We start from the raw sequence: 56,142 nt of genomic DNA, 5'->3' as shown, positions 1-56,142 counted from the left end.
GCCAGAGCGAGCAGCTCGTGACCCTGGTACTGGGTTCGCCCCAGTCCACCAACACCTTTGGCGACCGCACCGCCTGGTACTATGTCGAGACCAAGGTGAACCAGACCGCCTTTGGCATGAACATGATCCAGGAACGTACGGTTCTGGCGATCTACTTCGACAAGAACAAGAAGGTCGTCGAGCGCGCAGTCTATGCACTGCAGGATGGCAAGGCCGTCAACATCGAGACGCGCCGCACCCCATCGTTCGGCCAGGACGCGACCTTTATCGACGCTATCCTGTCGTCGTTTTAAAGCTCAGCCCCAGCATAGAGAGGCCCCGGATTTCCGGGGCCTTTTTTTGTTGCCGGTTTCAGGCGCGCGCCTCGCGTAGCGCCCCCAGACCGAGGAGCAATATCGCGAAACCGGCCACCGGCAGCGCGAGCAGGTTGATCGCCTCCCAACCCACCCATTGCAGCAGCATGCCCGAACTCAGCGACGCGATAGCGCTGGCGCCGAACACGATCTGCTCGTTGACTGCCTGCACCCTGCCCGCTTCCTGCGGCCGGTAGCTGGTGGCCAGCATGGTGGTGGACCCGATGAACCCAAAATTCCAACCCACCCCCAGCAGAACCAGGGTCGCTGTGAAATGAGCCACCGTAATGCCGTTGAGGGCAATGACCGCGCAGCCAATGATCAGCAGCAGCCCGATGGCCGTGACCAGGTTGGCGCCGATCCGCTTGATGATGGCACCGGTGACGAAGCTCGGGGCGAACATGGCCACGACGTGCCACTGAATGGCCCCCGCGGCTTCAGTGGGCGAATGACCGCACAAATGCACCATGGCCAGGGGCGCGGCCACCATGATGAGGGTCATGAGGGCGTAGGTGAGCGCGGCGCTCAGCATGGGCAAGACAATTTCGGGTTGTCGAAGGAGCACGCGCATAGGGCGGCGGGTACCAGCGACCTCAGCGGGCGACCGCGTCGGCGCCAGCCGGGTGGCGGACAGCACGAATACCGAGATCAGCGAAAGCACGGCGATGACCATGAAGCTGGCCGCGTACTCGGCACCCGGAATCCAGCTCCGAGTCAGAGCGCTCAGTTGCGGTCCGAAAAAACCGGCCGCCACACCGCCAAACATGACCCAGGAAATGGCCTGGCTCTTGAACTCGGGAGCGACGCTGTCGGCGGCGGCGAAACGCACCTGCTGCATGAAGGCGCCTGACATGCCAACGAGAAAAAGGCCCGCAGCGAAGAGATAGAACTGTCCCAGAATGACGGCCAGCGTGGCAATCAGCGCGGCGGGAATGCCGATGGCGGCGCCCAGCATCAGTCCGCGTGTGCGCCCAAGCCGATAGATGATCATGGTGGCCGTCGAAGTGGTCAGCGCCAGCCCGACGATCATTGCGGTAACGGGAAGCGTCGCCGCCGATCGATCGGGAGCAAAATTGACGGCGGCCAGGGCGGCCACCGACATGATGATGGAGGAATTGGAGCCGCCCAGAGCCTGAACTGCGGAGAGCAGGCCGATATTGCGGATGGAATCGCTGCGTTGGGTCATGACCAATCCTGAAGACGATGCAGGCTGCCGGACCGTGCCCCCAAACAAGCCCTTCGGATCAGGCCATGTCCACGCCCGCGGACCGGGCGATGGAATCGAGGGCGCCGTTGACCAGTCCGGTGGCGTCGTCCTCGTAGAAGGCGCGAGCGACATCGACATATTCGGTAATCACGACCCGGGCCGGGATGTCCTTGCGGCGCAGCAGTTCAAAAGCGGCGGCACGCAGGATGGCGCGCAGGGTGGCGTCGACACGCTCGATGGGCCAACCTTCGGCAAGAGCCTTGTCGACGGCTGGATCGACTTCGAGCTGGTGCCTGGCGACACCCGTCACGATCTGGCGGAAAAAATCCGCGTCCGCCGGCAGATACTGCTCGCCCTCGATCTCGCGACCGAGATGGAAAGCACCAAACTGGGCCAGGGTATCTTCCAGCGTCGCCCGGCCGATATCCATCTGGTAGAGCGCCTGCACGGCGGCGAGACGCGCGGCGCCGCGCTGATTGGCAGGACGCTGGGCGCCCGGATCGCGTTTGGGATGGTCGGTCATCTAACTGTTCAGTTTCGCTTTCACGTCGGACAGTGCGAGAGCTGCGCGTGCAGCATCCCCGCCCCTGTCCTGGTCATTCACATCAGCCCTTATTCGGGCCTGAGCTTCGTTTTCTACCGTCAGGATGCCTATGCCAAGTGGCAATGCGTCGACAACGGCCAATTCGGCCAGTGCCCGAATACTCTCATTGGCGACGGAAGCATAGTGATTGGTCTGGCCGCGGATGACGCAGCCGAGAGCGACATAGCCGTCGAAGTGATCCGTTTCAATCGCCATCGCCATGGCCACGGGCACTTCCATTGCGCTGGGCACGCCAATAACCTCGTAGGTGGCGGCGTGCTCTTCCAGAACGGCGATGGCACCGCGCTTCATCTCGTCGGCAATGTCAGGGTAATTTCGTCCTTCGACGATCAGGAAATGCAATCCGCTGCCCGCTTCTGCTGGCAGGGAAAACCGTACGCCGTAGGAGTCCATCACACACCTCGCTTACGCAACGACAAGGGAGCAGACGCCACAATAAGCTTGAAACGTTGATGTGAAGGAAAGGCTGCGCGCCGCGTGAACGAAATCAGCTTCCGCGTAACTTGCGTCTAGTCCTCGTCGTCGTCACGCAGTACGGACTTGTTTTCGGCCAGCTCGGTCAGGAATGAGCGGAAATCGTCCGCTGCCGAAAAGTTCTTGTAAACACTGGCAAATCTGACGAAGGCGACGTCATCGAGGCCCTTGAGCCCCTCCATGACATATTCGCCGATCTGGTCGGAGGTGACTTCCACCTCGCCCAGGCTTTCGAGCTGGCGGACAATACCGGAGATCATTCGCTCCACCCGTTCGGGCTCGACCGAGCGCTTGCGCAGGGCGGTGTTGACCGATCGGGCCAGCTTTTCGCGGTCGAAGGGCACCTTGCGGCCGGTCTTCTTGACCACGGTGAGATCGCGCAACTGGACGCGTTCGAAAGTGGTGAAACGCCCGCCACAGGCATTGCAGACGCGACGGCGGCGGATGGCGCCCGAATCTTCGGTCGGGCGGCTATCCTTCACCTGGGTGTCGTCATTGCCACAGTAAGGGCAGCGCATGGCGGGCGTTCTCGCTTAAGCGTAGATCGGGAATCGATCAGTGAGGGTCTTCACCTTGGCACGAACCTGGGCCTCGACGGCACCATTGTTATCGTCACCATTGGTCTTGAGGCCATCGAGCACTTCGATGATGAGCTCGCCTACCGTCTGGAACTCGGCTTCGCCGAAACCGCGCGAGGTGGCGGCCGGCGTCCCGAGACGGATACCCGAGGTGATAGCCGGCTTTTCCGGATCGAAGGGCACGGCATTCTTGTTGCAGGTGATGTGAGCGCGGCCAAGGGCGTTTTCAGTGGCCTTGCCGGTGAGGCCCTTGGGCCGCAGATCGACCAGCATCAGGTGATTGTCGGTGCCGCCCGAAACGATGTCGACACCGCCCTTGACCAGGGTCTCGGCCAGCACCTTGGCATTGGCCACCACCTGCTGGGCATAGAGCTTGAATTCGGGCTGCAGCGCTTCCTTGAAGGCCACGGCCTTGCCGGCGATGACATGCATCAGCGGGCCACCCTGGATGCCCGGAAAAATGGCCGAGTTGATCTTCTTGGCGATGTCCTCATCGTCGGTGAGGATCAGGCCGCCGCGCGGACCGCGCAGGGTCTTATGGGTGGTGGTGGTGGCCACATGGGCGTGCGGGAACGGGCTCGGATAGACGCCGCCGGCCACGAGACCGGCCACGTGGGCCATGTCGACAAAGAGGATGGCGCCGACTTCATCGGCAATGGCGCGGAATTCGGCCCAGTCCATGACGCGCGAATAGGCGGAGAAGCCGGCCACGATCATCTTCGGTTTGTGCTCGCGGGCGAGCTGGCGCACCTGATCCATGTCGACACGGCCGTCCTGCTTGCGCAGGCCGTACTGGATCGCGTTGAACCATTTTCCAGACTGATTGGGCTTGGCACCATGGGTCAGGTGGCCACCGGCATCGAGCGACATGCCGAGGATGGTGTCGCCGGGCTGGATCAGCGCCTGATAGACGCCCTGATTGGCCTGGGAGCCGGAATTGGGCTGCACATTGGCAAAACCGACGCCGAAGAGTTCCTTGGCGCGCTCGATGGCGAGGCTCTCCGCCACATCGACATACTGACAGCCACCATAGTAGCGCTTGCCCGGATAGCCTTCGGCATACTTGTTGGTCAGCACCGAACCCTGAGCCTCGAGCACGGCGCGGGAAACGATGTTTTCCGAAGCGATCAGCTCGATTTCATTCTGCTGACGACCCAGCTCGTCGCCCATCGCCTTGGCCAGTTCAGGATCCGTCTGGGCGATCGAATTGGTGAAGAAGTTGGGGAACAGCGAATTGGACATGGTGGCGCTCATCGAAATGTGACCTCGGGCGAGATCAGGATTGTCGGAACGGCGTTGGCATTATCACGGCACAAGCCGCGATTCCAAGGCCAGGAAAGGGGGAATGGACTGATCAAACCGGTCATAGGGCTCCCCTTGTTGGTGTTGGGTGCCCAGGCGAGCGGCAGTCTGAGGTTCGCGTTCCCCGATGGTTACCCATCTCATCTCGCCAGTCGCGCGAACGAGGCTGTTATGCCGGAGATTGCGCGGAAGGGGAAGGGGGGTGGTTCATCGTGGTTCAGGCGTATTTGCCGGGGCCTGCTGGGGGAGCGGGTTGCGTCTGTTCGAGCTTACGCTTCAGCTTGGCCATGGCGAGCCGCTGCATGTGGCCCTTGGCGGCGTTGACCGGGACGATGACCACGACCTCGACGCCGGTCGCTTCGTCCACCGCGGCCACGCGCATCTGCTGCCCCACCTGGACAAACTCAAACAGGACGTCGCCGTCGGCCATGCTCCCCTCCGTTTGCGCGAGCATAGCTGGAGTCGGGGGGAATGAAAAACGGGCTCCCCGATTTCAAGGGAGCCCGTAACGGAGGTTCGGCGTGCGACAAGAGCCCTCGGGTCAGGCCCGAGGGTGACTATCAAGTATGCGGCGCGCTTTCGCGCCACTCACCAGATCAGGAAAAGGTCACCTTGCCCTGTTCGTCGAACTTGTAGACGTCGTCGCGGAAGCTGACAGTGCCCTGGCGGTTGGCCCAGGCGGTGATGTAGGTGGTGTGGATGGGCACCCTGCCCTTGCACTCGACGTCGAGGCGCTGCAGCGAGTCGAAGGTCGAATCGACCTTCTGCTGATCCCAGTCGCCATTGTCGCGGAGCAGCCAGTTCACCAGCTGATTGACGCCTTCGACGCGCACACAGCCCGAGGAATGGAAGCGGGCGTTTTCGTTGAACAGCGCCTTTGACGGCGTATCATGCAGGTAGCAGTCGTAGGGGTTGTAGAAGTTGATCTTGCAGTGGCCCATGGAATTGGCCGAGCCCGGCTCCTGCCGATACATGTAGTTCACCTGGGCATCGGTGATGTTCGCCCAGTTGATCGTCGACGGATCGACCTTGTTGCCCGAGCCGTCGTAGATGAAGATATTCTGCTCGGTCAGGTAGTTCGGGTTTTCAAGCATGTACTTGGTCAGGTCCTGACGGACCAGTGACTTGGGCACATGCCAATAGGGGTTGAAATTGATCTGGCTGATATTGCTGGCCATGATCGGGGTGGCGCGCTCGACGCGACCGACAACCGCCGTATGGCGCTGCTCGACCATACCACCGGACACCGCCTCGATGGTCGCGGCCGGAATGTTGACGACAACATAGCGGTCGTTGAGCTTGGCGGCCATGTTCTGGACGCGGGTATAATTGAGGTAGAGCTGCTGCAGGCGGGTCGAGGCCGGCACGTTCATGGCATACCAGGTCGGCTCGTCGATCTGGCCGGTGACCACGAGGCCATGGCGGGCCTGGAAGGTGCGGACGCCACGATCGGTATCGGCATCGAACACGTCGCTGGCATATTCCACCAGCGCCATATCGCCCGAGGAGATGAGACGGCGCTTGAGCTGGACCACGGCGGGGGACGAATTGCCCAGGATCAGCTGGTAGGCCTGCTGCGGGATTTCCTCCCAGCCGCCGGCGGCAACGAAGGGTTCATACTGGGCAATCGCCAGCTGAAGGTTGTGCAGCGTATCGAAAGAGAGGATCGGCTCGTTGGTGGCGATCGATGCCGCAGCGGCGGCCGTATTGCCCTCGCGATCGGTCTCGCGCAGGACGCGGCCAGGGCCAAGCATGTCAAACACCGAATCCTGAGCCCAAGCCGGCATTGCGGCCCCGGCGCTCAGAACTGCCATTGAACCGATGAATTTCCGTCGCGTCAGCCGCATGCCACTACCCTAGATTCGCCCGCTCTTGTCATGGCGATAACATCACCGCAACGCGCGTCACAATCGGCTCAAGGCCTTGTGAAGCTGCCGCATCTGGAAGCCATGCCAGCAAATGGTTTTCTACCCATTAACTGGGCTGCCGGTGATTTGCGGCACAAATAAGAAACGCCGGCCTTTCGACCGGCGTCTTCCCAGCAGTTGTGGCATGGAGGCAACACATGCCGCCAGCTGCCGCTCGTTCCTCGACCCTTTCAGGCGAAGTCAGAGCTTATAGAGGATCTGATCGACCCAGAAGCGTTCGAGGCGGGCGAGAGCCTTGTTGAGGCCGTCGAATTCCTCGTCGCCCAGGCCACCGACCTTGTCGATGGATTTCAGGTGACGATCGTAGAGCTCGTCGATGACTTCGGCCACTTCCTCGCCCTTCGGGGTCAGCTTGATGCGGACCGACCGGCGGTCGGTGCGCGAACGCTCCTGGAAGATGTAGCCGGTCTCGACCAGCTTCTTGAGATTGTAGGAGACGTTCGAGCCAAGGTAGTAGCCACGCGAGCGGAGCTCGCCGGCAGTCAGCTCGGCGTCGCCGATATTGAACATCAGCAGCGCCTGGACCGGGTTGATGTCGTCCCAACCCATGCGGTCGAACTCGTCCTTGATCAGGTCGAGAAGACGACGGTGGAGACGTTCCACACGGGAGACGGCTTCCAGATAGAGCGGTTTCAGACTTTCGCTGCGTTCCGGGGTGATCACCTCGGCTGCGTTCGACTTGATTGCCATTTGTGCCTCACTGTTCAATCAACGTGCGATTTTTCGCATCTCATGAGGCCAAACTAGGGCTATCGCTTAAACATCGCCCTAAGCCATGTGCTTAAAACTATCTTACTGGAAAGCAATGAGAATTTGGCTTAATGGCGCCTTACACCTGGTGATAAAACTGTAACCTTTCCGATGTGTGAAGGGCGGTGCCGCCCCTCACACCGCCCCGCTCGGCTCAGCCGAGCAGCGCCCTTGCACCGCTCAGCTTGGCCGCGAACATTGACGCGACAGCGAGTGCCTGACCCAGGAGCAGCGCAATGCCGAGAGGGCTGAGCTCGGCCCAATAGAGTACGACCAGCAGCACGGAGCCCAGGGCCCAGGACGCGTCGACTGCAATGTTGCCCCAGACGAGTTGCGCCGGCGGGCGGGCAGCGCGGCCCAGCATGAAATTGAACACCGCCCAGGGCAGAAGGGTGATGCCCAGAACCACGAAAAAGGCGGGTTGCAGGGACCAGCCGGCCAGGTCCGTCAGCGGTTTCGCAGCAAAAATGAGGACGAGGCCCATAATCGCCGAGAGCGGTCCGTCGGCCAGGTATGGCAGGTGCGGATCGAGGCGGGGTGCGGTGGTGTAGAGGTCGGTCATGGGTCATCCTTCATCGAGTTGCGAGAGTGACGAGGATGGCGCCGGCAAGGTCATTACCTCAATTCCCTCACAGGTAATGGAAATACCTCCCTCATTCGGGCACGGTGCGGATGCAAATGGAGATTGGCCGATGTTTGAGCGCAGCTTGCGGGACTGGCGGACGCGGCGGGGCATGAGCCAGATGGCCTTGGCGCTCGCCGCCGACGTGTCGCCGCGGCATCTGAGCTTTCTGGAGTCCGCACGGGCGCGACCGAGTGCCACCATGGTGATGCGCCTCAGCGAAGCGCTCGACCTGCCCTTGCGAGAGCGCAACGGATTGCTGGTCGCGGCTGGCTTTGCGCCGCATTTCGGGGACAGCGCCTGGTTGAGCCCGCAAATGGACGACGTGCGGCACGCGGCGCAATTGCTGCTCGAAGCGCATAGCCCCTCCCCGGCCATGGTCCTCGACGCTGCCTTCACCATTCTCGACGCCAACGATGGCGCCTATGCGCTGATGGGCGGAAAGCCGGAGCATGACGCGCCGCTCAACCTTGTCGACCTGGTATTCGTACCCGGACCAATCCGGGAGGCGATCGTCAATTGGAATGAGGTCGCCGGTTACCTGCTGCATAGACTGCGTGAAGGGACGCGACGGCATGGACCGGAGTCGTCCGTTGCCCGGGTGCTTGCGCGGACGCGCCGACAGGCGGGCGCAGCGGAGCTTGAGGGCGCGCATGCGACGGTGCGCGGATCGGTGCTGCTGCCGCTTGAGTTCCGCATAGACGGCGTAACAACGCGCTGGTTTACCACGGTGACCAGCTTCGGCGGCCCGCAGGATGCGTTGGCCGAGGAAATCACCATCGAGCAGTTTCACCCGGTGGTCGAAGGGGTCGTCTAGTCGGCCTGTGCGCGGTTGAAGCGCAAGCTCAGTGCGAAAATCGCGACGATGGCCAGCAGCAGAATGGCCCGCAGCACAAACCCGACGAAGCCGATGCGTATGTCCGGGCTGCCTGACAGGTAGAGCAGGAGTTCAAGTGTGGTGGCACCAATCAGCAGCACCGCGCCCCAGCTGGCCTTGATCCAGAGGCCCACGGCGGCAAAGAGACGGGCGAGGCAGAATACCGCCAGGAACACGAAGGACGTAAAGCCCATTGCCGTGATCGGGCTGGTGGCGCCAAGATTGACCCCGAGCAGGCGCGAGGCGTCGCTGAGTCCGAGGATCAGCGCGAGAATTGCGACGATGCGCACATAAAGCGCAAGACTTGGGGCCTGAAACAGCATGGCGCGTTTGATACCCCGCCTGCCTCGCTGCGACAAGCGGCGGCTTGGACGGGCGAGCCCGGACTGGTAACTAGGGCCGCAACAAGGAGAGCATCCCATGACCCAGAGCTGGCCCAAGCACGATATGTCGTTCCTCGCGGGCCGGCGGATGCGACGGTTGCGGCAAAGCGTGTGGAGCCGGGCCATGGTGCGCGAAACCGAACTCTTGCCCCGGGACCTGATCTGGCCGCTCTTCGTGATCGAAGGGCGGAACGAAAAGACCCAGATCAAGACCATGCCCGGCGTCGAAAGGCTGTCGATTGACCTGATGGTCGAGGCGGCCCGGGCGGCTCGGGATGCCGGCATTCCCGCGCTGGCCATCTTCCCGAACACGCCCGATCACCTGCGTAGCGAAAATGCGGTCGAGGCCTACAATCCGGACAATCTGATGTGTCGGGTACTCAGTGCCATCAAGTCGGCCGTGCCCGATATCGGGCTTATCGCCGATGTGGCGCTCGACGAGTATTCGAGCGATGGCCAGGACGGGCTGGTGCGCGACGGCGAGATTCTCAACGATGAAACCGTCGCCGTCATGGTCAAGTCAGCACTGGCCCAAGCGCGGGCCGGCGCTGACATTATCGCGCCGTCGGACATGATGGACGGGCGCGTGGCCGCGATCCGAGCGGCGCTCGATGACGAGGGTTTCGACCACGTCCAGATCATGTCCTATGCGGCCAAGTATGCTTCATGCTTCTACGGCCCCTTCCGTGAGGCAGTCGGATCGGGCAGTCGCCTCAAGGGTGACAAACGCACGTATCAGATGGACTTTGCCAATTCGGATGAAGCCCTGCGCGAGATCGAGCAGGACATTGCCGAAGGCGCGGACAGCATCATGGTCAAGCCCGGCCTGCCCTATCTCGACGTGGTGAGGCGGGCCAAGGACGCGTTCAACGTGCCAATCTACGCCTATCAGGTGAGCGGGGAATACGCGATGATCGAGCTGGCGGGCGCCGCCGGAGCGATCAACCGCGACGCGGCAGTGCTCGAGAGCCTCTGGGCCTTCAAGCGGGCCGGGGCAAACGGCATCCTCACCTATTACGCGCTGGAAATGGCGCGGAAGCTGGGCGGTTAGGTCAGGTCATTTGGATGTTGCACCGTTGTCACTCCGGCGAAGGCCGGGATGACTTCAGTGGACTGGGCGGCCCCTGCAGTGATCCCTAACCTGCCTTTTCGGTCAGGCCGTCTTCCGAAGCCATCTGCGCCGGGCGTTCGCCGCGGCGTGTGCGGATCGCGCTGATGACGCCCGCGAGCGCGACCAGCAGCATGCCACCGATGGCGACCGGTTCGGGCGCGTGGCCGAAAATCAGCCAGCCGAGGATGCCGGCCCACAGAAGGTGCATATAGCTCATGGGCGCTATGAAGGCAGCGGGCGCATAACGATAGGACTGGGTGAAGCAATAGTGCCCCAGCCAGGCCGATACGCCGAGTCCGATGAAGAGTGCGATCTGCAGCGCGGTCGGTGCGATGCCGTGCATGGTCCAGGGCAGGAAGATGCCGAAGCCAATGGCCCCGACAATCGCCGAGTAAAATAGCATGGCCATGGTCCGTTCGGTGCGGGCAAGCACGCGAGACAGCAGATTGTAAGCGACGCCAACCATGACGTTGCCGAGCACAAATACCACGCCCAGGGGATCAAGGCCGCCACCGGGCCGCGCAATCAGCAGGACACCGGCAAAGCCGATGACCGCGGCGATCCAAGCGGAGGCGCCGACCTTCTCCTTGAGGACCGGACCCGACAGCGCCACCACCAGGACCGGACACAGGTATACGATGGCCGTGGTCTCGGCGACCGGCATGCGCTGCAGCGCGAGGCTGACCAGGAGCGAACCGAGCGCCAGGCTGATCGCCCGCACCACGACCAGACCAGTGCGCTGGGTGCGCACCATTTCGCGGCCGTGGAACGGAGCAACCAGCGCCAACATCAGCAGACTGTGGCCGATATAGCGGATGGCCGTGACCATGGGCGCGTTGTACTCGGTCAGGAGCAGCTTGTTGGTGGTGTCATTGTAGGCAAAGAGCAGCGTAGCGCCGACAATGAGGAAGAAGCCGCGCAATGGCTGGTGAGTCAGCGCCGGAACGGGCGCAGATATGGTCGTCATCGCAATAATCCGGGGGATCGCGGCCGCGAAAGCGGGGGCGACTCGCTCAAATGAAGGACTTGAGCCTAACGCGGATTGGCGGGCAGCGACAGCGCGCCGAGCTTAGTCCTTATGGCTGATGAGCAAGCCAACCTCATGGGTCACATCGATGCCGCCACCTCCGTCCGCGTGAGCCCGTTCGATGGCCGCACGGAAGGCCTGTTGCTGATCGGGTGGCGCGGTGTCGCCCGGCGGATAAGAGGTCAGCGCAAGATAGACCACTTCCGGATCGGTGACGCGCATCGTGGCCGGATGCAGGTGCAGCGTGACGTTGCCGAAGGTCGCGTGCATCAGTTCGCGTGCCCGCTCCAGGCCGAAAGCCTGCGCCGATGGATCGACCGGGGCGCTGCCGAAGACTGTGGTGAGGCCGTAGAGTTCGGCCATGTTGCGCATGCCGTTGGTGGTCACAACGAGGCTTCCGCCGGGCCTGAGGACGCGCTTGAAATCGGCCAGGGCCTGCTGCTGATCTGTCACGTGGTAGAGCATATGCATGGCGATCACGGCGTCGAAACTGGCATCGGCAAAGGGCAGTGTCGACGCATCGCCCACCACTCCCGCGACCGATGACAAAGGCAGTGGGCGACACCGCTCCAGTGCCTCCTCGACCATTCCGGGCGACTGGTCGAAGAGCGTGAGTGCTAGGCCGGCGGGGAGTTCGATGCTCGCCTCGGGCCAGAACCAGGCCGGCCCGCACCCGACGTCGAGCACGCTGGCGCCCGGTGCGGCCGGGACATGCCGCGCTACCCAGGTGAACCAGGGCACCTCGGCCTGCCCGAACGTGTGCATCCGGGCGCGGGCGGCAAGCCTGGCACTGTCTGCATATTGACGGTGCATGCCGTCGGTAATCGTGTTCATGGCTGGTCCTCCTGAGCGAAGCGTACTGTCTCGACTGGGATCCGTCACCTGCATGCATCATTTGCGCATTTTCACGCTGAACCTCTTGCAAGCCGGGGCTGCCGTGACAATGTTCTGCGCCATGACACAGGACACTGCCGACCGCCCCTACCTGCCTGATCCCGCCACCGCGCCCGAACTTTTCGACGGGCTGCTGACACGGCGCGTTGCGGCCTATCTCGTCGATCTGGTGCTGATCGGGACGATCGCCCTGGCGATGGGGCTTGTCGGCGTGTTGCTGGGCTTTCTGACGTTTGGCCTCGCCTGGATGGCGCTGGTGTTCGTGCTGCCTGGGGCCGTCGTGCTCTATTATGCCCTGACCCTGGGCTCGCATCGGCGGGCCACGGTCGGGATGCAGATGATGGACATCGTGCTCACGCCGACGCGCGGCCAGCCGCTGGATGGCTGGATGGCGATCTTCCACGCCTTGCTGTTCTGGCTCACCTTCTGGATCTGCTGGCCGGTGACGCTGCTGTTCGCGCTGTTCACGCCGCGCCGGCAAATGATCCATGACCTGGTGATGGGCACACTGATGGTGCGCCGTTCGCCGATGACGCGGCATTGGCAGCGAGCGCGGGCTGCGGATCAATACACCGTTTGAGACGTTGAAGGTGAGACCGGAGCGCGATAAGCTCTCCAAATCCGCACCAACGGGTCCCTGATGACCGACCAGACGCCCGAAACCACCCAGCTCTTCCTGACAGCCGCCCTGCCCTGCCCCTACCTGCCGGGCAAGATGGAACGCAAGCTGTTCACGCATCTGAGCGGCCGGCGCGCCTCGATGCTGCATCAATTGCTGAGCGACAACGGCTTTCGTCGCAGCCAGAACCTCATTTATCGACCAGCCTGCGAGGGCTGCAACTCCTGCCAATCGGTGCGGATCGTGACGCGCGAATTTGCGCTCAACAAACGCTTCCGCCGCGTCAACCGTGCCAATGCCGACATTTCGGTCTCGGTGCAGCCGACCGTGGCGACGATGGAGCAGTATGAGCTGTTCAAGCGCTATCTCGATGCCCGCCATGCGGGTGGCGGCATGACGCAGATGAGCTATCAGGACTACGAATATATGGTCGAGGATACGCCGGTGCAGTCGGTGCTGGTGGAGTATCGCCTGAGTGACCTGCCCGACCAGCCGCTGGTGGCCGTAGCGCTGACCGACGTGATGCCCGACGGGCTCTCGATGGTCTATTCCTTCTACGATCCTGACCTGATCCACCGCAGCTTGGGAACCTTTGTCATTCTGGACCATATCGAGCAGGTTCGCACGGCCGGGCTCGACTTTGTGTATCTGGGCTATTGGGTAAAGGACTCACCCAAGATGGCCTATAAGGGCGACTACCGGCCGCTGGAAGTGCAGCGCGGCACGCTGGGCTGGACGCGGCTGGAAGCGTAAAACTCACACCACCAGATCGAAGACGATGAGCCCGTCGCGGCCGCCCTCGAGGGCAGCGACGAGTTTTGCGCCTGCCGCCTGATGGGCCGGATGGACCAGGTAGGCATCGCGGGTCGCCGCATCGATGAAGTCCATGGAAAAGCCATCGGCATATCCCCTGTCCTTGCCTTCCGGCGAGACATTGGGACCATAGCTCATGGAGAGGAAGCCGGGGACAACGGATTTCAGCGCCGCCAGTTCGGCATAGATGGCGTTGCGGTCATCGATCGAGACATCCGGGCGGAAGCGCAGCAGGACGATATGGCGGATCATTTTGATGAGTCTCCGACGGGGGTTAGTCGTAATGCTTGAGGTGGTGAATCCGATGCGGGCGGTCGCTGTGCCACCCTCCGCTCAAAGCGAGGGTAACGACGGAGGGTGCGACGGCATGGCTATACGTGGAAACGCCGCCACCCCCACCTGCTCGATTCAACGGATTTAGCGACGAGCCAAGCCCTATCTCGCTTCCGGGTGGGGTGATGGGTCCACCTGCTGTGGGGAAATCCCGAGTCTTCTGAATCCTATCCTACGAACTTGTTGTTCTTCGGGAAGCCAGTCGGCGGCTGGCGGCCGGCGGTGGCGCGGTCGCTGGCCCAGTCGACCAGCTCCTCGGTGGGCTTGGAATAGGTGCGGCCGGACGAGTCGGTCCAGGTCAGGCCATCGGCGGCGTAGAAGGTCTTGATGTCGGAAATGCCGCCATCCTTGTAGCGCTGGAGGCGCACGCCCTTGCCGCGGCTCATCGCGGCGAGCTGCGCCAGCGGGAAGACAAGCAGCTTGCGGTTTTCGCCGATGACGGCGACGCGATCGCCCATGCACGGCACGATCAGCCGCGCCTCGTCAGGCAAGGAGACATTGAGGATCTGCTTGCCCTTGCGGGTATTGGCGACGAGATCGTCCTCGTTGACGATGAAGCCGTAGCCCGACGACGAGGCGATGATGCGCTGCTTGCCCGGCGCATAGACGAAAAGCGCGACGATGTCCTGCCCTTCCTCGATGTCCACCATGATACGCACGGGCTCGCCCTGGCCGCGACCGCCGGGCAGCTTGTCGGCACCGAGCGTATAGACCTTGCCGCCGGTGGTAAGCATCAGCAGCTTGTCGGTCGTTTCGCATTTGATGGCGAGCTTCAGCCTATCGCCGGTCTTGAAGCCCTTTTCGTCATTGACCTCGACGGCGTGGCCGCGCGGGGCGCGGATCCAGCCCTTCTCGGAGAGGATGACGGTGATGGGCTCGCGCTCGATAAAGGCTTCTGAAACTTCGGCGGCATCGGCAGTAGGCGCGTCGCCATAGATGGTGCGGCGGGCGCCCAATGCATGCGGGGTCACCCCGTCGGCCTCGAACAGCGGATAGGCCTTCTTCAGGGCCTCCACCTGCTTGGCGATCTCGCCCCACTGGCGCTTGTCGGAGGCGAGCAGCGCTTCGAGCTTTCCCTTTTCCTCGGTGAGGTTCTTGTGCTCCTGCCGCAGCTCGATTTCCTCGAGTTTGCGAAGGGACCGCAGGCGCATGTTGAGGATCGCTTCGGCCTGATTGTCGGTCAGGTTGAAGGTCGTCATCAGGCTTGCCTTGGCATCATCCTCCTCGCGGATGATGCGGATCACCTCGTCGAGGTTGAGATAGGCGATGATATAGCCTTCGAGCACTTCGAGGCGGGCGGCGATCTGTTCAAGCCGATGCTGGCTGCGGCGCACCAGCACGACCTTGCGGTGGTCAAGCCAGGCGCGCAGTGCGTCGGCGAGGCTCATGACGCGCGGGGTCATGCCCTTGTCGAGCACGTTGAGATTGAGGCTGAAGCGGACTTCGAGTTCGGTGAGCTTGAACAGCTGCTCCATGAGGATGACGGCATCGACCGTGCCGGCACGCGGCTCGAGCACGAGGCGAATGTCATCGGCACTCTCGTCGCGCACGTCCTTGAGCAATGGCAGCTTCTTGGCCAGCAGCAGCTCGGCAATCTTTTCCACGAGGCGCGACTTCTGCACGCCGTAGGGGATCTTGGTGACGACGATCTGGTAGACGCCCCTGCCCTTTTCCTCCTTTTCCCAGATGGCACGATGGCGGAAGGCGCCGCGGCCGGTTTCATAGGAATTAACGATGGAGGAGCGGCTTTCGACCAGTTGCCCGCCGGTCGGAAAGTCGGGGCCGCGGATAAGGTCGTCCATGCTGGGCCGAGCGGTCAGATCGGCATGGACGAGGTCTTCGGTCGTGGCCGCCGGGTTGTGAATGAGCTTGAGGGCGGCGTTGCAGAGTTCAACCAGATTATGCGGGGGCACCGAGGTCGCCATGCCGACGGCAATGCCAGTGGAGCCGTTGGCAAGCAGATTGGGGAAGTTGGACGGCAGCACCGTCGGTTCTTCGTCCTCACCGTCATAGGTCGGCCGGAAATCGATGGCGTCCTCGGTGATGCCTTCGAGCAGACGCGTCGCCACATCGGTCATGCGGCTTTCGGTGTAACGCATGGCGGCCGGGCTATCGCCGTCGATATTGCCGAAATTGCCCTGGCCGTCGACCAGCGGGTATCGGAGGGCAAAATCCTGCGCCAGACGCACCAGCGCGTCGTAGATCGACTGGTCGCCATGCGGGTGGAACTTACCGATGACGTCGCCGACAATACGGGCGGACTTCTTGTAGCCCTGGTTGGGATCGAGCCGCAGCAGCCGCATTGCATGGAGAATGCGGCGATGCACGGGCTTGAGCCCGTCGCGGGCATCCGGCAGAGCACGCTGGGTAATCGTGGACAGGGCATAGGACAGATACCGCTCTTCAAGCGCCTGCTTGAGATCGACAATGCGCTGGTCGTCGGGCGGCGGAAGGGTATCGGCGTCGGACATGCGGTACTCAACCAATGAGAACGAATCGGGAGCAGATTAGCGTGGCGGGGACCAGAATGGTGCGGAGACACGCGGTTTTGCACGGGTTTGGGGCATTGGGTCCGAGGCCTGGCGTCGCTGGATGCGAAAGGTGGATTGCCCGGTCAAGCCGGGCAATGACGGGCGTGGGGAAATCGGACCTTCCCCCTGCGTCACCACCCGGCTTGACCGGGTGGTCCAGCCTTCTTGCCTACTCCTCCGTCAAAAGCTCGATCAGCTTTTCGCGCGTGGCGGGGGGATCGAGCTGGCGGGCGGACCACACATGCATGTGCAGGAAATGACCGGTGAGGCGGAACGCGGCCCTGATGTCGTCGGGCGAGGCATTGCCCCGGGCATGAAGGAAGCTCGGGAGCGGCAGCAGCCGATCCTTGTAGGGCTCGGCGGCGGCGCGGCTGACGGCTCGGCCTGACTTGGGCGAGACGTGGGTCAGGTCCTCGGTGACGCCGGTGGCGGCGCAGGTTTCGAGGTCGAGGCCGAAGCCAAGATCGTCGAGCAGAGCCAGTTCGAACCGCGCAAGGGCGGCGGCATCGGGTTCACTGTCAATCAGATTGAGCGCCATGCCGAGGAGGCGGTCATGCGGATCGCGCTCGGGCAGCAGGTGAAGGTGTTCGCAGACCGTCTGGGCGAGATAGAGGCGCCTGCGGTCGGCAAAGAGGCCGGCGGCGCGCGAATGCATCAACTCGACCGTGAAGGTGCCGAGGTGGTCCTCCAGTCGCGCGCGCCAGGTGAGCTGGATGGTGTTGCCGGGCTGGAGCGTCGCGGCGAGCTTTGGCGACCGTCCGCCCCGAATAAGGCCCGCATATCGCCCGCGCCCGGCCACCATCGCCTCGGCGATGACGGAGGTCTCGCCGTGGCGGCGGACGCCTATGAGCAGGGCTTCACCGGTCCATTCCATCAGTCTTGCGACCCGTCGGCGGCCGGTTCGAGGCGCTGTCGCAGGGTGGCCAGCACGTCTGCAGCAAGGGCGATGCGCTGTGCATCCATGCCGGCCGCCAGACCATCGACCCAGGGACGCTGCAACTTGTTGATGGCGGCCATGGCCTCGACGCCCTGCCCGGTCAGGCAGACCAGGCGGGCGCGCTTGTGGTGGGGATTGTCGCGGAGCTCCACGAGGCCATCGGCGAGGAGTTCATTGACGAGACGCTGCACGCTCTGGCGCGCCAGACCCATATCGCGTGCAATGTGGGCAACGGGTTGCGGCGCCTGTGCCATGGCCACCGCCCCCAGCACCTGCCAGCGCGCGCTGGTCAGCCCAAGTGGCGCGACCAGTTGATCGCCCGCCGCCACCAGGGCGGCATTGGCGCGGAAGATATCAAGAAACAGGGCACTGAGAGCAATAGACGCGTTCATATTGACAGCACTCAACCGTTTTGACAGCATACTGTCAATCTGACATGACACCAGATAAACTCGATATGGAGACCAAACATGACTACACCATCGCAAGCGCGGACCGAGTCCCTATTCCGCATAGACAGCTTTAGCGTACCGACCGCGAGCCGCGAAGCTTTCCTTGTCCAGGCACTGGACACCAAGCAGTTCCTGGACGAGCAGCAGGGCTGCCTGCAGAACCACCTGCTCGAGCATCATTCCGGAGCGGATCGCTTCAACGTGGTGACGGTGGTCGAGTGGGAAAGCGAAGCCGCCTTTGCCCAGGCCAAGGCCGCCATGATGGCAAAGCGCAAGGCGACCGGCTTTAATCCGGAGCACTTCCTCAATGCCCTCGGCATCGAGGCCAATATGGCCAACTACGCGACCGTGCCCTGAGGGCGCGGTTCACTTCTTCTCATGCGGGAATTCGAGACCCATTTCGCGGTAGCGTTCCGGATCATCAGCCCATTTCTCGCGAACCTTGACGAAGAGGAAGAGGTGGATGGGCACCTCGTACATCTCCATCAGTTCCTTGCGGCTCTCTGCGCCGATGGCCTTGATGGTCTGGCCACCAGCGCCGAGCACGATCTTCTTGTGGCTCTCGCGGCTGACATAGACGACTTGGTCGATCTTGTAGGAGCCGTCCTTCTGGATCTTGAAGCTCTCGGTCTCGACGGTGGAATTGTAGGGGATTTCGTCGTGGACGCGGAGGAAGAGCTTTTCGCGCGTCACCTCGGCCGCGGTGATGGCCATGGTGAGATCGGTAAGGTGATCCTCGGGAAAGTGCCAGGGCCCGGGCGGGATATGCTTGATGCACCAGTCGATGAAGTCCTTCACGCCATGGCCTTTTAGGGCCGAGAGCATGAAGGTGGCTTCGAAGCGGGTGCGCTCGTTGAGGCCTTGCGAGAGCGCCAGCAGGCTCTCATGCTTGACCTGGTCGATCTTGTTGAGGATCAGCACCTTGGGCTGGCGGATGTTTTCGAGGCCTTCGAGCAGGGTTTCGATGTCTGGCGTGACGCCACGGTCGGCATCGAGGATGAAGGCGACGATGTCGCTGTCCCCTGCCCCGCCCCAGGCGTTTTCGACCATGGCGCGTTCCAGCCGCTTCTTGGGCGCGAAAATGCCGGGCGTATCGACAAAGACAAGCTGGGCCTGGTCGAGAGTGAGCACGCCGCGGACCTGACTGCGCGTGGTCTGGGCCTTGTGAGTGACAATGGAGACCTTGGTGCCAACAAGCGAGTTGAGCAGGGTCGACTTGCCGGCATTGGGCGCACCAACCAGGGCAATGAAGCCGCAGGAGGTAGCGGCCAGTTCATCAGGGGTGTTCATTTGCGTTCCTTCCAGACCTTTTGACGGACCAGAAATTGTTCGGCGACGCGGTGTTCAGCGATCTTCTTGGACGGGCCGATGGCCTCGAGCCGCTCGAAGCCGCTCAGCTCCACGCCAATTGTGAATTCGGGCGCATGGTCGGGGCCGGTGCGCTCCACCAGCACATAGGCGGGCGGTTCCAGGCCGCGGGCCTGGGCCCATTCCTGCAAGGTGGTCTTGGCATCGGCCCTGTTTGCCTGACCATCGGCAAGATAGTCCTCGAAATGGCTCTCGATGAACCGGCGCGCCGGCTCCAGGCCTCCGTCGAGAAAAATGGCGCCAATGATCGCCTCGGTAATGTCGCCAAGAATGGCGTCCTTGTCGGCGCCGCCCGACCTGGCTTCGCTGTCGCCAAGGATCATTTCCTTGCCCAGATCGAGCTGGCGAGCAATGTCGGCGCAGGTTTCCTTGCGCACCAGCGTGTTGAGCGAACGGCTCAATTCACCTTCATTGGAGGCGGGATAGCGGTGGTAGAGCATGTCGGCCACGACGAGGCCGAGGACCCGGTCACCGAGAAATTCCAAGCGCTGATAGGATTTCTCGATGCGCTTGCCCGGCGAGACGGCGCTCGAATGGCTCAGCGCACGGTCCAGCAGTTCCGGATCGGCAAAGCGGTAGCCAAGCCGAAACTGGAGCTTTTCATGGGTCTTGTCGCGGCGGCTCACGGCGCTTCCAGATTGGGATCCGGCTGGTCGCTATAGACCGAGCGGAACATGCGGTTCCAACGGACATTGGCCGGCCACTGCCAGATCTGCCAGGGTGGAATGTTGTCCTCGATGGAGAAGAAGATGGCCTCGGCCTTGGCAATCAGGTTGATGGCGGGAACATAGCCGACCTGCGACAGGACGCGGCTATCGGCCGAACGGTCGCGGTTGTCGCCCATCATGAAGTAGTGGCCTGCCGGCACCACATATTCAGGCGTGTTGTCGAGCGAGAGGTTGTCGCCGATTTCCTGAATGATGTGGGCTGTGCCCTCCGGGAAAGTCTCGCGATAGATCGTGACCTCGCGGCTATCGCCATTGCTGTCGGTGTCGATGGCCTTGCCCACTTCCTCGCGCTCGACCATCGTGCCGTTGATGTAGAGACGGCCATCGCGCATCTGGATGCGGTCGCCGGGAAGGCCGACAATGCGCTTGATGTATTCCATGTTCTGCGGAACCGGACGGAACACGGCGATGTCGCCGCGATTGGGGTCTCGCCCGAGGATGCGGTTGTTGATCGGCAGTTCGAAATCCAGCAGGGCGAAGTCGCCATAGCGGCCCAGCGAGAACGAGTGCTTGCCATAGCCCCAGACAAACTTGTTGGCGACGAAGTAGTCGCCGATCATCAGCGTCTGCTGCATGGATGCAGTGGGGATCGAGAACGGCTGGTACAGGAAGAACCGCAGGACGATGGCGATGAGCAGCGCCTCGATGACGACGACGATGGTTTCCACCCACTCATTGGTCTTCTTGGCGGGCTTGTCGGCAGGCTGGCTCATGGTTTTTCCCGGAATAGCGGTGCGGAAGGGTTAGGCGTTTGGCCGCGCGGGGTCAACTTGCTTGATATGCCTGGCCCGGCACGCCTATTTGATCGGCAGGGCTTCGATGATGACGAAAGCCTGCGCGAGGCCGGCGTCGTCGGTAATGGTCAGGTGGATATGGGGCTCGTGTCCTTCGGGGACAAGCCGGGCCAGCGCCTTTGCCGCACCATTGGTCAGCCGCATGGTCGGCTTGCCGGAAGGCAGGTTCACCACCCCCATGTCGCGCCAGTAAACGCCCCAGGAAATGCCGGTGCCCAACGCCTTGGACATGGCTTCCTTGGCAGCAAAGCGCTTGGCATAGGAGGCAGCCCGCTGGGCGCGGCGGTCAGACTTCTGCTGCTCGATCTCGGTGAAGCAGCGATGGGTGAAGCGGGTGCCGTACTTGGCCAGCGTCTGCTCGACGCGGTGGATCTGGATGAGATCGGAACCCAGGCCGACGATCACTTCACCCCCTGAATGCCACGGCTGCCGGGCTTGACGGCGGGGATGGCGGCGAGTTCGGGCGGAAGCTGGTCGGCGGGATAGGCGGGGACCTTGAAATCGATGAGCTTGACCAGGGGGACGCCAACATCGGCTTCGCCACCAGAGCGATCGATAAGGCAGGCCGCGGCGACCACATTGGCGCCGATCTTGCGCAATGCATCGACGCATTCGCGGATCGAGAGACCGGTGGAGACAATGTCCTCCACGACCACAACCTGATCGTCGGCGGAAATCTCGAAGCCTCGCCGCAGCTCGAACTGTCCATCGACGCGTTCGGTATAAAGGGCCGGCACGCCGAGATGGCGCGCGGTTTCGTAGCCGGGAATGATGCCGCCGATGGCGGGCGAGACAACCTTGGTGACGCCGGGCACTTCGGCACGAATCTTGTCGGCCAGCGCCTTGCAGAGTTTTTCGGTCTGGTGCGGATACTGGAAGACCCTGGCCTTCTGCAGAAACACGGGCGACCGCAGGCCCGAGGAGAGGATGAAGTGCCCCTCCAGCATGGCGCCGCAATCGCGGAAAATCTGCAAAACGTCTTCTCTATCCATCCCGGCCACTCCTATCGACACTTCCGTCCCATTCGAGGGTCGAGATCATTCCCGCCTCGCGAATGCCCGCCCGCTGTACTGCGGACAGGCCGGGACTACGCTTGAGCGTTGCCAGAACATCGGTCAGTTGCGCAAGGTCGCGCACTTCGATTTCAAAGATCATCTGATGGAAATCGGGCGAAATCATCCGCATCACCAGATTGTTGATATTGGCCTCGCAGGCGGCAATGGCGGCGGAAATCTGCGCCAGAGAGCCGGGCCGGTTGACCGATTCCATCGAGATGACGGTGGGATAGAGCTTTTCGTCTCCCTTGCTGAGATTCCAGCGTACGTCCACCCAGGCCACATCGCTGTCGTGCTTGGCGATCAGAGCATCGGAGTGGATGGGGTAGACGGTCAGCGGGCTGCCCGGCTCGAGGATACCGACCAGGCGGTCCCCCGGGACAATCCCCTCGCCCGATACGGTGACCGGCGTATGGAAATCGAGCTGGGCGAGCGCGGTCGTTGCATTGGGGCCGGAGCGCTGGCCGCCGGGCACCCGGAAGCGGAACTCGTCCGAACCGCGCAGGGCAAACCAACCGTCTGCCGTATCGGCCACGGGCAATTCAAGTTTGCGGCGGCGCTTGCGGATGCCCTTGACCTGGGCCAGGGCGGCAGAAAGGGGCTCGGAGCCTATCTTGCCCTCGCCCACGGCCACGAGCAGATCACGCTTGCTCTGCAAATCGAGCGCCTCGGCCAGGGCCTTGGCCTCGCTCTCGTCCAGCATCACGCCTTCGCGCTCAAGCATCATGTTGAGCACATGCTCGCCCAGGGCAAAGGCGCGCTGGGCCGCGGCATGGCGCACGGCGCGGCGGATGGCAGCGCGGGCCTTGCCAGTGGCGGCAATGCCGATCCAGTTCGAGGGTGGGCGATGGTTCTGGTCGCGCAGGATTTCCACCTCGTCGCCCGAGCGTAGCTGGGTGACGAGCGGCAGGATCAGGCCGTTGATCTTGGCGCCGACACAGGTATCGCCGATGTCGGTGTGCAACGCGTAGGCGAAGTCGATGGGCGTGGCGCCGCGCGGCAAGGCGATGAGGCGTCCGCGCGGGGTGAAGCAGAAGACCTGATCCTGGAACAGTTCGAGCTTGGTGTATTCGAGGAAATCCTCGCTCGAAATGCCCGAGGTCAGGTGAGAAATGGTCTGCCGCAGCGAGCCATAGGCATGCGATTCCATCTCGATGCGACCGAGATTGGCCGAGGCGCCATCCTTGTAGAGGGCATGGGCGGCGATGCCGAACTCGGCGATGCGATCCATGGCCTCGGTGCGGATCTGGAGCTCGACGCGCTGACGGCTGGGGCCGACGATGGTGGTGTGGATCGACTGGTAGTCGTTGTGCTTGGGGACCGAGATATAGTCCTTGAAGCGCCCCGGCACGACTTTCCACGTCGTATGGACGAGACCGACCGTGCGGTAACATTCCTCCTCCGAGCCCACGATGACCCGGAACCCGATCATGTCGGAGAGCTGTTCGAGGGCAATCGACTTGCGCTCGATCTTGGAGAAGATCGAATAGGGCGATTTGACCCGCGCCTTGACCCGCGCGGCGATGCCGGCCTCGGCGAGGCGCTCGGTCAGCTCGGCGGTGATGGTATCGATAGTCTCGCGATTGTCCGCCTGCATCTGGTCGAGGCGGGCAATGATGGCCTCGTAATGGTCTGGCTGGAGAATGCGGAAGCTCAGGTCCTCGAGCTCGTTGCGCATGTCCTGCATACCCATGCGTCCGGCCAGCGGAGCATAGATATCCATGGTCTCCTGCGCGATACGGCGCTGCTTGTCGGGCGCCATGAACTGCAAGGTGCGCATATTGTGCAGGCGGTCAGCCAGCTTGACCAGGAGGACGCGGACGTCCTGGCTGATGGCGAGAAGGAGTTTTCGCAAGTTCTCGGCCTGCGCCTCCTCGCGGGAAACGAGGTTCAGGCGCTCGATCTTGGTGAGGCCGTCGACGATGGTGCCGATCTCACCGCCGAACAGCTGATCGATCTCGGCGCGCGTGGCGTCGGTGTCCTCGATGGTGTCGTGCAGGAGCCCAACAGCGATGGACGCGTCGTCGAGCTTGAGCTCGGTGAGGATTGCCGCCACTTCCAGCGGATGATTGAAATAGGGGTCCCCGGAAGCGCGTTTCTGCGAGCCATGCTTCTGCATGGCGTACACATAGGCCTTATTCAACAATTGCTCGTCGGCGTTCGGGTTATAGGCCTGAACGCGTTCGACGAGCTCGTACTGACGCATCATGGATTAAGTCGCCCGCTCGCAGAAAAGGAGCTTAGCGCCTGTATCAGAAATGAAAAGAGCGCCCGGCGCATACCGGACGCTCTCTGATATATTCGGATCACCGTGTGCCGCAAGGCCGGTGCATGCCATTCGAGCATAGCTCTCATGGCCTTCTAGACTTGAAGGGCTCCACTGGAGCCCTTCATCGGCAATGCCGAACGTCCGCGAAGCTCCTCAAATCGCTCCACTGGAGCGATTTGCAAGACTCAGCCTAGTCGTCGCGACGCTCCGGCGGAGCGAGGCTCTCGATGCCGCGCAGCAGTTCTTCTTCGCTGATGGTGTCGAAGTTGATCGCGTCGTCGTCGCCGGCGCTTTCGATCATCGGAGCCGCGGTGTTTTCCGGCTCGTCGACCTCGACATATTTCTGCAGCGAGTGGATCAGGTCTTCATGCAGGTCTTCAGGCGAAATGGTGCCATCGCCGATTTCGCGCAGGGCAACGACAGGGTTCTTGTCGTTGTCACGCGGGACGGTGATCTGGCCACCGGAGGAAATCATGCGCGCGCGATGGGCGGCCATGAGGACGAGATCGAAGCGATTCTCGACCTTTTCGATGCAGTCTTCAACGGTGACGCGTGCCACGAACGTCTCCACACTTTGGGGGAAATGAATGGCCGCAATACACGATGCAGGGTGTGATGACAAGGGAGCCCGGCCCACGAAAGCCTGATCGCCCCCTGCTTTACGGACCGGGCTAAATGTGCGAAGACCGAATTTAAGTTTTAAAACTACCTTCGGAATTTAATTAAAGCGCCGTCGCAGGCGGTTTTTCAGCCTCCGGCAGCCCCTGCCCTTCAGGAATTCGTTATGGCCATTGACCCCCGCGAAAAGATCGCCCTCTTCATTGACGGTGCAAATCTCTATGCCACGTCCAAGGCAATCGGCATCGACATCGACTATCGCAAGCTGCTGAGCGAGTTCAGCGCCAAGGCCTACTTGCTGCGCGCCAACTACTACACGGCACTGATCGAGGATCAGGAATATTCCTCGATCCGGCCGCTGATCGACTGGCTCGACTACAATGGCTATGCCGTGGTGACCAAGCCAGCCAAGGAATTCACCGACTCCCTGGGCCGCCGCAAGGTCAAGGGCAACATGGATATCGAGCTGACCGTCGACGCGCTCGAGCAGGCCCCCTACTACGACCACTTCGTGCTGTTTTCAGGCGACGGCGATTTCACCGCCCTGGTCGCCTCGCTGCAGCGCAAGGGCAAGCGGGTGACCGTGGTCTCGACGCTGACCACTTCCACGCCGATGATCTCGGACGACCTGCGCCGCCAGGCGGACTTCTTCATCGATGTGGCGGATTTGGCCAAGACCGTTGGTCGTCCGCAGGTGCAGCGGCCGGTCGAGGCCTGACAGAGGCTCGCCATTCGCGCGTAGCGCTCATGGCCTGCTCGCCTCAAATCTCTCCACCGGAGAGATTTGCCCTTCGGGACGGCTCTCAGCCCCTTCCGCCCTCTTTCATGATGCGGGCCTTGTCGCGGTTCCAGTCACGGTCGCGGGCCGTGGCGCGCTTGTCGTAGTTCTTCTTGCCCTTGCCGACGCCGATCAGCAGCTTGGCCTTGCCCTGGTCGTTGAAAAACAGCTTCAGCGGCACGATGGTATTGCCAGCGCGAGCCACTTCCTGGTCGAGCTTGGCGAGCTGCTTCTTGCTGACGAGAAGCTTGCGCGGACGCTTTTCCTCGTGATTGAAGCGATTGGCCTGCAGGTATTCGGGAATGTGCGAATTGATGAGCCAGAGCTCGCCCCGCTCGGGCGAGGCGTAGGACTCGGCGATCTGCGCTTTACCCAGGCGTAGTGACTTGACCTCGGTACCAGTCAGCACAATGCCGGCCTCGATGGTGTCGCCGATTTCGTAGTCGAAGCGCGCGCGACGGTTCTCGGCCACCTGCCCGTGACTGATCCATCCACTCTTGCTCTTGTCGTTCTTGCTGGCAGCCATGGTTTGGTCGGTCTCTAAATAGAAAGCCCGGCCCCGGACAGGTCCGTGGACCGGGCAATTGAAAGCACTGCCTATCAGATAAGGCCGGCGTGACGCATTGCAAAGTCCATGGCGTCCTCTGTCGACTTGCTGACCGGTACCAGTGGCAGACGCATTTCGTTGGCGCACAGGTTCAGCCGGTTGGCCACATACTTGGCCGGCGACGGATTGGGCTCCATGAACAGGTCCTTGTGGAGGTAGGCGAGCTTGTCATTGATCTCGCGCGCGCCGGCGAAATCACCGGCAAGCGAAAGCTCCTGCATCTGCGAGCAGAGACGCGGGGCGACATTGGCAGTCACCGAAATACAGCCATGGCCGCCATGGGCATTGAAACCGAGGGCAGTGCTGTCGTCGCCGGACAACAGTATAAAATCCTTGCCCAGCCTGTTGCGCTGCATGCTGGCCCGCTCAAGATTGCCAGTCGCATCCTTCACGCCGACAATGTTGGAATGGGCATCGCGCAGCCGGACGATGGTATCGACGGTGAGGTCGACCGTGGTGCGGCCCGGCACCGAGTACAGGATGATCGGAATGCCGACCGCCTTGGCCACAGCTGAAAAATGCTGGAACAGGCCTTCCTGGTTCGGCTTGTTGTAGTAGGGCACCACGGAGAGCACGGCACTCGCGCCGGACTTTTCCGCGTGCTGGGCCAGCGACACCGCTTCAGCCGTCGAATTGGACCCGGCACCAGCAATCACCGGCACGCGGCCGTTGGCGACTTCGATGCAGACCTGGACGATGCGGTGATGTTCCTCATGGCTGACGGTAGGGCTTTCGCCGGTCGTGCCAACAGGCACAAGGCCGTGCGTCCCTTCGGAAATCTGCCATTCGACAAAGCTGGCGAAGGCTTTCTCATCCACGGCCCCATCGCGCATGGGGGTGATGAGAGCCGTAATCGAACCACGCAGCATTTGTCGGAATTCCTCAATTGGGCGCCGGGCTTTGGCCGGCCATTTTGATCTCAACGCATTCTGGCGCCACACTGCGCCGAACGGGCGGCACCATACTTTCAACAGCGGCCGGCCACAAGGCACGCGAAACGCCTTGTGACTTGCGCCCGGCCATCGATAAATATGGCCATGATTTCGCTCTTCGATCGTCGGCGCAAAGTTCCCCGGGACCATGCGGCCTTTGCCGGACTGCCCGTATCGTTCATCACCACGAGCGATGCGCGAACGCGCGCGGCCGTGCACCTGCGCGGCGACTTCACCGGTAGGCGCGTGCCGCTTGTCTGCCTTGCCGGCTACAATCGCAACATGAGCGATTTCTCGGCATTTGCCGATTATTTCCAACGGCTTGGCTCCGGCGGCTGGCCGATGGTCCTGCTGGATCTGCCCGGGCGTGGGCGGGCCGATGACCGGCCAAAAGGCGCCGGTTACAGCACGCTCTCGGACGCACAGGATGTCGCCGATATTCTGGCTGCCCTGGGAATCGGCCGTGCCGTGATGCTCGGCCAGGGGCATGGCGGACAGGTGGTCATGGCGCTGGCCGTCAGCCATCCATTGCTGATCGGCGGTACAATTCTGCTCGACAGCGGGCCGGTGACGGATTCGCGCGGCATCGTACGGCTGCGCAACAACCAGGCCCATATCGACAGCCTGCGCGGCAAGGCGGTGACCCAGGGCCTGCGGCGCATGCTTGGCGGGGACTATCCGGGCCACTCGCCCGAGGAGCTCGATGCCCTCTCGCTCCGCAGCTTCTGGTTCGACAAGCGCAACCGGCCGCATCCGCTCTTCGACAGGCGCCTGATCGAACGCATCAAGGACATCAGCTTCGATGACGTTCTGGTGGCCCAATGGCCGCTCTTCGACGCCCTCAACTGTGCGCGACTGATGCTGCTGCGGACCCAATTGACCGATCAGGTGCGGCGCGAAACGTTTGAGGAAATGGTGCGCCGCCGCCCGGACGCTGAAGCGGTGACAATCCAGGGACAGGGGTCACCGGCCCTGTTTGACCAGCAGTCCGACATAGAGGCCGTAGCGGAATTCGTCTTCCATATCGGTAAAGGCCGGCGAAAGGCTGCCTGAGAGGCGCTGATCAGGCAGACGCAGTAGCCGTGAGAAGAAGGACGGCCTGTTCGACCCATTGCTCCCTGCGGATCCGGCCCTTTACGGCGATGCGCCCCTCGAGCCAATCGATATGCGCGCCGGTCCAGGCGGCAATCTGATCGAGGTGATAGATCCCGAGATCGTGCAGCGCAGATTCCGTTTTCGCGCCTATCCCCTTGATCTGCCTCAGATCATCGGCCTTCCCCCCGCGGGGAGCAGGCAGGTATGGCGGGCGTTGCAGGGTGACGGGGGCCGGTGTTGGAGCGGTCGTGAGTCCATCGCGATCGACGGTTCCGGCAAGACGCCGCGCGGCTGACTTGCCAGCTGGCGCGGACGCTACCGAGACCGGCACCGCAGCAACTGGCACGCGGGCTTCAAAGCGGGGTCGCACCCGAATGGCGCGATAGGCCAGGTGCGCGACATAGCCGAGGCCGCACCCGCAGAGGTAGGCGACGAGGAGCAATACGGCGATTTCGATGGCATGGCCGACGGTCATCGCGACGCCTCCGCCCCTCGCCTCGAAAGGCTGAGCCAGCCCGTGACAATGCCCACAAACCCGGCGGCGGCCATGAAGGGCCAGTAGACGCCGATCAGAAACAGCACGGGGGTGACGAAGGACGACATTGGCTAGTTCTGCCCCTCCGGCGCACGCACCGTTACCACAATGCGCCGGTTGGCCCGTTTGCCTTCCGCCGTCGCATTGTCGGCAACTGGAGCGGATTCGCCATAGCCAACGGCATAGAGGCGTGACGGCGAAACGTTGCGCTCGACCAGCGCATCGACTACCGCTTCCGCACGCGCCACCGACAAAGCCAGGTTCAACTGGTCGTCACCGTCGCTGTCGGTATGTCCCTCGACATCGACAATGGCGTCGGGGCACAGCAGGAGCGCCTGCGCAAAGGCATCGAGTTCAGCCGCCGCCCCCGCCGCAATGATGGCTGCGCCGGACTGGAACAGGATGGCATTGTGGGCTGAAAGCTCTGCCAGGCGGGCCTGGCACTGGGCGAGCCCCGAAGGCGCGGACAGCTCCGCCGCCCAGTCTTCACCCAATGTGGCGATCTGCGCTTTGATTGACTGCTGATCGTCGGCGTTCAGCGCCTCGCCAGAAAGTCGCCACGCCCCATCGGCAAAGCTGAGCTCTCCTCGCCCGAGTTGCAGCAAGGCCCGGACCCCGGCCTGAGCGGCAGCGGCAAAGCCATCAGGCGCATTGGGCGCGATGGACAAGGCACTGGCATCCCCACCGGTTATGGTCGCCAGATACTGCGCAGTTGCCGCAGCCGGCACCTGACCACGAAGGGTAACGGCACCATCGGACGTACGCTTCGCAGCGAAAGTGTAACTCGGCGACGCGGCCGCTACCGACGTTGCGGCGTCAGGCACCGGCGCTCGCTCAGCTGGGGCTGGTTCCATCGCAGGATCGATAAGGGCCAAGGTCCAGCGTGGCGAGGCCGTTCCGAGCAAGGCGGTGGCGGCCGCGTGAGCATCGGGAGCGAGCGAAACACCCGACGCGGACCACTGTTCTCCATCAAAGCCCACATCACCCTGTTCCATCAGTGCCAGCACGTCGAGAGCCTGCAACACATCCGAAGAGAAACCCTCCGGCGCGTCAGCGCGCAATTCGGTCCTGTCGACAACCTCGGCCCCGGCTCGAACGACAAGGAAACGCTGGAGAGACTCAGTGGGGACCGCACCGGAGAGCGTCACCCCTTCGTCCGACTTGCTGGCCGCCCAGATATAGGGAGCAGCAGGCGCCAGTTCGGGCACGGTCACGCCATCGCCATCTGTCACGCCGAGCGCAGCGGCCAATGTGAGGGCTGCATCTTTTTGCGCACCATCGACGGCGGAGCCAATGAGGGTCCAGTCGGAACCGTCAAAAGCCACCCTGCCCGCTTCAAGGCCCATCAGCGTGTCGACGGCCAGGCGCGCCTTGTCGGCAAAGCCCTCCGGCGCACCGTGAGAGACTCGGCTCGTATCGGCGACCCGCGCATCGACATGCACCTGGAGCCAGGACTTCAGCGATTCGGCAGGAACGTTGCCGGCAAACAGAAAACTGCCATCAGGAAGGCGTTCGGCTGACCAGAGATAGGGATCGGCAAAGCCAGGAGACTCGGCCGGCTCGGAAAGGGCCAGCGTCCAGCCGGCCTGAGCCAAGCCGCGGATTGCGAACTCGGTTTCGATGGAGCCCTTGTCGATGGCAGAGACAGGCTCACCAGACACGGTCCAACCCGCACCATCGAAGCTGATGGTGCCACTGCGCAACCATGGCAGGAAGGCGAATGCCTGCTCGGCGGAAGCCAGGAACTCGGGCGCCTCGCCCGAGGCATAGGTCACGCTGGAACGCGCATTGCTTCCGGCCCGGGCCAGGAGCGCGTCCTCTGCGTCCCGGCTGGGCAGCATGCCGTTCAGAACCACGTCGCCCCCGGCGTCGCGGCGTATCGCAAAACTGTAGCTCGCCGCGCGAGGAGCCTCGACGCTGCTATCGGCCAGTGTCAGTCCCTGAGGGAGACCAGAGTCCAGCATGTCAAGCAATGCACGATAGTCCGTGGGCGTATCGGCAATGCCTGAAACCGAGAGCGTCGAGCCCGAAAGAGCCACGCGCCCTTCCGCGAGATGGCCCAACAACTCAAGGGCGAAATCGACACCGCGATGGTATCCTTCGGGGGCGCCGGCACCGAACTTGAGAAAGCTGACATCGGCATTGGCGACGCCAGCCAGATCTTCGCGCGTCGCCTCATCGGGTACGAAGCCATCAAAAACGAGCGTACCACCGGCCTGGCGGTTGATACTGATCCAGTAGTCGCCCACGCGCGGCGCGGACAGCTCGACGATCGAATTCGTACCAGAAACGGCCTCGGTGACGGCCTGTGCAACTTCAATGCTTGGGGGCACTCCGGTGAGCCGGCTGACGCCATCGACGATTTCCGCCTCACCGCTTTCGAGCAGGGCAAGCTGCTCGACCAGGAGCCTGGTGTGCTCGGCAAATCCCTCTGGAGCCCCGGAGGCCAGTGAAAGCCCGGTAGCGATCGGCAGTCCGGACACGTCGGCCAATCGCAAGCGATCCGCGACCTGTTCAGCGGGAACATGGCCCGAAATGGCAATCCGGGTGCCGTCAAACTCGGCGCGCCAGGTATAGGGCGTCACCCGTACAGGCTCGACATCGATGTCGCCCCTGGAAATGCCGTCCGGCATTCGGGAAAGCGCCATCTGCAGCTGCCCAAGCGCCTTTTCCGAGCGCGCTCGTCCGACCGCGTTCAGGGTGAGGCCGGACAGCTCAAAATAGCCGCTATCGACTTCGGAGACCTGGGCCAGGGCGAATTCCACGCCCGCGCGCCATGACTGCTCATTCGGCTGTCCGGATCGAACTTCCAGATCGACAGATGCCAGCCCATCAATGGAGGCAAGCTCCCGACGCACCGCCTCATTTGGTACGCTACCAAAGAGACTTACGGCACCATCCTCAACATTAACATTAATGCGGAATGGATTGGCGAGCGGGGCGATGGTCACTGTTTCATCGACACCGGCTACACCCGGAATGTCCGCAAGGGCGGCAATCGCCATGTCGCGCTGGGCATCCGACGACGTGGTTCCCGTCAGGCGCAAATGCCTGCCGTCGAGCGTGAATTGCGCCCAATCCGACCCGGACGATTTGAGAGCCGCCCTGCCCTCGGCAGATAGTGTATCGAGCATGCCGGGCGTCGCCATGGCCAGCGCCGCAACCGTCCCGCCCAGAATTGTCACAACGCCTGGCGCCACCCACTTGAGGAGGTCCCTGATCATCCCGAATCCATTGGAAAACCGCAACTTTTGGAACGGTAGATGATTTGGGGGGAAGGACAAAGAAAAACCCGCACATGGCGGGGGATACCAACATCAACTCGATGTCAGTCACGATGCGCGACCTCACCCGGTCCGCGGAACGCCACCTGCAATCGCGCCCACGATCAATGGCGACAAAAAGAAAGGCCCGCCGAAGCGGGCCTTTCCGAATTCAGGCGTAATCCAAGGATTACTTGAATTCCTTGGCGGCCTTGAAGGTGACCTTGTAGGCACCGGTCGAGTGGGCCTGAGCAGCGAGGGTCGATTCGAAACCACCACCCGGCTTCCATTCGAGCGAGGCCTTGCCGTAGATGTCATGCGGCTCAGCAACGAGTTCGGTGGTGTGGAAGTAACCAACTTCACCCTTGACGGTGATGGTTTCGCTGACGGCGTAAGCCAGTTCAGCAGCAACCTGGTAGGTCTCGGTGTTGGTGGTCGAGGTGTTCTCATCGAACCAACGAGCGCCGAGGTTGATGGTCACGCCTTCGGTGACGGTTGCGCCGACGGAACCGCCGAAGCCAGCCTGCGAGGCAAGGTTCGTACCGCCCAGAGCTTCACCCGACAGAGCGAGGGTGAACATGTCGAACTTGGCCGAAGCCGAAGCCAGAACGTTCCAGGAGTTGTCGCCAGCAGCGTTGGCGCCGTAAGCACCAGCACCGACAACGCGGAAGTTGTCGAAGGTGCCGTCGAAGCCGGCATGCAGCCACCAGGCATTGACGTCGCCGTCGAGGATGCCGTTGGCGCCAGCAGTCAGGTGAGCCTTGATGCCTTCGCCAGCGTATTCGATCACGCCGATGAGGTTACCAGCGTTCGAAGCAGTGGTCGCCGGCAGAGCATCGCGAGCGTCGAGAGCTTCGAGGCCAGCCTTGACCTTCACGCCGTTGCCGAGGTCGGAAACGATCTGGATGGCATGGCCGTCGGCCTTGCCGCCGTAGAGCGAACCAACGCCCTTGTCGATGGCTTCCGAGTTGAACAGGCCGAGCCAGTTCAGCGGCTCATCGTCGCCAACGTTGGCGATCGAGCCCTTCTTACCAGCCATGATGGTGGTGGTGTCGCCGATGGAGACGAAAGCTTCGTCGATTTCAACGGTGTTCGAAGCGGTCGTGGTCACGATTTCGTTCGCAACAACAGACTTGCTTTCGTTCTTCAGCTTGATGGTGGCCGAAGCGGGACCGAAGTCGCTCGAAGCGGTACCAACAAACTTCAGCCACGAGTCAACGTCCGACGACCAGTCCTGGGTGGCCGGGTGGGTGCCGTCGTTGTTCAGAATACCAATCGACTTGCCCTGATTGGTGTTCACAGCCCAAGCGGTGCCGTTGTAGTCGCCGTAGTTGAACTCATAGGTGACCTTGCCCGAGATCTGCAGGCAGTTGTCCGAGGACGAGATGGTCAGGCCGGAGATGCCGAGGGCATCGCAAACGTCGAGCGAGGTGAGGACACCCAGATCGGCAGCGTAGCCAGCGGTCGAGAGACCAGCGGCAGCAACAGAACCGAGAATAAGGCTCTTGAGTTTCATTATTTGACCTCCAAAGTCAGTCATTTAGGTGCTGGTTGCCCAGCGGTTTGTCGAAACGCGACCACACTATTCGTGGTGCAGTGTGTTGCCGTCGCGTTGCGACCGACAAACGATCCCATGCATGGATTCGCAAGACCCACTCTACGCATGCAAAATTCCGACGCAATCGCGACAAGCGGGTTTTGGGGCTGACACAATCTGGTTGCGTAGCGGTTGTTGCAGATTCAGCACACAGACTGAAACGGACTGTTAAGTCCGCTGAAGAAATCGTTAAAATTCGCGCAATCGGAAGCCTTTGCGGCACGCTTCGCGGGCCCCAACGAAGCTTTGGCAGACGGCGGCGAACCGTTATAGGCTTTGCCAAAATCGCGGCGCTGCCGTGGTGCAAATGTGGAGAGAACTATGGCAGGCGGACCGATTGCGCTCGTTACAGGTGGAACATCCGGCATCGGCCTTGCTGTCGCGAAGGGCCTGTCGGCAGATGGTTGGCAGGTATTGATCTGCGGCCGGCGTGGCGACCTGATCGAGGCGATCAGCAAGGACATGGGCATACCGGGGGAGGTCTGCGACGTGACCGATCCGGAATCGGTCGAGCGGCTGTTCCACTCGATCCGGTCGCGCTTCGGGCGGATCGACCTGGTGTTCAACAATGCCGGCCGGTTCGCCCCCGCGCGGGTGTTCGGTGATCTCGACACGGCCACCTGGCGTGAAATGATCGACACCAATCTCAACGGCGCCTTCTATGTGGCGCGCGAGGCCTTCCGGCTGATGCGGGAGCAGAGCCCGCAAGGCGGGCGCATCATCAACAATGGCTCGATTTCTGCCTATGTTCCGCGCCCGCACGCGGCGAGCTACACGACCAGCAAGCACGCGATTACGGGCCTTACCAAGGCGATCTCGCTCGATGGAAGACCCTTCAACATCGCCTGCGGCCAAATCGATATCGGCAATGCGGCGACCGACATGACCAGCCACATGAATGCGGGCTCGCTGCAGGCCAATGGCGAAATGTTGCCTGAGCCGACATTCGACGTTGCCCATGTGGTGGACGCCGTCCGCTACATGGCCGGGCTGCCGCTCAGCGCCAATGTCCAGTTCATGACGGTCATGGCGACAACCATGCCCTATATCGGGCGCGGTTGAGAGCGGGTCAGGCCCGCGCCCACACCTTGTCGCCGGAAATCCAGGTCGACTGGACCTTTCGGTCGTCGGAAAGATGCACGAAACTCGCCTCGGCGGCTGGATGCAGGTGGCCCAGGGTTTCCGCCTGACCGATGGCCAGCGCCGGATAGAGCGAGGCCATGCGGAAGGCTTCGCCGGGGGCAAGGCCGACGGTGTCGATCATGAAATTGACCGCATCGATCATGTCGAGGTCGGCGCCTGCCAGCGTGCCGTCGGCGAGACGAAGGGCTCCATTGGCGCGGGTAATCGTCCGCCCATTGAGCTCAAAGCTGGTCAGGTCGGTACCGGTCTGCGACATGGCGTCGGTGACCAGGAAGATATTTCCCGGAGCGCGCTTGGCGCGGAGGGCTACATCCATGGATACGGCATGGACGTGGATGCCATCGGCGATCAGGCCGGCTGTGACTTCGGGGCGGTCGAGCACGGCACCGACGACGCCCGGCTCGCGATTGCCCATCTGGCTCATGGCGTTGAACAGATGCGTGGCCATGCTGGCGCCCGCATCGAACGCGGCATTGGCCTGGTCATAGGTCGCGTCGGAATGACCGATGCTGACCACGGCGCCGGCCTCGACAAGTGCAGCGATCTGTGCCGGGAGCACGGTTTCGGCGGCGACGGTGCACAGAAGGTTGGGTAGCGCCCGGGCCGCGGCGGTGAGACGCGCCAGGTCGGCCTCGTCCATGGGGCGGATCAGCGCCGGATCGTGCGTGCCTTTTCGCGACAGGGCCAGGTGCGGGCCTTCGAGATGCAGGCCGATAAAGCCAGGCACCCGCTCGGCCTCAGCGGCGATGCCGGCCGCAATGGCCTTGTCGTTGATTTCGGCGGTGTCGGTAATCAACGTGGGCAGAAGCGCCGTGGTGCCGAACCGGGCATGGGCCGCGCAGATGGTGCGGATGGAGGCGAGCGTCGGGGCATTGTTGAACAGAATGCCGCCACCGCCATTGACCTGGAGATCGACGAAACCAGGAACGAGCAGGCCGCCCCCGAGTTCAACGCGCTCCGCCCCCGCCGGAATATCGGCAAGGGAAACGATGCCGGCGACATAACCGAACTCGATCAGCAGCGCGGCATCATCATGCCACTCATCGCCATCGAAAATGCGGGCACCGGAAACTGCAACGAGATCGCTCATACCGTTTCGGTCACCTTCTTGAGGGCCGGCGGCACGTCGGGATTGAGGCCGCGATGCCGCGAGAGCGCCTCGACGAAGCCATAGAAGGAAACGATCAGCGCCAGCGGATCGGTGATCGGGTGGCCGGTCGCCGCAAAGGGCAGTGCCTTGGCAGCACCCGGGAGATCACTGGTGAGGAAGGCAAGAGCCCCCTGCCCGGCCAGCTTGTGGGCCATATCGGCTACGGAGGCCTCGGCGGCATCGCGGGCGGCCAGGCCAAGCACCGGATAGCCCGGCGTGACAATGGCCACGGGGCCATGCATCACCTCTGCAGCGCTGTAGGATTCGGCCTGGATATTGCAGGTTTCCTTGAACTTCAGAGCCGCCTCATTGGCGATCGCGAAGCCGGGACCGCGACCCAGCACATAGAGGGCATTGTGGCCATCAAGCGCGCCGATCATCTCCGACCAGTCGCATGCCACAGCGCGGGCCAGACTTTCGGGCAGCGCGTTGACGGCACGCGTGATTTCCGCGTCGCCGCTCCAGCGCGCCAGCAGGGCCAGACCGGCAACCACCGAGGTAACGTAAGTCTTGGTCGCCGCGACACTTTTCTCGAGGCCGGCATGCAGGTCGATGGTGAAGTCGCTCGCTTCGGCCAATGGCGAACCGGCGGTGTTGGTGATGGCAATGGTGGTGGCGCCGGACCGGCGGGCGGAATGGGCCATGCCGACGATGTCGGGGCTCTTGCCCGACTGCGAAATGGCAATCGCGGCGGCCTTGCCCAGCTTGAGATCGCGCCCATAGATCGAGGCGATGGATGGACCGACCGAGGCCACGGGCACGCCCATGGTCAGCTCGATGGCGTATTTCAGATAGGCCGAGGCGTGATCGGAGGAACCGCGAGCGACGGTAACGACCAGGGCGGGATCGAGCTCGCGCAAGCGTGCAGCAGCGGCGTCAAGGGTGCTGGCCGAGGCAGACAGGAAACCGGCAACAATCTCCGGGATCTGGTTCACTTCCTGGCGCATGAAGGTCTGTTCGGTCATGGCTGGCGGGCTCCATTGCTGGCATCGCCGAGACGCAGTTCGGCGACAAAGTCATAAGTGTCGCCCCGATAGATGGAGCGGGTGAACTCGATAACGCGGCCCGTCGACAGATAGGAAATGCGTTCGATATGCAGGCCCGCCGAACCGATCGGGACCTGCAGCAGATGCGCGTCGTCCTCGGATATATTGGCGGCGCGAATGCGCTGAATGGCGCGGACCGGCCGTGTGCCGGTCTGTTCCAGGTGCTTGTAGAGTGAATCCTTTATGGACATCGGATCCGGCAGCACCGTGGCCGAGAGACTGGCGCGCTCGATGGCCAGAGGCATGTCGCCAGTGAGGCGCAGGCGCGAAATGCGCGCCACGCGCTCGCCGGCACTGAGGCCCAGGATGATGGTTTCTTCGGGCGATGGCAGGTAAAGCCCCCGCTCCAGCCATTCGGCGCGCACGGCCATGCCGCGACGGGCCATGTCTTCGGTGAAGGAAGTAAGCTGGGAGAGCGATTGCTCGACGCGCTGGGTCTCGGGCGCCACGAATGTGCCCGACCCATGGCGCTGCACCAGCACCCCTTCATTGACCAGCTGCTGCACCGCCTTGCGGACCGTAACGCGCGAGACATCGGCGCGCTGCGCCAGGTCACGCTCGGAAGGCAAGGCATCTCCGGGGTTGATATGCCCATGCTTTATTATGGCATCTTCTACCCAGCGTTTGAGGAGGTAGAGCGGACCGCCAACCGGCAGCACGACCGGATCGTCGCCAAAGATGTTTCTGGACTGTTCCGTCAAACGTCCTCCTCGGCCACCCGCTGATCGGGCTGGCAGGCATGGTCCGATAAACCGCTACTCGCATAATACCAATAAAATACCATTTACCAAGCCCCTCTCTGGGGCAGGTGCAGCTGTACCGCATCCCGCTGTGGATATTGTGCTTTTGTAACATGCAAATTATCTCTTGGCAGACTCGATGCATGAAGTGGTATTTTTTTGGCATTAGTGCCGCGGCAGGAGGAGCGCATGCAAGGCAAGCAGACCGAAGGGCGCCACGCCCAGGCCGCAGGGCTGGAACTGAACAGCGATGCCGACATCCTGGCGCTGCTGGCCGCCGGCCAATCCGCTGCGGCCGACAGCGTGGGTGCTGCGGCTCCAGCAATCGCCGATGGTGCTGAACTGGCGGCACAGACCATGCGCGACGGTGGCCGGCTGGTCTACGCCGCGGCCGGCAGTTCCGGGTTGATGGCCCTGGCCGATGCGCTCGAACTCCCCGGCACCTACGGCATTGCACGCGATCGCATTGTCGTGCTGCTGGCGGGCGGCGACGAGGCGCTGGTCGACATGAAGGGCGGCCCCGAGGATGACGGCGACGCGGCCAGACAGGCAGTGGAGGCCCTGGCGCTCGATGCGAGGGATTGCCTCATTGGCGTCACGGCCAGTGGCCACACACCCTACCCGCTGGCGGCAGTGGATGCGGCAAGGCGCGCCGGCGCGCGCACCATCGGCATTGCCAACAATGACGGCGCCACGATCCTCGGACGTGTCGATGTGGGCATCTGCCTCAGGACCCCGCCGGAGGTGATTGCCGGCTCGACGCGCATGGGTGCGGGTACGGCACAAAAGATCGCGCTCAACATGCTCTCCACCCTGATGGCCATCCGCCTTGGCCACGTGCATGACGGGATGATGGTCAATGTCGTGGCGGACAATGACAAACTACGCGGGCGAGCACGCGGCATCATCGAGACTGCAGCGGGCGTCGACGCGGCGCGCGCCGAAGCCGCCCTCAAGGCCAGCAACGGCGCAGTAAAAGCGGCCGTCCTGCTCGCCGCGGGGGCGCAGACCCTGGCAGAAGCAGAGACAATGCTGTTGCGTCACGAGGGACATTTGCGGCCAGCCCTGGCCGAATTGAACAAGGCCTGACCTCAGTGGAAAAGATCGTTGGCCGTGCGCAGGACTGGCGCGGAGGTGAGGTTCGCGAGGTCCAGATCAGGTGCGCCTGAAATCTGGAAAGTGCGGGTCTGACCGGGCAGCAGGGTCACCAGCATATCGCTGATGACAGCATCCGGATGCAGGCGATCTACGAAGATGCAGAGATCCTTGAGCAGTGACCTGGCGGTTACAGCAAGTTCCCACTCGGCAGGGCCTGTGCGCTCGAGGGTGTAGTCGGCCTGCGGGGCGGGGAGATCGAGATCGATGTCCTCGCCAAAAAAGTGCATGGCCATGCTGTCGTGCATAGTGGCGACGAGAAACTCATTCCTGCGGTCGCCTGATGTCGCGACGTCCGTCGGGATTGCGAGACCTGCGGCCGACAGGCGATCAGCGCAGAGCCGCCAATGGGTCCATTCGGCCAGGACCGTCCCATCGAAGCGCATCCGCTTCACGGTCACCGGACCGCGCCAAAACAGTGTCCGTTCGTTGACGGCAATTACCGACAGAACGCCATCGCGCGGCTGGATGGTGAGGAAATGCGTCGCGAAGACGTTGCGCAACGCATACCAGAGCGGCTTTTTGCGCCCATATCCATCGACGGCTGCCCACGAGGTGACGGGCCAGCAATCGTTGAGCTGCCAGACTATGGCGCCCATGTTGCGCGGGCGATGGCTGCGCATGTGGGCGATGCCGAAGGCGATGGCGCGGGCCTGGTTGACCTGGGTGACAAAGTGCCAATCATCCATGGTCTCCGGCACCGGCAGGTGACCCTTGAGGCCACGCAACAGCTTGTCGTTGCCGATGGTTGCCTTCTGGTGATGCCAGACGCCCGGCGAGGTCGGGGTGAGCGGGTTGTCGTGAACTGACTCGGTCAGCGTCGCCCAGGTGGGCGGGGCCTGCCAGCCGAACTCGGAGCAGAAGCGCGGCACGCTATCGGCATAGTGTTCGTAGCCGATGTCATTCCAGACGTCCCAGAGATGCGTGCAGCCATGGGCGGGATCATTGGGGTGGATATCCATGCTGCCCGAATAGGGCGAGCCGGCCCAATAGGGGCGCGTTGGATCAAGCTCGGCCACGAGGCGCGGCAGGAGATCGAGGTAGTAGCCCTGCCCCCAGGTCCGGCCTTCCAGCACGCCCTGCCAGCCCCAATCGAACCAGCCCCAGATATTCTCGTTGTTGCCGTTCCACAGCACCAGAGACGGGTGCGGCATGAGGCGAACGATGTTGTCGCGGGCCTCGGCTTCGATTTCGGCGGGCAGATCGCCCTCTTCGGGATAGGCGGCGCAGGCGAACAGAAAATCCTGCCAGACCAGCATGCCCTGGCGGTCGCATTCCTCGTAGAAGCCGTCGGTTTCGTAGATGCCGCCGCCCCAGACACGCAGCAGATTGATGTTGGCGTCTTTCGCCTGTTCGATCCGCGCCGCATAGCGTTCGGGCGTGACGCGCGGCAGGAAGCAATCGTCGGGAATCCAGTTGGCGCCGCAGACGTAGACAGGGGCGTCATTGACGATCAGCGTGAAGGTCGAGCCATGTTCGTCCTCTGATGTATCGAGACGGATGGAGCGAAAGCCGATGTCGCGCGTCCAGCGATCGATGACCGCCCCACCGGAGAGCAGCTCGACATCGAGCGCATAGAGCGGCTGGTTGCCGAGGTTGTGGGGCCACCAGAGCTGCGGGGACTTTAGGCGCAGGTCGAGGGTCGCGGCAGCGCCCGGAACCGGTGCCGTCTCGGTTACGCCAGCTACCGAGACGCGCAGGGAGAGGCGTTCGGGATTGCCGGCCAGATCGGCATTGAGGCGCACCAGACCATCGGCGCCTTCGAGGGTGACTTCGGGGCGGATGCGGGCGAGGCGCGCGCCGGACCAGCTTTCGAGCGTGACACCCTGCCAGAGGCCTGCAGTGACCAGCGTCGGCCCCCAGTCCCAACCAAAATTGCAGGCCATCTTGCGCATCAGATTGGCCGGGCCGGGATAATTATTGGGGCGCGGGTCGTATTGCTTTTCGAGCGCCGCGCCGCGCTTCCAGGCGCTTTCGAAGGTGATGACAAGGTGGTTCTCGCCTGTCCGCAAGTGGTCACGGATGGCGAACCGGTAGGTGCGGTTCATATTGGCCGTCTGGCCGATCTCGACGCCGTTAAGGATGATGGCGGCGAAGGTATCGAGACCGGCAAAAACCAGATCGACTTGTTCGGCCCCGTCGTCCTGCCAGTCGAAGCGGGTTTCGTAGCGCCAGTCGCAGCGACCGACCCAGTCGACGGTGATTTCATTGAGATCGAGATAGGGATCGGGGATGAGGCCAGCCGCGAGAAGATCAGTGTGCACCGTGCCCGGCACGGTGGCGGGAATGGCCTTCGGAAGGCCGGGGCGGGCGCCGGGACCGCCGAGACAGGTCAGGGTCCAGCCGGAGTGAATGGTGCGGGTCTGGCGCTGCATGGAAGCCTCGAAATCGATACAGGCGCTTCCATACATGACTGACGTGGAAATTCCAGATGGACATCCACCCTGCCCCAACAAAAGGCCCCGGCCAGAGGCCGGGGCCTGGCGGCTTCGCTTCGCTGGTGGTTACGCCACGCGTTGCTTACGCGCGCCGCGCGCCCATTCGGGCAGCATGTCGCCATGGGCGACCAGCAGGTCGTCGACGAGGGTCCATATCTGGTCGAGATCGAGCTCGGCCGCCGTGTGCGGGTCCATCATGGCGGCGTGGTAGATGTGATCGCGGTTCTCGTCGATCAGCGCCCGGACCGTCAGCTCCTGCACGTTGATATTGGTACGGATGAGTGCGGTCAGCTGGGGCGGCAGGTCGCCGATGAAGGTGGGCTGGAGGCCATTGTCATCGACGAGGCACGGCACCTCTACTGCCGCTGCATCGGGCAGCGAGGTGATGACGCCGTTATTCCTCAGGTTGCCGTAGATGACCGAGGGCTCGCCGGTCCAGACCGAGTTGACGATGGAGGAGGCGTATTCCTTCGACGGCTTCACGGTGATCGTCTCGGCAGTACGGTACTGCTCGGAGGTCTTCTTCCAGCCCTCGATCTGCTCGACGCAGCGCTTGGGATATTCGTCGAGCGGAATGCCGTATTTCTCGATCAGGTCCTCGCGGCCCTCCTTGATGAAGTAGGGCGTGTATTCGGCGAAGTGCTCGGAGCTTTCGGTGACGAAATAACCCAGGCGCGTCATCATCTCATAGCGCACCTTATTTGGGCAGCGCGGGTTCCAGCCGGGCTTGGGCGCCCTGCCCTCGCGATAGGCGCGATGCAGCTCGGGATAGAGATCCTTGTAGGTGCCGTCGGGCTGGCGGTGCTCGAACTTGAGGTAGAAGGCCATGTGGTTGATGCCGGCCGAGCGATAGCGGATTTCCTCATAGGGAATGCCCAGATCGTGCGCCAGCTCATGGGCCGTGCCCTGCACCGAATGGCAGAGGCCGACTTGCTTGATGGTGGGATATTTTTCCGCGATGGCCCAGGTGTTGATGGCCATGGGGTTGACGTATTGCAGCATGATGGCATCGGGCGCGACGGCGAGCATGTCCTCGCAGATGCTCCACAGATGCGGGACGGTGCGCAGGCCGCGCATGATGCCGCCGACGCCGAGCGTATCGGCAATGGTCTGGCGCAGATTGTACTTCTTCGGGATGTCGAAATCGATGACCGTCGAAGGCTCGTAGCCGCCGATCTGGAAGCAGACGACGACGAAATTGGTGCCGTCGAGCGCTTCGCGCTGGTTGGCATAGGTCTTTACCGTCGCAGCGGCGCCAAGGGTTTTCACCAGCTTGCCGGCGATGATCGCGCTCTCCTCGAGGCGCTGCGGATTGATATCCATGAGCCGGATCTCGGCGCCGGCCAGCGCCGGGCGGTGCAGGATGTCGCCGACAATATTCTTCATGAACACCGATGAGCCGGCGCCGATGAAGGTGATTTTTGGGTTGGCCATGGCAGAATTCCTCCGACCGCAGTGAGCGGCATATGTTGGGCGCGAGATTACGACTTGCCTGCCCTCTTTCAATCCGGAATATGATCCTGTTCTTCCGGCTTTCTCAGGTTATGCAGTGGACGGATCTGCCAACAGAGCATCAGAACGCAAGGCGGCACCGCGACCCATTTCCCGGCCGGATCGCAGCTTCTATGCGTCAGGAAAGGCCTTTGGACGGTTCGGCATGCGATCGTTCCGGCCGCAGATCATGACGGAGCCGCATAGCCACGGGCATATCGAGTTCAACTGGCTCACACAGGGCAGCATGGACTATGTGCTTGATGGCCATCCATTCAGTGTCAGCGTCAGCCGGTTGGTAGCCTTCTGGGCCGGCATTCCGCACCAGACAACCGGGCTCAGGGATGTCGGGGGCGCCCGGCAGATCAACATCTATCTGCCCATGGATGCCTTCCTCGAAATGCCACAGCTCGGGCGGCTGACCGAGACGCTGATGGGGGGCGGCGTCATCCAGCTGACGCCTGACTGTGCAGGGCTCGACATGCTCGAGCGCTGGCATGCGGACTACCGTAGCGGCAGCGCCATACGCACCGACCTGGTGCGCGCCGAAATCGGCACGATGTTCCGGCGGGCGGCGCTGAGTGGTTGGGAAACCTTGCTTCCTGCCTGGCTCGAGAAGGCGGGCATGCGGACCAGAACGGCGGCGCCGACGCGGCATGTGGTGCGGATGGTGCGGCATATCGTGGAGAACATCACAGACCCGCTGACGGCCGAGGACATCGCCAAAGTGGTCGGGCTGCATCCCAATTATGCGGCCGATCTCTTTGCCAAGATCATGCATATCTCGATCCAGAAATTCGTTGTGCGGATGAGACTTATCCGGGCAAGGTCCCTGCTCTTTGACGGTAATCTGTCGGTTGCCAATGTGGCGCTGGAGGCCGGGTTCGGGTCGCAGACGCAGTTCCACGAGCACTTCCGCAAGGCCTATGGGATGACGCCGAGCCAGCTGCGCAAGGAGACCATTGCCTGACCGGCCGGGGCTCTGGACCCCTGAGATGAACGGGCCCGTTCGCATTTTTTGAACGGGCCCGTTTTCATTCAGTGTGCGTGCTCGACGTCGTCGGGCGATTTCGGCAGGAAGCGCCGCGTCTTGGCCACGAACTGGTCGATATAGGTCAGCAGAACCGGCACCACGAGCAGGGTGAGCGCGGTGGAGCTGATGAGGCCACCGATGACCGCGTGGGCCATGGGCGCATTCTCGCCGCTGCCGCCATGCAGGTTGAGGGCCAGTGGCAGCATGCCGAAGATCATGGCGAGGGTTGTCATGATGATCGGGCGGAAGCGGGTCGCCCCGGCTTCGACCAGGGCCTCATAGAGGTTCCAGCCTTCCCGGACATGCTGGTTGGCGTTGTCCACGAGCAGGATGGCGTTCTTCACCACGAGGCCCATCAGCATGATGAAGCCGATTGCCGAGAACATATTGAGTGTCGATCCACCCACTAGCAGGCCGACCATGACGCCGATCAGGGCCAGCGGCAGCGAACCCATGATGGCCAGCGGCTGCAGGAAACTGCCGAACTGGCTGGCCAGCACCAGATAGATGAAGATGACGGCCAGCAGCAGGGCGGAGCCAACGGCACCGAAGGTTTCGGCGATCTGTTCGACATCGCCGCCAAAGGACGTGCGGTAGCCGGTGGGCAGATCGAGCGAAGCCACGGCCTCCTGCAATGCCGGCGTCACCGTACCCAGCTCTACACCCTCCAGGTGGGCCTCGATGGTGACGCCGCGCTGCAAGTCCTGGCGGTTGATGGTCGCCGGACCGACGCTTTCGACCACCTCGGCCACCTGGCCGAGCGTGACCATCTCGCTGGACCCGGTGGCGCCGGACTGGGCGATGGGCAGGTTTCCCAAGGCCGTCGCATCGTTCCGCAGAGCCTCCGGAAGGCGGACGACCACGGAAAAGACCTGGCCATTCTGCGCGGTCCAGTCGGCGACATCCTGGCCCGCGATGAGCGGCGAAAGGGTGGCGGCAATCTGGTTCATGGAAATACCCAGGTTGTCCGCGAGGTCGCGGTTGATCCGGATGCCGACCACGGGCTGGGCTTCGTCGAGACTGGAGCTGATGTCGATCAGGCCCGGAATCTCCGCCAGTTTGGCTTCAAGGGTGTCGGACAGACGCTCGAGAACTTCAAAGCTGTCGCCATAGAGTGTCACCGAGACCGGCGCAGCCGAGCCGCCAAGGCCCGATGCTGCCGACACCTGGAACCGGGCGCCGGGGATAGCCTCGAGAGCCTGCCGAACGCGCGGCATGAGCTCCTGTGGGGTGACTGAACGCTCGCCTTTGTCCACGAGGGTAACTGTCATAGTGCCCGAGTTGGCGCCCGCGGCGGCCGCGCCGCCACCCACGGTCGAATAGACGGTTTCGACCTCCGGGAAAGCGTCGATGACGGTTTCGGCCTGATAGAGCTTGCCCGCCGTGGCTTCCTTGGAGGAGCCGGCCGGGGTTTCGACCGTAACCGAGAAGCTGCCGGTGTCGGTGACCGGGATGAATTCAACGCCCACCATCGGGAACAGCATGAAGCTACCGACGAAGGAGAGGAGCGCGATGGAGAGGACAGTTTTGCGGAACTTCAGGCCCCAGCGGATGAGGCCGCGATAGCCTTCGGTGATCCAGTTGAACAGCCGGTCGAACTGCTCGACCAGCCGGCCGATGGGCCCGCGCCTAACGTTGGGATTGGAGGCCGGATCGTACCAGACGCTCGACATCATCGGGTCGAGCGTGAAGGCCACGAAGAGCGAGATGAGCACGGCGACCGAAACGGTAACGCCGAACTGCAGGAAGAACCGCCCCATGATGCCGTCCATGAAGGCCACGGGAAGGAAGACGGCGACGATGGAGAGCGTCGTCGCCATGACGGCGAGGCCGATCTCGTTGGTGCCATCCAGGGCCGCCTGACGGTGGGATTTGCCCATATGCAGGTGACGCGTGATGTTCTCGCGCACCACGATTGCGTCGTCGATGAGGATACCGACGGCCAGCGACAGCGCCAGAAGCGTCATCATGTTGAGCGTGAAGCCCAGGAAGTTGAGTGCGATCATGGTGCCGATGATGGAAATCGGCAGGGTCAGACCCGTGATCACGGTCGAGCGCCAGGAATTGAGGAAGAGGAACACGATGACAACGGCAAGCAGTGCGCCCTCGATCAGCATGTTCTGGACCGCGTGGAAGGAATCCTCCACCGGCTTGGCATTGTCGACCACGACCTGGATATCGACGCCTTCGGGCAGTTCGCTCGCCATGAGCTGATCGATGGTATGGCGAATGTCTTCAGCCACGCCGACCGTATTGGCGCCCTGGGTCTTGAGGATGTCGACGGCGAGCGCGCGCTGGCCGTTGAGGATGGCAAGACTTGCCGCCTCGCCGGTACCATCGACGATGGTCGCGACGTCGCGCAGCGTGACCGGCTGGCCACCCTGATTGCCGACCGTCACATCATAAAAATCCTGCTCGTCCTCGAGGCGCCCCAGAACCTGGATCGACTGGACGATGCTGTCCTGGGTGATGGAGCCCGCGGCAAGATCCTTGTTGGCAGCCTGCAGGGCCGACACGACGGCGCCGGGGCTGATGTTGAAGGCGGCGAGGCGATCGGGATCGACCTCAATATTGAGCTGGCGCGGCACCCCGCCGACGACGGTCGCACTGCCGACGCCGTCGATATTGGAGATGCGGCGGGCAATGATGTCCTCGGTGAGAACAGTCAGGTCGCGATCGGAAAGCGTGTCGGAACTGACGGCCAGCGACAGGATGGGAAGGGCGCTTGGGTCGAAACGCAGAACGCGTGGATCGCCTGCCCCATCGGGGAGGCCTGCACGGACGGGATCGAGCTTGTCGCGCACTTCCATGGCCATCTGCTGGGAATCGGAGTCCATGCTGAACATCATGATCACCATGGCCTGACCCGCCTGGGCGGTAGACTGGATGGTGTCCAGGCCGGCAATGGTGTTGACGGCATCTTCGATGGGCTCGATCACGTCGGCCTCTACTGCCTCCGGCGACGCGCCCGGGTAGCTGACGACGACGGCAACCACCGGCAGGTCGATGTCGGGCAACTGCTCGATGGGAAGACGCTGATAGGAGTAAATGCCAAACACCATGATCGCCACCATGATCATGGTGGCAAAGACCGGGTGATTGACGCTGATGCGGGTCAGAAACAAGGATCAGCCCTCCACGAGAGTGTAGCTGTCCCCGGCCGCCAGTTCGGACAGCGGAGCGGACACGACGACATCGCCAGGCTCAAGGCCGGTCACTTCGACCAGACGGCCGCGTTCCCATTCCTGGACCAGTTCAATGCCCTGGCGCTCCAGAACGCCATCGACCAGCTTGAGGACGAAATTGCCTTCGGCATCCTCCTGAAGCGCGGCGGCGGGAACAGCAATGGCGCCATCCTTCTGGGTGACGGTGATGTGGCCCGTGGCAAACATGCCACCACGCAGCAGTCCCTCGGAATTGCCAAGTTCAATATAGATCGGGACGGTGCGGGTGCCGCTGAGGGAGACCGGATTGACCCGGGTCACAGTGCCTTCAAAGACCTGACCATCAATGCCGGCCACGGTGATCGCGGTCGGCTGACCGCTAGCCACGCGCGCGCTCGAAGTAACCGAAGCGGTCGCGTCGAACTCCATCTCCTCGAGATTGACGATGGTGAAGAGCGGCGTGCCGGCCGAAATGGTCTGGCCCGCATCGACGGAGCGCGACGACACGATGCCATCGAGCGGCGCCTTGACGGTGGCATTGCTCAAGGCCAGCTCGGCCGAGGCCACGGCGCTCTCGAGCGCAGTCAGGTTGGCGCGCAGCGCCTCGGTGCCGGAACGGGCCTGTTCGAGCGTCGAGGGGCTGGCAAGGCCCTGGCGGGCCAGCTCTTCGGTACGCTCAAGGGTCTGCTCGGACGAGGTGAGCTGGGCGCGGGTGGCATCGGCCGTGGCGCGCTGCTGGTTGAGTTGCAGCTCAAGGGTTGCGCGATCGATCTGGGCGAGCACGTCGCCTTCGCTGACTACATCACCGGGGCGAACCACGACGGCCATGACGCGGCCGGAGGCCTGCGAAGCGACATCGGACTGGCGGGCGGGTACAAGGGTGCCGGTGACCTTGACCGTCTCGCGCAGGGTCGCGGGCGCCATGGTCATGGTCTCGGACTGGCGGAGCTGCATGACGACGGGGCCGGTTTCGGCCACTTCGGTCACCGGCGCTTCCGGCGGTCGCATGAAGACCAAAGCCACGACAGCGATGACTATGACTGCGAGGACGATCCATGGCATGATCCGACGCCTGGGCTTGAGCCCCTGGGCCACGCGCGCCGCGTTTTCCTTTTCGCGACGGCTCTGGGCCCATTCGGGCTTCTCATGGGCGTTGGTCATTTCTCGTCCTCTTCATTGTCGTCCGCTTCGCCGAGCGTGGTCGCCCAGTGTGCCAAAATGTCAGAAGATTTTTCCAGGAAGCTCTGGAACACCGCCGCCCGCCGAGCTGCGTCCGGATCTTCGGCCTGCATCTCCTCGACACAATCCTTGATGATCCTGGCCTGCCGCAAAATCTGGTCGGCGAGATCGCCCACCACGTCCCGCGACGACAGGCCCACAAGCTCGTAGTAATCCTGCCGGTCGCCGGCATGGGTGCGCAGCTTGAGCATGCCCTTTCGTGCCAGATCGCGCGCATTGGTGCTGGCGCTCGCCCGGCTGATAGCCAGCCGCTCGCTGATTTGCTGGAGATTGAGCTCACGGCCCTCGACGGTGAGCAGGCCAAGGATGCGTCCGGAAATCCTGGATTCCCCGCGCTCCTGGGCCATCAGCCCCATTTCTTCTATGAACCGCGACGTCGCGCTCAAACCGGCACCTACCTTTGTCATTCAGCGCATACTGAACGTATTGAACGAAGTAAATGGCGGTATTTTGGCGCAGGTGGGTGCCGGTGCAATGAAGGGAAGCGGGAGAAATTTTTCGCCACCGTGCTGCGCAAGCTCGGCGGCCACTGCTCAACACCAGCATCAGCGGGCTCGGCGCTAGTGCCTCAGGTTTGGGTCTCCGCAGCCTTCGATGCGGGCCTTAGATAAGTCGCCTTTGCGGGATAGGCTTCAAGCATGCGTTTCATACGCCTTTGGCTTCGGTCACTTTCCCGTATCCCTGGACAAGGAACGTTGCGCCTCGCGCCGCTCGATTGCGCGTGTTCCCCAGGAGAAGATCATGACCGATTTCAATGTTCCAGCTAGGCGCTGCCCACTGGTGGAAACAGACGAGGCCCAACACGTTGGCATAGCTGTCCGTGAGCTCCACTTTTCGGAGGAGTATCCTGTAGGCAATCGGGGGCGGTCACGATGAACGCGGAGCGACTTCAGACTTGCCTCGAAACCATTCGTTGGGCGCCGGGAACACTGGCCCGGTGCCTGGAGATTGACCGCGAACTTGTGGACAGTTGGGCCACGGGCGATACGGAAATCCCGACCAATGTCGCCTCCTGGCTCGAAGCGCTCTGCTTCACCCACGAAGCGTCGGACCTAATGCGACCATCCGTCAGGCGGCGCGCGGGAGACGCGAGTGACCCTGTCCGTGGAGAGTATATACCGACCTATTCGTATGGGCTCTTGCGCAAGATTAACGAGGGCCCTGTGTCCTTGAAAGCCCTGTTCGGTACCGAGGACGAGGGCGCAGTTTTCTTTCTTGTGTCTCGTGGACTGGCGGAGCGGCATGACGACTTGCTGCGGATTACACCCGCCGGTGTGGCGTTAGGGCAAGTGGCGTTGCCCCCACGTGCAGATGTGGCATGAACCAACACAGCACAATCAGGCGAGTTACGTTCAAGCACCCGTTCCGTCTGGCCGGCATCGTCGAGCCGTTCGAACCGGGTTCATTTGATCTCGTTATCGACGAAATTCCCATAGACGTGTCTTGGGATGCCCATCGGACCTCATGCCGACTCATGGTGGTCGGGGGTGGCACCACCAGCGCATATCCCGTCTCGCTGGCCGACATCGAGATCGCTTTGTCTGCCGATCGCGAGCACGACACAAGCACGGGATATTCCTGAGATCGGTAAGGCCGTACCGTGGGGTATCGTTTCATCTGTTTTGGCGCTTTGGCACGGCGGAAGGCGCGCGGCCGGCGTTGCGGCTGAACCGCCCTCAAGGCGTGGCACACGGGGCTTTCCACGGTTATGGCGACCGTTGAAACGACAAAAAACAAAATGATCTCAAGGAAAGTGGCGGAGAGGAAGGGATTCGAACCCTCGAGACCGTTCCCGATCTGCACCCTTAGCAGGGGTGTGCCTTCGACCACTCGGCCACCTCTCCGGCGCGGTCGGGTCTAGCGGGAGCCTTGGGGGAAGGCAAGTGGTTTTTGTCCGGGCAGTCCCAAGGGCTTGCAGCCTGTGGAAGGAAGTTGGTCCGCTTTGCCGCAATTTCGTTGGTAATCGGAAATAATGTCCCGCCAAATCGATGGGCGACCGGGCCCGGACGAGTCGTGCGGCGACTCCGAATCTAGCAAGAGGCATATACTCATGGCGAGCACGCGTGGCGTGAGACAGACAATCGTGGGCGCAGCGGCGCTGCTGATGGCGATGACCGGAATGGCTACGGCACAGGATGCGGCGGCTCCGCTTTCGCCGGTGGAAGGGGTGTGGCGCACCCAGTTGCTGTCCGAAGTGACGATTGCCCCCTGCCCCGATGGCTTCTGCGGGACCCTGTCGCATATCGTGGTGCCCGAGGGCATGCTCAGTGGCGCAGAGGCGGAAGCGGCGGCAGCGATGACGCCCGACCAGTTCTTCGACTACCGCAACGAGGACCCGGCGCTGCGCAATCGCCCGATGCTGGGCCTGCAGATCATGACCATGAAGGCGGGCGACAAGCCCCTCGTCTTCGATGGCGACATCTACAACCCCGAGGACGGCAAAACCTATTCGGGCTATCTCGAAATGCTGGGGCCGGACACGCTGCGCCTCAATGGCTGCGTGCTGTTCAACGTGATCTGCCGTGGCGAGGACTGGACCCGGGTTCCGGCCGAAGAGCTGGAGGCCAGGCTGCGCACGGAGGCGGCCGCAGACACCGCCTCGGCGCAATAGGACTGTTGGAAGGGCTCCCGAAGGAGCCCTTTTTTCACGCTCGCATGAGGCGCATCTGTGGTTCGCCATTGCCCCTGAGGGCGGGCGAGATGCCGTTGATGTCGACCGTCGACACCACGCGGTGGCGATAGGCGGCGAACATGAAGGTGGGCGTGACATTGACCGGCTCGTCGAACTGGATGGTCACGGTATAGGCCTGCATGTTGTGGGCCAGCTGCACCCCGATCAACAGCCCGGTAAAGGGTTGTTCGAGGTAGAAGCCCTTGACGCGCATGCCGACCTGGAAGGGCACGGCGATGCGATCGGGCAGAGCCGCACGGGCGGTGTTCCAATCGCGATAGCCGTGCGACCTGGCGACCACTTCAAGGGCTTCGCTGTGGGTCATTGGCTGGCCTGATGCGGCGCGCGCTTCGCGCAGGGATTTCGCTTCGGACTTCAGAGTCTGGGCGGAAGGGGTATCGAGAGAAAAAGACATGATCGGGTCTCTCCAAATGGAGGCGACTGTTCCATGGGAGCCCGCATTGCCATGATGCGCCTTGGGAGAAAAACCGAAGGGATCATCGTCTCATAGGCTGGACTTCACCATGGATCTTGCGATCCGCGGGCGGCAGGCGCCAGCAACCGAGGGGGTAAATGCGCCTGCCGCCACGGCAAGTCAAGACCGGTCGATCAAACCGGGTGATGGGTCGATCAGACAATTGCGTTAGGCGGATCGGCGTTTGGGCGCTAGGAGGCTGAAAAGACTTCAAGACGTTTGGGGGGACAATGACCGAGATTCTGTTGTTCGTGGCGGGCCTTCTGGGCGGCGCGGTCAACTCGCTGGCCGGTGGGGGCTCGTTCATCGTCTTTCCGGCGCTGCTGTTTGCCGGCGTGCCGCCCGTGCTGGCCAATGCCTCGAACACCTATGCGGCCCTGCCCGGCTATGTCAGCGGCGCGGTGGGCTATTGGGGCGCCATGCGTGCCTACAAGGACAAGCTGATCATCTATGGCATTGTCGCGGCCATGTTCGGCTATGCGGGTGCGGAACTGCTGTTGGTCGTTTCAGACGAACTGTTTTCCAGGGTCGTGCCCTGGCTGATGGCCTTTGCGGTGGCGCTGTTCGTGTTCGGCAACCAGATCAACGCCGCCCTGCGGGCGCGGAGCGGCGGAAAGCGCGGCATGAAGGCGCTTGGGGCAGTGCTGATCCTGCTGCTGCTCGCGGCCGTTTGCCTCTATGGCGGGTTTTTCAATGCCGGGCTCGGCATATTGCTGCTGGCCTTCCTCGCCATGGCCGGAATGACTGACATCCACGCCATGAACGGGCTGAAGCTCTATATCTCGTCGGTGGTGGCGCTGGTGGCGGTGGCGCGCTTCGCCTTCAACGGCACGATCGACTGGTATCACGGCTCGATCGCGCTGGTCGGGGTCACCATTGGCGGCTATGCGGCGGCGCGGCTGGCGAAATTCATCCCCAGCAACTGGATCCGCCTGGGCGTGATCGTCTATGGCATCGGGATGACGGGGTATTTCTTCTGGACGGCGTATTTCGCCTAGAGCACATGGAGAGATGGATTGCCCGGTCAAGCCGGGCAATGACGATGGTGTGGGCAACTCGCTCCAACGCACCCCGTGCCGTCCTCGGGCTTGACCCGAGGACCATTGCCGACATTCGCTGACGTTGAGGGTGGCCCTCGGATCAAGTCCGAGGGCGGCGCCGTGGGATTGGCTGTGCCCGGGCCTATTTCGACTTCCTGATCCACACCGCAGCATCGTGGAACGGGGCGCCGCCGAAGGGGGGCGCCGGTTCGGCGCTGGTGAGCATGTTGATGCCCTTGCCGCCGCGATGGGCCTTGTTGCGATGCAGGCCCTCGGCGATCAGCACGCCGGTGCGCAGGCCGGTGTGGAGGAAGGCGGTCAGTTCGACCTGGCCCCTGAGATTGCCAACCACGACCGGATCGCCGTGGACAATGCCAAGGCGCACGGCGTCCTCGGGGTGAATGAAGACGGATGGCTCGCCCTCACGCCTGAGGCTGCCAGGGGTCTGGTTGAACGAGGAGTTCAGGAAGGCACGTGCAGGACTGGTGGCCAGCTTGAACGGATGAATATCGTCCGCGGCCTCGTTGACGGCCCAGTGATCGGCAAAGCGCGGCATGATGGTCGGGTCGCAGACCCAGCGGTAGCCCTTGCGGCCGGCCACATCCTGCCAGTTGGGCGCGAAACGGAAGCGGCCATCGGGCCAGCCGAAGCCAGTGGCGAAACGAGCCACGTCGTCGGGGCGTTCGCGATCGACAAAGCCGGTCTTTTCGACCTCTTCGAGCGTAGGATAGCTGGAGCGGGCAAAGGTCTCGGCGACCACGTCGCGGTCGCTGCTGTGGAACACCGGATCGTCGCTACCCAGCCGCAAGGCGATGGCGTTGATGACGTCGTGGTTGGATCGCGTTTCGCCGGGGGCGTCGACGACCGCAGGGCCGTAGAGCACACGGGTATGGCCGCCGCGGGTGTAGTAGTCGTTGTGTTCGAGGAACATGGTGGCGGGCAGGACAATATCGGCCAATTCGGCCGTTTCGGTCATGAACTGCTCATGGACGACGACGAAGAGGTCATCGCGCAGAAGCCCCTGGCGCACCAGCGCCTGATGCGGGGCCACCGATGCCGGATTGGTGTTCTGGACAATCATGGCATGGACCGGCGCACCACCCTGCAGGGCCTTGGCATCGCCGGTGAGGATGGGGCCGATCTCGGACATGTCGAGCAGACGCGGCGTGCCCTTTTGCAGATGCGTTCCTTCAAGGCGTGACTTGTCGAGCGCCCAGGTGCCGGAATTGGAATGGAAGGCGCCGCCGCCGCGATGTTGCCAGGCCCCGGTCATGGCGGGAATGGAGAGCGCTGCATGGACAGAGGGCGCGCCATTGCGCTGGCGCGAAAATCCATAGCCGAGGCGGAAGAAGGTTTTGGGCGTCCTGCCGACGAGATGGGCGAAGGCTTCAATTTCGGCGACCGGCAGGCCGGTGATTTCGGAGGCCCATTCGGGTGTGCGCGTCGCAAGATGGGCTTCGAACTCGGGCGAGAAGTCGGTGAACTTGGCCATATAGGCGCGGTCGGCGAGGCCATCGCGCAGGAGGACATGCATGGTGGCGACGGCCAGCGCGCCGTCGGTACCGGGGCGCAGGACGAGGCCCATATCGGCCTGGTCCATGGTGGCGTTGCGATAGATGTCGATGACCACGACCTTGGCACCGCGCGTCTTGCGGGCCTTCATGGCGTGGGTCATGACGTTGACCTGGGTGTGCACGGCATTGGTGCCCCAGATGACGACGCAATCGGCCTCGGCCATCTGCTCGGGATTGACCCCGCCCAGATAGCCGGTGCCGGCGATATAGCCGGGCCAGGAGAGGCCGACGCAGATCGTGTCGTATTGATGGGAGTAGCCGCGAACTGCGCGCAGGCGCTCAATGCCGTCGCGATGCACATGGCCCATGGTGCCGGCATAGAAATAGGGCCACACCGATTCCGGACCGTGCTCCTCTTCCACTGCCTGGAAGCGGGCGGCGATTTCATCCAGCGCTTCATCCCAGGAGATCTGTTGCCACTGGCCCGAGCCCTTCGGGCCAGTACGACGCATGGGGTGCAGCAAACGCTCGGGATGGTGGATGCGCTCGGCATAGCGGGCGACCTTTTCGCAGATCACGCCGGCCGTGTAGGGGTCGTCCTTGGCGCCACGGACGCGGCCAATCGTGCCATCGGCTAGAATGTCGACATCAAGCGCGCAGACCGAGGGGCAGTCATGCGGGCAAACGGAGCGGATGGTGCGCTGGGCGATCGGGGCGTTCATGCGCGGCAGAATACGCCCCACCCTGCCACCGGGACAATCGCATTGTTTTTATGGATCGAATCAGAGGCGGTGATGGAAGTTGGAAGAACCCCACCTAACCTCCCCTGAAGAAGGGGGAGGAATTGGCCGATTGGTACACGGGCCGAAAGGCTTTCACCAGACCGCCCTCGGACGTGATCCGAGGGCCATTTTCAACGCAGTGGTTGCGGAGAGAGGTCCTCGGGTCACGCCCGAGGACGGCACGGCGTTTTGCATCTAGATCGCAACCTAGATCGCAAACGCCTTGGTGGCGGTTTCGGAGTTGCGGCGGGCACGGTTGCTGGCGTGCTTGGCCAGCTGCGCCGCGCCGCCATGGAACTGACTGAAGGTAATGCGGCCCGTTGTGCCCGAGATCGTCACGCCGCGCCAGTTGGGACGGACCGAACGCACATCGGACCAATCGAGCGTCGTTTCCCGGCCCAGGGCACTGCGATGCTTGACCTGACGGTGGTCCCAGGAGGTGCTGGTGAAGAGACCCGCCATGCCAATGCCGATGGAGCCGCCGGTCAGCAGCAACACGGCGAGGTAGGTGGCGATCAGCTGAGTCGTGTCGACGACCGATCCCATGAACACCACGGCGAAAAGCAGGATGGCCGCCAGCGCGGCAGCGCCGTAGCAGGCGAAATATTCGACCATGGAGGGGCGCAACTCGGCCCAGCCGCCCTCCACCATGATCGCGTCTTCGGGCTGGACAAGGCGCAGGGCCAGGAAAGCTGCGTAGCCGAACGCGACAACACCCGCTGCGCGCGAAAGCGGCAGGTGAGCAGTGGCGGGAATGTATTTGAGAAGGATCAGTACGGTAATCGTCACGAGTGGCAATGCCACTTCCTGCCAACGCAAGGGCACGTTGCTGTTCTCCAAGGTGCGGGGCCGGTGACGCAGATCGGCAGATTTACGGGATCAGACTAAGCAAACAAATTGATTTGGCCATTCACAACTTCGCCATAAGTCAGGCGTTCGGGAGCAGACGATGCCAGTGTTGCATCTCCGCCACCTCACAGTTTGATTCAAGCCTCTGTCAAAGCGGTTCAAGGTGCTGGCAGATCGATTCCGGCCAAAAGTCCAAGCGGCTGAAAAATATGAACTATTTCCAGTCGACATGGGTTGGCGCCAGCTTATGGCGCAGAGAATTGGTCCAATTGCGGCCAGTGGGAAAGATAAAGCAGAGCGCACCGTTTTTTGACCGGCGCGCTCCTCAGGGTCAAATTCTGCACCCGATGGGCGGGCCGCAGGACGACTAGCGTGTTGCCGCAACCGGGGCGCCGACGGCGGCGGCCGCGACGGCTTCTTCAGCGTCGATCTCGGCCTCGGGCTCCTTGCGGAGCGATGTGGCCAGGGGCAGCTCTTCGAGGAAGAAGGTCAGGCCAAAGGCGATGATGGACACGCCGGCTGCAACGAAGAAGACCGGATGCAAGGCGCTGGCAAAAGCCTCCAGCACGACGTTGCGCACCGGTTCGGGCAGAGCGGCAACGGCCTGGGCGCTGAACGAGCCCGTGTTCGCCTCAGACCCTGCAGGCATGACTTCGGCAAGCCGCGATGCAAGGCCACTGGAGAAGATGGCGCCGAACACCGACACGCCGATGGAGCCGCCAATCTGGCGGAAAAGGGTATTGCCGGCGGTGGCCGCGCCGACCACGGCACGCGGCAC

Annotated in this window: 55 protein-coding genes, 1 tRNA gene and 1 riboswitch (2 of these 57 running past the window's edge); of the genes, 14 read left to right on the top strand and 42 right to left on the bottom strand. The window is 62.7% G+C overall.

Annotation, left to right across the window (positions count from 1 at the left end):
* Positions 1 to 293 carry the 3' portion of an outer membrane protein assembly factor BamE gene (locus MQW79_RS01055; protein ID WP_476586309.1) on the top strand. It extends 145 nt beyond the left edge of the window, so only the last 293 of its 438 coding nucleotides appear in the window; its start codon lies beyond the left edge, outside the window; its stop codon occupies positions 291 to 293.
* Positions 294 to 351: 58 nt separating this feature from the next.
* On the opposite strand, the gene MQW79_RS01050 is transcribed toward MQW79_RS01055, so the two are convergent.
* The 9 genes from MQW79_RS01050 to MQW79_RS01010 form a co-directional block, all read right to left on the bottom strand.
* On the bottom strand, positions 352 to 1,539 hold the full coding sequence (locus tag MQW79_RS01050) for an MFS transporter (RefSeq protein ID WP_476586308.1): 1,188 nt from the start codon (positions 1,537 to 1,539) through the stop codon (positions 352 to 354).
* Positions 1,540 to 1,597: 58 nt separating this feature from the next.
* A complete protein-coding gene (gene nusB / locus MQW79_RS01045) occupies positions 1,598 to 2,083 on the bottom strand; it encodes a transcription antitermination factor NusB (protein ID WP_476586307.1) in 486 nt (161 codons plus the stop codon).
* On the bottom strand, positions 2,084 to 2,557 hold the full coding sequence (gene ribH / locus MQW79_RS01040) for a 6,7-dimethyl-8-ribityllumazine synthase (RefSeq protein WP_476586306.1): 474 nt from the start codon (positions 2,555 to 2,557) through the stop codon (positions 2,084 to 2,086).
* Positions 2,558 to 2,673: 116 nt separating this feature from the next.
* On the bottom strand, positions 2,674 to 3,156 hold the full coding sequence (nrdR, locus tag MQW79_RS01035; RefSeq protein WP_476586305.1) for a transcriptional regulator NrdR: 483 nt from the start codon (positions 3,154 to 3,156) through the stop codon (positions 2,674 to 2,676).
* Positions 3,157 to 3,171: 15 nt separating this feature from the next.
* Complete coding sequence (gene glyA / locus MQW79_RS01030) at positions 3,172 to 4,470, bottom strand: serine hydroxymethyltransferase (RefSeq protein ID WP_476586304.1); 1,299 nt, start codon at positions 4,468 to 4,470, stop codon at positions 3,172 to 3,174.
* A 131-nt stretch (positions 4,471 to 4,601) separates the two neighbouring features.
* Positions 4,602 to 4,684: riboswitch (ZMP/ZTP riboswitch) on the bottom strand.
* Between the two features lie 51 nt (positions 4,685 to 4,735).
* A complete protein-coding gene (locus tag MQW79_RS01025) occupies positions 4,736 to 4,948 on the bottom strand; it encodes a DUF6898 family protein (RefSeq protein ID WP_476586302.1) in 213 nt (70 codons plus the stop codon).
* 166 nt (positions 4,949 to 5,114) lie between these two features.
* Complete coding sequence (locus MQW79_RS01020) at positions 5,115 to 6,272, bottom strand: L,D-transpeptidase family protein (protein WP_476586301.1); 1,158 nt, start codon at positions 6,270 to 6,272, stop codon at positions 5,115 to 5,117.
* Between the two features lie 354 nt (positions 6,273 to 6,626).
* Positions 6,627 to 7,136 carry a transcriptional regulator LdtR gene (gene ldtR, locus MQW79_RS01015; RefSeq protein ID WP_476586300.1) on the bottom strand — a complete coding sequence of 170 codons (510 nt, stop codon included), beginning with the start codon at positions 7,134 to 7,136 and terminating at the stop codon, positions 6,627 to 6,629.
* A gap of 214 nt (positions 7,137 to 7,350) precedes the next feature.
* Positions 7,351 to 7,758: a hypothetical protein gene (locus MQW79_RS01010; RefSeq protein WP_476586299.1), complete on the bottom strand. Its 408-nt coding sequence runs from the start codon at positions 7,756 to 7,758 to the stop codon at positions 7,351 to 7,353.
* Between the two features lie 130 nt (positions 7,759 to 7,888).
* On the opposite strand from MQW79_RS01010, the gene MQW79_RS01005 reads away from it, so the two are divergent.
* Positions 7,889 to 8,635 carry a helix-turn-helix domain-containing protein gene (locus tag MQW79_RS01005; protein WP_476586298.1) on the top strand — a complete coding sequence of 249 codons (747 nt, stop codon included), beginning with the start codon at positions 7,889 to 7,891 and terminating at the stop codon, positions 8,633 to 8,635.
* On the opposite strand, the gene MQW79_RS01000 is transcribed toward MQW79_RS01005, so the two are convergent.
* Entirely contained in the window at positions 8,632 to 9,018 is a 387-nt protein-coding gene (locus MQW79_RS01000; RefSeq protein WP_476586297.1) for a DUF6163 family protein, read from the bottom strand. The two genes, MQW79_RS01005 and MQW79_RS01000, sit on opposite strands and share 4 nt — an antisense overlap.
* Positions 9,019 to 9,115: 97 nt before the next feature.
* On the opposite strand from MQW79_RS01000, the gene hemB reads away from it, so the two are divergent.
* Positions 9,116 to 10,129 carry a porphobilinogen synthase gene (gene hemB / locus MQW79_RS00995; RefSeq protein WP_476586296.1) on the top strand — a complete coding sequence of 338 codons (1,014 nt, stop codon included), beginning with the start codon at positions 9,116 to 9,118 and terminating at the stop codon, positions 10,127 to 10,129.
* Between the two features lie 85 nt (positions 10,130 to 10,214).
* Here the strand turns inward: hemB and MQW79_RS00990 are convergent, their stop codons facing one another.
* The gene (locus MQW79_RS00990) at positions 10,215 to 11,156 is read right to left on the bottom strand and encodes a DMT family transporter (RefSeq protein ID WP_476586295.1); all 942 of its coding nucleotides are present in this window, start codon (positions 11,154 to 11,156) and stop codon (positions 10,215 to 10,217) included.
* A 102-nt stretch (positions 11,157 to 11,258) separates the two neighbouring features.
* Positions 11,259 to 12,050, bottom strand: coding sequence for a class I SAM-dependent methyltransferase (locus tag MQW79_RS00985; RefSeq protein ID WP_476586294.1), 792 nt, complete (start codon positions 12,048 to 12,050; stop codon positions 11,259 to 11,261).
* Positions 12,051 to 12,171: 121 nt separating this feature from the next.
* Between MQW79_RS00985 and MQW79_RS00980 the strand changes: the two genes are divergently transcribed.
* Complete coding sequence (locus MQW79_RS00980; RefSeq protein WP_476586293.1) at positions 12,172 to 12,690, top strand: RDD family protein; 519 nt, start codon at positions 12,172 to 12,174, stop codon at positions 12,688 to 12,690.
* Positions 12,691 to 12,750: 60 nt separating this feature from the next.
* Positions 12,751 to 13,482, top strand: a complete 732-nt coding sequence (locus MQW79_RS00975) for an arginyltransferase (RefSeq protein ID WP_476586292.1) — start codon at positions 12,751 to 12,753, stop codon at positions 13,480 to 13,482.
* A 3-nt stretch (positions 13,483 to 13,485) separates the two neighbouring features.
* Here the strand turns inward: MQW79_RS00975 and MQW79_RS00970 are convergent, their stop codons facing one another.
* The 4 genes from MQW79_RS00970 to MQW79_RS00955 form a co-directional block, all read right to left on the bottom strand.
* Entirely contained in the window at positions 13,486 to 13,794 is a 309-nt protein-coding gene (locus tag MQW79_RS00970) for a Dabb family protein (protein WP_476586291.1), read from the bottom strand.
* A gap of 248 nt (positions 13,795 to 14,042) precedes the next feature.
* On the bottom strand, positions 14,043 to 16,346 hold the full coding sequence (gene parC / locus MQW79_RS00965; protein ID WP_476586290.1) for a DNA topoisomerase IV subunit A: 2,304 nt from the start codon (positions 16,344 to 16,346) through the stop codon (positions 14,043 to 14,045).
* A 229-nt stretch (positions 16,347 to 16,575) separates the two neighbouring features.
* On the bottom strand, positions 16,576 to 17,280 hold the full coding sequence (recO, locus tag MQW79_RS00960; RefSeq protein ID WP_476586288.1) for a DNA repair protein RecO: 705 nt from the start codon (positions 17,278 to 17,280) through the stop codon (positions 16,576 to 16,578).
* Positions 17,280 to 17,735: a MarR family winged helix-turn-helix transcriptional regulator gene (locus MQW79_RS00955; protein ID WP_476586287.1), complete on the bottom strand. Its 456-nt coding sequence runs from the start codon at positions 17,733 to 17,735 to the stop codon at positions 17,280 to 17,282. The genes recO and MQW79_RS00955 overlap by 1 nt, the downstream gene beginning before the upstream one ends.
* A 78-nt stretch (positions 17,736 to 17,813) precedes the next feature.
* Between MQW79_RS00955 and MQW79_RS00950 the strand changes: the two genes are divergently transcribed.
* Positions 17,814 to 18,152 (top strand): antibiotic biosynthesis monooxygenase family protein, encoded by a 339-nt coding sequence (locus MQW79_RS00950; RefSeq protein WP_476586286.1) that lies wholly within the window; start codon positions 17,814 to 17,816, stop codon positions 18,150 to 18,152.
* Between the two features lie 9 nt (positions 18,153 to 18,161).
* On the opposite strand, the gene era is transcribed toward MQW79_RS00950, so the two are convergent.
* The 7 genes from era to rpoZ form a co-directional block, all read right to left on the bottom strand.
* Positions 18,162 to 19,085 carry a GTPase Era gene (era, locus tag MQW79_RS00945; RefSeq protein WP_476586284.1) on the bottom strand — a complete coding sequence of 308 codons (924 nt, stop codon included), beginning with the start codon at positions 19,083 to 19,085 and terminating at the stop codon, positions 18,162 to 18,164.
* Positions 19,082 to 19,789, bottom strand: coding sequence for a ribonuclease III (rnc, locus tag MQW79_RS00940; RefSeq protein WP_476586282.1), 708 nt, complete (start codon positions 19,787 to 19,789; stop codon positions 19,082 to 19,084). Before rnc ends, era begins: the two co-directional genes overlap by 4 nt.
* Positions 19,786 to 20,604 carry a signal peptidase I gene (gene lepB, locus MQW79_RS00935; RefSeq protein ID WP_476586281.1) on the bottom strand — a complete coding sequence of 273 codons (819 nt, stop codon included), beginning with the start codon at positions 20,602 to 20,604 and terminating at the stop codon, positions 19,786 to 19,788. Before lepB ends, rnc begins: the two co-directional genes overlap by 4 nt.
* 84 nt (positions 20,605 to 20,688) lie before the next feature.
* Positions 20,689 to 21,090, bottom strand: coding sequence for a holo-ACP synthase (gene acpS / locus MQW79_RS00930; protein ID WP_476586279.1), 402 nt, complete (start codon positions 21,088 to 21,090; stop codon positions 20,689 to 20,691).
* Entirely contained in the window at positions 21,087 to 21,677 is a 591-nt protein-coding gene (gene pyrE, locus MQW79_RS00925) for an orotate phosphoribosyltransferase (protein WP_476586278.1), read from the bottom strand. Before pyrE ends, acpS begins: the two co-directional genes overlap by 4 nt.
* Entirely contained in the window at positions 21,670 to 23,949 is a 2,280-nt protein-coding gene (locus tag MQW79_RS00920) for a RelA/SpoT family protein (RefSeq protein WP_476586277.1), read from the bottom strand. Before MQW79_RS00920 ends, pyrE begins: the two co-directional genes overlap by 8 nt.
* A 250-nt stretch (positions 23,950 to 24,199) precedes the next feature.
* Positions 24,200 to 24,568 (bottom strand): DNA-directed RNA polymerase subunit omega, encoded by a 369-nt coding sequence (gene rpoZ / locus MQW79_RS00915; RefSeq protein WP_476586276.1) that lies wholly within the window; start codon positions 24,566 to 24,568, stop codon positions 24,200 to 24,202.
* Positions 24,569 to 24,793: 225 nt separating this feature from the next.
* Between rpoZ and MQW79_RS00910 the strand changes: the two genes are divergently transcribed.
* Positions 24,794 to 25,345: a LabA-like NYN domain-containing protein gene (locus MQW79_RS00910; protein ID WP_476586275.1), complete on the top strand. Its 552-nt coding sequence runs from the start codon at positions 24,794 to 24,796 to the stop codon at positions 25,343 to 25,345.
* 85 nt (positions 25,346 to 25,430) lie between these two features.
* Here the strand turns inward: MQW79_RS00910 and smpB are convergent, their stop codons facing one another.
* On the bottom strand, positions 25,431 to 25,931 hold the full coding sequence (gene smpB / locus MQW79_RS00905; protein WP_476586274.1) for an SsrA-binding protein SmpB: 501 nt from the start codon (positions 25,929 to 25,931) through the stop codon (positions 25,431 to 25,433).
* 74 nt (positions 25,932 to 26,005) lie between these two features.
* A complete protein-coding gene (gene dapA, locus MQW79_RS00900; protein ID WP_476586273.1) occupies positions 26,006 to 26,881 on the bottom strand; it encodes a 4-hydroxy-tetrahydrodipicolinate synthase in 876 nt (291 codons plus the stop codon).
* Positions 26,882 to 27,049: 168 nt separating this feature from the next.
* On the opposite strand from dapA, the gene MQW79_RS00895 reads away from it, so the two are divergent.
* Positions 27,050 to 27,997 (top strand): alpha/beta fold hydrolase, encoded by a 948-nt coding sequence (locus tag MQW79_RS00895; RefSeq protein WP_476586271.1) that lies wholly within the window; start codon positions 27,050 to 27,052, stop codon positions 27,995 to 27,997.
* A gap of 10 nt (positions 27,998 to 28,007) precedes the next feature.
* Here MQW79_RS00895 and MQW79_RS00890 read toward each other — a convergent pair whose 3' ends face one another.
* From MQW79_RS00890 to MQW79_RS00875, 4 genes are all read right to left on the bottom strand, one after another.
* A complete protein-coding gene (locus MQW79_RS00890; RefSeq protein WP_476586269.1) occupies positions 28,008 to 28,514 on the bottom strand; it encodes a hypothetical protein in 507 nt (168 codons plus the stop codon).
* On the bottom strand, positions 28,511 to 28,642 hold the full coding sequence (locus MQW79_RS00885; protein WP_476586267.1) for a hypothetical protein: 132 nt from the start codon (positions 28,640 to 28,642) through the stop codon (positions 28,511 to 28,513). The genes MQW79_RS00890 and MQW79_RS00885 overlap by 4 nt, the downstream gene beginning before the upstream one ends.
* A 3-nt stretch (positions 28,643 to 28,645) precedes the next feature.
* Positions 28,646 to 31,798 carry an OmpA family protein gene (locus tag MQW79_RS00880; protein ID WP_476586266.1) on the bottom strand — a complete coding sequence of 1,051 codons (3,153 nt, stop codon included), beginning with the start codon at positions 31,796 to 31,798 and terminating at the stop codon, positions 28,646 to 28,648.
* Between the two features lie 229 nt (positions 31,799 to 32,027).
* Positions 32,028 to 33,353 (bottom strand): hypothetical protein, encoded by a 1,326-nt coding sequence (locus MQW79_RS00875; RefSeq protein ID WP_476586265.1) that lies wholly within the window; start codon positions 33,351 to 33,353, stop codon positions 32,028 to 32,030.
* A gap of 402 nt (positions 33,354 to 33,755) precedes the next feature.
* On the opposite strand from MQW79_RS00875, the gene MQW79_RS00870 reads away from it, so the two are divergent.
* The gene (locus MQW79_RS00870; protein WP_476586264.1) at positions 33,756 to 34,496 is read left to right on the top strand and encodes an SDR family oxidoreductase; all 741 of its coding nucleotides are present in this window, start codon (positions 33,756 to 33,758) and stop codon (positions 34,494 to 34,496) included.
* A gap of 7 nt (positions 34,497 to 34,503) precedes the next feature.
* On the opposite strand, the gene nagA is transcribed toward MQW79_RS00870, so the two are convergent.
* From nagA to MQW79_RS00855, 3 genes are read right to left on the bottom strand one after another with little or no spacing between them, the layout of a single operon-like run.
* Positions 34,504 to 35,667, bottom strand: coding sequence for an N-acetylglucosamine-6-phosphate deacetylase (nagA, locus tag MQW79_RS00865; protein ID WP_476586263.1), 1,164 nt, complete (start codon positions 35,665 to 35,667; stop codon positions 34,504 to 34,506).
* Positions 35,664 to 36,692 (bottom strand): SIS domain-containing protein, encoded by a 1,029-nt coding sequence (locus MQW79_RS00860; protein ID WP_476586262.1) that lies wholly within the window; start codon positions 36,690 to 36,692, stop codon positions 35,664 to 35,666. The genes nagA and MQW79_RS00860 overlap by 4 nt, the downstream gene beginning before the upstream one ends.
* Positions 36,689 to 37,474 (bottom strand): GntR family transcriptional regulator, encoded by a 786-nt coding sequence (locus MQW79_RS00855; RefSeq protein WP_476586261.1) that lies wholly within the window; start codon positions 37,472 to 37,474, stop codon positions 36,689 to 36,691. The genes MQW79_RS00860 and MQW79_RS00855 overlap by 4 nt, the downstream gene beginning before the upstream one ends.
* Positions 37,475 to 37,702: 228 nt before the next feature.
* On the opposite strand from MQW79_RS00855, the gene MQW79_RS00850 reads away from it, so the two are divergent.
* Complete coding sequence (locus MQW79_RS00850; RefSeq protein ID WP_476586260.1) at positions 37,703 to 38,602, top strand: N-acetylmuramic acid 6-phosphate etherase; 900 nt, start codon at positions 37,703 to 37,705, stop codon at positions 38,600 to 38,602.
* Positions 38,603 to 38,604: 2 nt separating this feature from the next.
* Here MQW79_RS00850 and MQW79_RS00845 read toward each other — a convergent pair whose 3' ends face one another.
* Together MQW79_RS00845 and melA are read right to left on the bottom strand one after the other, a co-directional pair.
* Positions 38,605 to 41,043: a glycoside hydrolase family 2 protein gene (locus MQW79_RS00845; protein WP_476586259.1), complete on the bottom strand. Its 2,439-nt coding sequence runs from the start codon at positions 41,041 to 41,043 to the stop codon at positions 38,605 to 38,607.
* Between the two features lie 129 nt (positions 41,044 to 41,172).
* The gene (gene melA / locus MQW79_RS00840) at positions 41,173 to 42,540 is read right to left on the bottom strand and encodes an alpha-galactosidase (protein WP_476586257.1); all 1,368 of its coding nucleotides are present in this window, start codon (positions 42,538 to 42,540) and stop codon (positions 41,173 to 41,175) included.
* Between the two features lie 223 nt (positions 42,541 to 42,763).
* On the opposite strand from melA, the gene MQW79_RS00835 reads away from it, so the two are divergent.
* On the top strand, positions 42,764 to 43,567 hold the full coding sequence (locus tag MQW79_RS00835; protein ID WP_476586256.1) for a helix-turn-helix domain-containing protein: 804 nt from the start codon (positions 42,764 to 42,766) through the stop codon (positions 43,565 to 43,567).
* Between the two features lie 68 nt (positions 43,568 to 43,635).
* On the opposite strand, the gene MQW79_RS00830 is transcribed toward MQW79_RS00835, so the two are convergent.
* From MQW79_RS00830 to MQW79_RS00820, 3 genes are read right to left on the bottom strand one after another with little or no spacing between them, the layout of a single operon-like run.
* Complete coding sequence (locus tag MQW79_RS00830) at positions 43,636 to 46,755, bottom strand: efflux RND transporter permease subunit (RefSeq protein WP_476586255.1); 3,120 nt, start codon at positions 46,753 to 46,755, stop codon at positions 43,636 to 43,638.
* Between the two features lie 3 nt (positions 46,756 to 46,758).
* Complete coding sequence (locus tag MQW79_RS00825; RefSeq protein WP_476586254.1) at positions 46,759 to 47,955, bottom strand: efflux RND transporter periplasmic adaptor subunit; 1,197 nt, start codon at positions 47,953 to 47,955, stop codon at positions 46,759 to 46,761.
* The gene (locus MQW79_RS00820; RefSeq protein WP_476586253.1) at positions 47,952 to 48,380 is read right to left on the bottom strand and encodes a GbsR/MarR family transcriptional regulator; all 429 of its coding nucleotides are present in this window, start codon (positions 48,378 to 48,380) and stop codon (positions 47,952 to 47,954) included. Before MQW79_RS00820 ends, MQW79_RS00825 begins: the two co-directional genes overlap by 4 nt.
* Before the next feature lie 971 nt (positions 48,381 to 49,351).
* Between MQW79_RS00820 and MQW79_RS00815 the strand changes: the two genes are divergently transcribed.
* Positions 49,352 to 49,615: a hypothetical protein gene (locus MQW79_RS00815; RefSeq protein ID WP_476586252.1), complete on the top strand. Its 264-nt coding sequence runs from the start codon at positions 49,352 to 49,354 to the stop codon at positions 49,613 to 49,615.
* 172 nt (positions 49,616 to 49,787) lie between these two features.
* On the opposite strand, the gene MQW79_RS00810 is transcribed toward MQW79_RS00815, so the two are convergent.
* Positions 49,788 to 49,877: transfer RNA gene (locus MQW79_RS00810), tRNA-Ser, on the bottom strand.
* A gap of 224 nt (positions 49,878 to 50,101) precedes the next feature.
* Here MQW79_RS00810 and MQW79_RS00805 point away from each other — a divergent pair.
* Entirely contained in the window at positions 50,102 to 50,644 is a 543-nt protein-coding gene (locus MQW79_RS00805; RefSeq protein ID WP_476586250.1) for a DUF2147 domain-containing protein, read from the top strand.
* A gap of 34 nt (positions 50,645 to 50,678) precedes the next feature.
* Here MQW79_RS00805 and MQW79_RS00800 read toward each other — a convergent pair whose 3' ends face one another.
* A complete protein-coding gene (locus tag MQW79_RS00800; RefSeq protein WP_476586249.1) occupies positions 50,679 to 51,119 on the bottom strand; it encodes a glyoxalase superfamily protein in 441 nt (146 codons plus the stop codon).
* A gap of 290 nt (positions 51,120 to 51,409) precedes the next feature.
* Here MQW79_RS00800 and MQW79_RS00795 point away from each other — a divergent pair, with 290 nt between their 5' ends.
* Positions 51,410 to 52,177, top strand: a complete 768-nt coding sequence (locus MQW79_RS00795) for a sulfite exporter TauE/SafE family protein (protein ID WP_476586248.1) — start codon at positions 51,410 to 51,412, stop codon at positions 52,175 to 52,177.
* A gap of 184 nt (positions 52,178 to 52,361) precedes the next feature.
* On the opposite strand, the gene MQW79_RS00790 is transcribed toward MQW79_RS00795, so the two are convergent.
* From MQW79_RS00790 to MQW79_RS00780, 3 genes are all read right to left on the bottom strand, one after another.
* Positions 52,362 to 54,455 (bottom strand): molybdopterin-containing oxidoreductase family protein, encoded by a 2,094-nt coding sequence (locus tag MQW79_RS00790; RefSeq protein ID WP_476586247.1) that lies wholly within the window; start codon positions 54,453 to 54,455, stop codon positions 52,362 to 52,364.
* Positions 54,456 to 54,722: 267 nt separating this feature from the next.
* Positions 54,723 to 55,313 (bottom strand): hypothetical protein, encoded by a 591-nt coding sequence (locus tag MQW79_RS00785; protein ID WP_476586246.1) that lies wholly within the window; start codon positions 55,311 to 55,313, stop codon positions 54,723 to 54,725.
* Positions 55,314 to 55,731: 418 nt separating this feature from the next.
* On the bottom strand, positions 55,732 to 56,142 hold the 3' portion of the coding sequence (locus tag MQW79_RS00780; protein ID WP_476586245.1) for an MDR family MFS transporter. The gene runs 1,173 nt beyond the window's last position; the window shows 411 of its 1,584 coding nt (coding positions 1,174-1,584); the start codon falls outside the window, past its right edge; it ends in the stop codon at positions 55,732 to 55,734.

The sequence above is a fragment of the Devosia sp. Micro-HW1 genome, assembly GCF_056341075.1.
This window is presented reverse-complemented; position numbering and strand designations above follow the sequence as displayed.

Coding starts and splice junctions, on each gene's coding strand:
- MQW79_RS01050 (WP_476586308.1), bottom strand. CDS start 1,539: ATGACCCAACGCAGCGATTCCATCCGCAATATCGGCCTGCTCTCCGCA.
- nusB (WP_476586307.1), bottom strand. CDS start 2,083: ATGACCGACCATCCCAAACGCGATCCGGGCGCCCAGCGTCCTGCCAAT.
- ribH (WP_476586306.1), bottom strand. CDS start 2,557: ATGGACTCCTACGGCGTACGGTTTTCCCTGCCAGCAGAAGCGGGCAGC.
- nrdR (WP_476586305.1), bottom strand. CDS start 3,156: ATGCGCTGCCCTTACTGTGGCAATGACGACACCCAGGTGAAGGATAGC.
- glyA (WP_476586304.1), bottom strand. CDS start 4,470: ATGAGCGCCACCATGTCCAATTCGCTGTTCCCCAACTTCTTCACCAAT.
- MQW79_RS01025 (WP_476586302.1), bottom strand. CDS start 4,948: ATGGCCGACGGCGACGTCCTGTTTGAGTTTGTCCAGGTGGGGCAGCAG.
- MQW79_RS01020 (WP_476586301.1), bottom strand. CDS start 6,272: ATGCTTGGCCCTGGCCGCGTCCTGCGCGAGACCGATCGCGAGGGCAAT.
- ldtR (WP_476586300.1), bottom strand. CDS start 7,136: ATGGCAATCAAGTCGAACGCAGCCGAGGTGATCACCCCGGAACGCAGC.
- MQW79_RS01010 (WP_476586299.1), bottom strand. CDS start 7,758: ATGACCGACCTCTACACCACCGCACCCCGCCTCGATCCGCACCTGCCA.
- MQW79_RS01005 (WP_476586298.1), top strand. CDS start 7,889: ATGTTTGAGCGCAGCTTGCGGGACTGGCGGACGCGGCGGGGCATGAGC.
- MQW79_RS01000 (WP_476586297.1), bottom strand. CDS start 9,018: ATGCTGTTTCAGGCCCCAAGTCTTGCGCTTTATGTGCGCATCGTCGCA.
- hemB (WP_476586296.1), top strand. CDS start 9,116: ATGACCCAGAGCTGGCCCAAGCACGATATGTCGTTCCTCGCGGGCCGG.
- MQW79_RS00990 (WP_476586295.1), bottom strand. CDS start 11,156: ATGACGACCATATCTGCGCCCGTTCCGGCGCTGACTCACCAGCCATTG.
- MQW79_RS00985 (WP_476586294.1), bottom strand. CDS start 12,050: ATGAACACGATTACCGACGGCATGCACCGTCAATATGCAGACAGTGCC.
- MQW79_RS00980 (WP_476586293.1), top strand. CDS start 12,172: ATGACACAGGACACTGCCGACCGCCCCTACCTGCCTGATCCCGCCACC.
- MQW79_RS00975 (WP_476586292.1), top strand. CDS start 12,751: ATGACCGACCAGACGCCCGAAACCACCCAGCTCTTCCTGACAGCCGCC.
- MQW79_RS00970 (WP_476586291.1), bottom strand. CDS start 13,794: ATGATCCGCCATATCGTCCTGCTGCGCTTCCGCCCGGATGTCTCGATC.
- parC (WP_476586290.1), bottom strand. CDS start 16,346: ATGTCCGACGCCGATACCCTTCCGCCGCCCGACGACCAGCGCATTGTC.
- recO (WP_476586288.1), bottom strand. CDS start 17,280: ATGGAATGGACCGGTGAAGCCCTGCTCATAGGCGTCCGCCGCCACGGC.
- MQW79_RS00955 (WP_476586287.1), bottom strand. CDS start 17,735: ATGAACGCGTCTATTGCTCTCAGTGCCCTGTTTCTTGATATCTTCCGC.
- MQW79_RS00950 (WP_476586286.1), top strand. CDS start 17,814: ATGACTACACCATCGCAAGCGCGGACCGAGTCCCTATTCCGCATAGAC.
- era (WP_476586284.1), bottom strand. CDS start 19,085: ATGAACACCCCTGATGAACTGGCCGCTACCTCCTGCGGCTTCATTGCC.
- lepB (WP_476586281.1), bottom strand. CDS start 20,604: ATGAGCCAGCCTGCCGACAAGCCCGCCAAGAAGACCAATGAGTGGGTG.
- pyrE (WP_476586278.1), bottom strand. CDS start 21,677: ATGGATAGAGAAGACGTTTTGCAGATTTTCCGCGATTGCGGCGCCATG.
- MQW79_RS00920 (WP_476586277.1), bottom strand. CDS start 23,949: ATGATGCGTCAGTACGAGCTCGTCGAACGCGTTCAGGCCTATAACCCG.
- MQW79_RS00910 (WP_476586275.1), top strand. CDS start 24,794: ATGGCCATTGACCCCCGCGAAAAGATCGCCCTCTTCATTGACGGTGCA.
- smpB (WP_476586274.1), bottom strand. CDS start 25,931: ATGGCTGCCAGCAAGAACGACAAGAGCAAGAGTGGATGGATCAGTCAC.
- dapA (WP_476586273.1), bottom strand. CDS start 26,881: ATGCTGCGTGGTTCGATTACGGCTCTCATCACCCCCATGCGCGATGGG.
- MQW79_RS00895 (WP_476586271.1), top strand. CDS start 27,050: ATGATTTCGCTCTTCGATCGTCGGCGCAAAGTTCCCCGGGACCATGCG.
- MQW79_RS00890 (WP_476586269.1), bottom strand. CDS start 28,514: ATGACCGTCGGCCATGCCATCGAAATCGCCGTATTGCTCCTCGTCGCC.
- MQW79_RS00885 (WP_476586267.1), bottom strand. CDS start 28,642: ATGTCGTCCTTCGTCACCCCCGTGCTGTTTCTGATCGGCGTCTACTGG.
- MQW79_RS00880 (WP_476586266.1), bottom strand. CDS start 31,798: ATGATCAGGGACCTCCTCAAGTGGGTGGCGCCAGGCGTTGTGACAATT.
- MQW79_RS00875 (WP_476586265.1), bottom strand. CDS start 33,353: ATGAAACTCAAGAGCCTTATTCTCGGTTCTGTTGCTGCCGCTGGTCTC.
- MQW79_RS00870 (WP_476586264.1), top strand. CDS start 33,756: ATGGCAGGCGGACCGATTGCGCTCGTTACAGGTGGAACATCCGGCATC.
- nagA (WP_476586263.1), bottom strand. CDS start 35,667: ATGAGCGATCTCGTTGCAGTTTCCGGTGCCCGCATTTTCGATGGCGAT.
- MQW79_RS00860 (WP_476586262.1), bottom strand. CDS start 36,692: ATGACCGAACAGACCTTCATGCGCCAGGAAGTGAACCAGATCCCGGAG.
- MQW79_RS00850 (WP_476586260.1), top strand. CDS start 37,703: ATGCAAGGCAAGCAGACCGAAGGGCGCCACGCCCAGGCCGCAGGGCTG.
- MQW79_RS00845 (WP_476586259.1), bottom strand. CDS start 41,043: ATGCAGCGCCAGACCCGCACCATTCACTCCGGCTGGACCCTGACCTGT.
- melA (WP_476586257.1), bottom strand. CDS start 42,540: ATGGCCAACCCAAAAATCACCTTCATCGGCGCCGGCTCATCGGTGTTC.
- MQW79_RS00835 (WP_476586256.1), top strand. CDS start 42,764: ATGCGATCGTTCCGGCCGCAGATCATGACGGAGCCGCATAGCCACGGG.
- MQW79_RS00825 (WP_476586254.1), bottom strand. CDS start 47,955: ATGACCAACGCCCATGAGAAGCCCGAATGGGCCCAGAGCCGTCGCGAA.
- MQW79_RS00820 (WP_476586253.1), bottom strand. CDS start 48,380: ATGGCCCAGGAGCGCGGGGAATCCAGGATTTCCGGACGCATCCTTGGC.
- MQW79_RS00815 (WP_476586252.1), top strand. CDS start 49,352: ATGAACCAACACAGCACAATCAGGCGAGTTACGTTCAAGCACCCGTTC.
- MQW79_RS00800 (WP_476586249.1), bottom strand. CDS start 51,119: ATGTCTTTTTCTCTCGATACCCCTTCCGCCCAGACTCTGAAGTCCGAA.
- MQW79_RS00795 (WP_476586248.1), top strand. CDS start 51,410: ATGACCGAGATTCTGTTGTTCGTGGCGGGCCTTCTGGGCGGCGCGGTC.
- MQW79_RS00790 (WP_476586247.1), bottom strand. CDS start 54,455: ATGAACGCCCCGATCGCCCAGCGCACCATCCGCTCCGTTTGCCCGCAT.